General features: G+C 72.2%; 55 protein-coding genes (1 of these 55 only partly in view). 31 read left to right on the forward strand and 24 right to left on the reverse strand.

All coding sequences use genetic code 11. The annotated features are described in order from the left end of the window. The first annotated feature begins 71 nt into the window (after positions 1-71). Complete coding sequence (locus tag QWZ14_RS11765) at positions 72-578, forward strand: VOC family protein (protein ID WP_290316854.1); 507 nt, start codon at positions 72-74, stop codon at positions 576-578. Here the strand turns inward: QWZ14_RS11765 and QWZ14_RS11770 are convergent. Both QWZ14_RS11770 and QWZ14_RS11775 read right to left on the reverse strand, forming a co-directional pair. Beyond that, a complete protein-coding gene (locus QWZ14_RS11770; RefSeq protein ID WP_290316855.1) occupies positions 568-1746 on the reverse strand; it encodes an FAD-dependent oxidoreductase in 1179 nt (392 codons plus the stop codon). The two genes, QWZ14_RS11765 and QWZ14_RS11770, sit on opposite strands and share 11 nt — an antisense overlap. Positions 1747-1807: 61 nt before the next feature. Further along, positions 1808-2683, reverse strand: coding sequence for an MBL fold metallo-hydrolase (locus QWZ14_RS11775; protein ID WP_290316856.1), 876 nt, complete (start codon positions 2681-2683; stop codon positions 1808-1810). 219 nt (positions 2684-2902) lie between these two features. Between QWZ14_RS11775 and QWZ14_RS11780 the strand changes: the two genes are divergently transcribed. Next, entirely contained in the window at positions 2903-3160 is a 258-nt protein-coding gene (locus tag QWZ14_RS11780) for a hypothetical protein (RefSeq protein ID WP_290316857.1), read from the forward strand. A gap of 10 nt (positions 3161-3170) precedes the next feature. On the opposite strand, the gene QWZ14_RS11785 is transcribed toward QWZ14_RS11780, so the two are convergent. Further along, the gene (locus QWZ14_RS11785; RefSeq protein ID WP_290316858.1) at positions 3171-4388 is read right to left on the reverse strand and encodes a histidine kinase dimerization/phosphoacceptor domain -containing protein; all 1218 of its coding nucleotides are present in this window, start codon (positions 4386-4388) and stop codon (positions 3171-3173) included. A 114-nt stretch (positions 4389-4502) separates the two neighbouring features. Between QWZ14_RS11785 and QWZ14_RS11790 the strand changes: the two genes are divergently transcribed. Both QWZ14_RS11790 and QWZ14_RS11795 read left to right on the forward strand, forming a co-directional pair. Continuing rightward, positions 4503-4913: a response regulator gene (locus QWZ14_RS11790; protein WP_290316859.1), complete on the forward strand. Its 411-nt coding sequence runs from the start codon at positions 4503-4505 to the stop codon at positions 4911-4913. A 160-nt stretch (positions 4914-5073) separates the two neighbouring features. Further along, a complete protein-coding gene (locus QWZ14_RS11795) occupies positions 5074-5958 on the forward strand; it encodes a hypothetical protein (RefSeq protein ID WP_290316860.1) in 885 nt (294 codons plus the stop codon). 6 nt (positions 5959-5964) lie between these two features. Here QWZ14_RS11795 and QWZ14_RS11800 read toward each other — a convergent pair whose 3' ends face one another. Both QWZ14_RS11800 and QWZ14_RS11805 read right to left on the reverse strand, forming a co-directional pair. After that, positions 5965-6228: a DksA/TraR family C4-type zinc finger protein gene (locus tag QWZ14_RS11800; protein ID WP_290316861.1), complete on the reverse strand. Its 264-nt coding sequence runs from the start codon at positions 6226-6228 to the stop codon at positions 5965-5967. A gap of 53 nt (positions 6229-6281) precedes the next feature. Beyond that, entirely contained in the window at positions 6282-7190 is a 909-nt protein-coding gene (locus tag QWZ14_RS11805) for an acetamidase/formamidase family protein (protein WP_290316862.1), read from the reverse strand. A 142-nt stretch (positions 7191-7332) separates the two neighbouring features. Here QWZ14_RS11805 and QWZ14_RS11810 point away from each other — a divergent pair, with 142 nt between their 5' ends. The 3 genes from QWZ14_RS11810 (at position 7333) to QWZ14_RS11820 (ending at position 9120) form a co-directional block, all read left to right on the forward strand. Further along, positions 7333-8121, forward strand: a complete 789-nt coding sequence (locus QWZ14_RS11810) for an aldolase (RefSeq protein WP_290316863.1) — start codon at positions 7333-7335, stop codon at positions 8119-8121. 87 nt (positions 8122-8208) lie between these two features. Beyond that, a complete protein-coding gene (locus tag QWZ14_RS11815) occupies positions 8209-8619 on the forward strand; it encodes a septal ring lytic transglycosylase RlpA family protein (RefSeq protein ID WP_290316864.1) in 411 nt (136 codons plus the stop codon). Positions 8620-8742: 123 nt separating this feature from the next. Next, positions 8743-9120: a hypothetical protein gene (locus tag QWZ14_RS11820; protein WP_290316865.1), complete on the forward strand. Its 378-nt coding sequence runs from the start codon at positions 8743-8745 to the stop codon at positions 9118-9120. A 15-nt stretch (positions 9121-9135) separates the two neighbouring features. On the opposite strand, the gene QWZ14_RS11825 is transcribed toward QWZ14_RS11820, so the two are convergent. Continuing rightward, the gene (locus QWZ14_RS11825) at positions 9136-9990 is read right to left on the reverse strand and encodes an NUDIX hydrolase (protein ID WP_290316866.1); all 855 of its coding nucleotides are present in this window, start codon (positions 9988-9990) and stop codon (positions 9136-9138) included. Between the two features lie 92 nt (positions 9991-10082). Here QWZ14_RS11825 and QWZ14_RS11830 point away from each other — a divergent pair, with 92 nt between their 5' ends. From QWZ14_RS11830 to QWZ14_RS11840, 3 genes are all read left to right on the forward strand, one after another. Next, positions 10083-11960, forward strand: coding sequence for an ABCB family ABC transporter ATP-binding protein/permease (locus QWZ14_RS11830; protein ID WP_290316868.1), 1878 nt, complete (start codon positions 10083-10085; stop codon positions 11958-11960). 60 nt (positions 11961-12020) lie between these two features. Next, positions 12021-12287, forward strand: a complete 267-nt coding sequence (locus QWZ14_RS11835; protein ID WP_290316869.1) for a hypothetical protein — start codon at positions 12021-12023, stop codon at positions 12285-12287. A gap of 311 nt (positions 12288-12598) precedes the next feature. After that, the gene (locus QWZ14_RS11840; RefSeq protein WP_290316870.1) at positions 12599-12940 is read left to right on the forward strand and encodes a hypothetical protein; all 342 of its coding nucleotides are present in this window, start codon (positions 12599-12601) and stop codon (positions 12938-12940) included. Positions 12941-12942: 2 nt separating this feature from the next. On the opposite strand, the gene QWZ14_RS11845 is transcribed toward QWZ14_RS11840, so the two are convergent. Then, positions 12943-14598, reverse strand: a complete 1656-nt coding sequence (locus tag QWZ14_RS11845) for an NAD(P)/FAD-dependent oxidoreductase (protein WP_290316871.1) — start codon at positions 14596-14598, stop codon at positions 12943-12945. A 58-nt stretch (positions 14599-14656) separates the two neighbouring features. Between QWZ14_RS11845 and QWZ14_RS11850 the strand changes: the two genes are divergently transcribed. The 6 genes from QWZ14_RS11850 to QWZ14_RS11875 all read left to right on the forward strand — a co-directional run bounded on the left by QWZ14_RS11850 (position 14657) and on the right by QWZ14_RS11875 (position 18974). Beyond that, entirely contained in the window at positions 14657-15622 is a 966-nt protein-coding gene (locus QWZ14_RS11850) for an aldo/keto reductase (RefSeq protein ID WP_290316873.1), read from the forward strand. Next, positions 15619-16509, forward strand: coding sequence for a DMT family transporter (locus tag QWZ14_RS11855; RefSeq protein ID WP_290316874.1), 891 nt, complete (start codon positions 15619-15621; stop codon positions 16507-16509). Before QWZ14_RS11850 ends, QWZ14_RS11855 begins: the two co-directional genes overlap by 4 nt. A 163-nt stretch (positions 16510-16672) precedes the next feature. Continuing rightward, positions 16673-17209, forward strand: coding sequence for a YciE/YciF ferroxidase family protein (locus tag QWZ14_RS11860; RefSeq protein ID WP_290316875.1), 537 nt, complete (start codon positions 16673-16675; stop codon positions 17207-17209). A 33-nt stretch (positions 17210-17242) separates the two neighbouring features. Beyond that, entirely contained in the window at positions 17243-17383 is a 141-nt protein-coding gene (locus QWZ14_RS11865) for a hypothetical protein (RefSeq protein WP_290316876.1), read from the forward strand. Beyond that, the gene (locus QWZ14_RS11870; RefSeq protein WP_290316877.1) at positions 17380-18120 is read left to right on the forward strand and encodes a metal ABC transporter ATP-binding protein; all 741 of its coding nucleotides are present in this window, start codon (positions 17380-17382) and stop codon (positions 18118-18120) included. The genes QWZ14_RS11865 and QWZ14_RS11870 overlap by 4 nt, the downstream gene beginning before the upstream one ends. Next, positions 18120-18974 carry a metal ABC transporter permease gene (locus QWZ14_RS11875; protein ID WP_290316915.1) on the forward strand — a complete coding sequence of 285 codons (855 nt, stop codon included), beginning with the start codon at positions 18120-18122 and terminating at the stop codon, positions 18972-18974. The genes QWZ14_RS11870 and QWZ14_RS11875 overlap by 1 nt, the downstream gene beginning before the upstream one ends. Before the next feature lie 9 nt (positions 18975-18983). On the opposite strand, the gene QWZ14_RS11880 is transcribed toward QWZ14_RS11875, so the two are convergent. Next, complete coding sequence (locus QWZ14_RS11880) at positions 18984-20582, reverse strand: GMC family oxidoreductase (RefSeq protein WP_290316878.1); 1599 nt, start codon at positions 20580-20582, stop codon at positions 18984-18986. A gap of 153 nt (positions 20583-20735) precedes the next feature. On the opposite strand from QWZ14_RS11880, the gene QWZ14_RS11885 reads away from it, so the two are divergent. Genes QWZ14_RS11885 through QWZ14_RS11900 form a run of 4 tightly spaced genes read left to right on the forward strand, consistent with a single transcriptional unit; the run spans position 20736 to position 24794 of the window. Beyond that, entirely contained in the window at positions 20736-21968 is a 1233-nt protein-coding gene (locus QWZ14_RS11885) for a mandelate racemase/muconate lactonizing enzyme family protein (RefSeq protein ID WP_290316879.1), read from the forward strand. Between the two features lie 15 nt (positions 21969-21983). Continuing rightward, positions 21984-22949, forward strand: a complete 966-nt coding sequence (locus QWZ14_RS11890) for a Bug family tripartite tricarboxylate transporter substrate binding protein (protein WP_290316881.1) — start codon at positions 21984-21986, stop codon at positions 22947-22949. Continuing rightward, complete coding sequence (locus tag QWZ14_RS11895) at positions 22946-23920, forward strand: NAD(P)-dependent oxidoreductase (protein WP_290316882.1); 975 nt, start codon at positions 22946-22948, stop codon at positions 23918-23920. The genes QWZ14_RS11890 and QWZ14_RS11895 overlap by 4 nt, the downstream gene beginning before the upstream one ends. Before the next feature lie 22 nt (positions 23921-23942). Next, positions 23943-24794: an isocitrate lyase/PEP mutase family protein gene (locus tag QWZ14_RS11900; RefSeq protein ID WP_290316883.1), complete on the forward strand. Its 852-nt coding sequence runs from the start codon at positions 23943-23945 to the stop codon at positions 24792-24794. Here QWZ14_RS11900 and QWZ14_RS11905 read toward each other — a convergent pair. After that, the gene (locus QWZ14_RS11905) at positions 24787-25977 is read right to left on the reverse strand and encodes a glycosyltransferase WbsX family protein (protein WP_290316885.1); all 1191 of its coding nucleotides are present in this window, start codon (positions 25975-25977) and stop codon (positions 24787-24789) included. The two genes, QWZ14_RS11900 and QWZ14_RS11905, sit on opposite strands and share 8 nt — an antisense overlap. 320 nt (positions 25978-26297) lie before the next feature. Further along, entirely contained in the window at positions 26298-27320 is a 1023-nt protein-coding gene (locus QWZ14_RS11910; protein ID WP_290316886.1) for a glycosyltransferase family 2 protein, read from the reverse strand. A 435-nt stretch (positions 27321-27755) separates the two neighbouring features. Here QWZ14_RS11910 and QWZ14_RS11915 point away from each other — a divergent pair, with 435 nt between their 5' ends. After that, positions 27756-28691 carry a glycosyltransferase family 2 protein gene (locus tag QWZ14_RS11915; protein WP_290316887.1) on the forward strand — a complete coding sequence of 312 codons (936 nt, stop codon included), beginning with the start codon at positions 27756-27758 and terminating at the stop codon, positions 28689-28691. Between the two features lie 17 nt (positions 28692-28708). On the opposite strand, the gene QWZ14_RS11920 is transcribed toward QWZ14_RS11915, so the two are convergent. Beyond that, a complete protein-coding gene (locus tag QWZ14_RS11920) occupies positions 28709-29776 on the reverse strand; it encodes a glycosyltransferase family 2 protein (protein ID WP_290316888.1) in 1068 nt (355 codons plus the stop codon). Positions 29777-30023: 247 nt separating this feature from the next. On the opposite strand from QWZ14_RS11920, the gene QWZ14_RS11925 reads away from it, so the two are divergent. The 3 genes from QWZ14_RS11925 (at position 30024) to QWZ14_RS11935 (ending at position 32749) form a co-directional block, all read left to right on the forward strand. After that, positions 30024-31460 carry an oligosaccharide flippase family protein gene (locus QWZ14_RS11925; protein WP_290316889.1) on the forward strand — a complete coding sequence of 479 codons (1437 nt, stop codon included), beginning with the start codon at positions 30024-30026 and terminating at the stop codon, positions 31458-31460. A 70-nt stretch (positions 31461-31530) separates the two neighbouring features. Then, positions 31531-32202 carry a sulfite oxidase-like oxidoreductase gene (locus QWZ14_RS11930; RefSeq protein ID WP_290316890.1) on the forward strand — a complete coding sequence of 224 codons (672 nt, stop codon included), beginning with the start codon at positions 31531-31533 and terminating at the stop codon, positions 32200-32202. After that, entirely contained in the window at positions 32195-32749 is a 555-nt protein-coding gene (locus tag QWZ14_RS11935) for a glutathione peroxidase (protein ID WP_290316892.1), read from the forward strand. The genes QWZ14_RS11930 and QWZ14_RS11935 overlap by 8 nt, the downstream gene beginning before the upstream one ends. Before the next feature lie 49 nt (positions 32750-32798). Here the strand turns inward: QWZ14_RS11935 and acpS are convergent, their stop codons facing one another. From acpS to folK, 4 genes are all read right to left on the reverse strand, one after another. Further along, positions 32799-33209, reverse strand: a complete 411-nt coding sequence (gene acpS, locus QWZ14_RS11940; protein ID WP_290316893.1) for a holo-ACP synthase — start codon at positions 33207-33209, stop codon at positions 32799-32801. A 7-nt stretch (positions 33210-33216) separates the two neighbouring features. Next, positions 33217-35577, reverse strand: a complete 2361-nt coding sequence (locus QWZ14_RS11945; RefSeq protein ID WP_408903672.1) for a RelA/SpoT family protein — start codon at positions 35575-35577, stop codon at positions 33217-33219. Positions 35578-35587: 10 nt separating this feature from the next. Further along, the gene (gene rpoZ, locus QWZ14_RS11950) at positions 35588-35986 is read right to left on the reverse strand and encodes a DNA-directed RNA polymerase subunit omega (protein ID WP_290316894.1); all 399 of its coding nucleotides are present in this window, start codon (positions 35984-35986) and stop codon (positions 35588-35590) included. Positions 35987-36108: 122 nt separating this feature from the next. After that, on the reverse strand, positions 36109-36702 hold the full coding sequence (gene folK, locus QWZ14_RS11955) for a 2-amino-4-hydroxy-6-hydroxymethyldihydropteridine diphosphokinase (RefSeq protein ID WP_353959301.1): 594 nt from the start codon (positions 36700-36702) through the stop codon (positions 36109-36111). A 5-nt stretch (positions 36703-36707) separates the two neighbouring features. Here folK and QWZ14_RS11960 point away from each other — a divergent pair, with 5 nt between their 5' ends. Both QWZ14_RS11960 and QWZ14_RS11965 read left to right on the forward strand, forming a co-directional pair. Next, entirely contained in the window at positions 36708-37376 is a 669-nt protein-coding gene (locus QWZ14_RS11960; protein ID WP_290316896.1) for a LabA-like NYN domain-containing protein, read from the forward strand. Continuing rightward, the gene (locus tag QWZ14_RS11965) at positions 37373-38023 is read left to right on the forward strand and encodes a uracil-DNA glycosylase (protein ID WP_290316897.1); all 651 of its coding nucleotides are present in this window, start codon (positions 37373-37375) and stop codon (positions 38021-38023) included. The genes QWZ14_RS11960 and QWZ14_RS11965 overlap by 4 nt, the downstream gene beginning before the upstream one ends. Here QWZ14_RS11965 and QWZ14_RS11970 read toward each other — a convergent pair whose 3' ends face one another. Continuing rightward, positions 38024-39649 carry a GMC family oxidoreductase gene (locus QWZ14_RS11970; RefSeq protein ID WP_290316898.1) on the reverse strand — a complete coding sequence of 542 codons (1626 nt, stop codon included), beginning with the start codon at positions 39647-39649 and terminating at the stop codon, positions 38024-38026. A 101-nt stretch (positions 39650-39750) separates the two neighbouring features. Between QWZ14_RS11970 and QWZ14_RS11975 the strand changes: the two genes are divergently transcribed. After that, complete coding sequence (locus QWZ14_RS11975; RefSeq protein WP_290316899.1) at positions 39751-41163, forward strand: FAD-binding oxidoreductase; 1413 nt, start codon at positions 39751-39753, stop codon at positions 41161-41163. A 109-nt stretch (positions 41164-41272) separates the two neighbouring features. Here the strand turns inward: QWZ14_RS11975 and QWZ14_RS11980 are convergent, their stop codons facing one another. Genes QWZ14_RS11980 through QWZ14_RS11995 form a run of 4 tightly spaced genes read right to left on the reverse strand, consistent with a single transcriptional unit; the run spans position 41273 to position 46594 of the window. Next, positions 41273-42664: a dipeptidase gene (locus tag QWZ14_RS11980; protein ID WP_290316900.1), complete on the reverse strand. Its 1392-nt coding sequence runs from the start codon at positions 42662-42664 to the stop codon at positions 41273-41275. Further along, entirely contained in the window at positions 42661-44694 is a 2034-nt protein-coding gene (locus tag QWZ14_RS11985) for a dipeptide ABC transporter ATP-binding protein (RefSeq protein ID WP_290316901.1), read from the reverse strand. The genes QWZ14_RS11980 and QWZ14_RS11985 overlap by 4 nt, the downstream gene beginning before the upstream one ends. Positions 44695-44729: 35 nt before the next feature. After that, entirely contained in the window at positions 44730-45587 is an 858-nt protein-coding gene (locus tag QWZ14_RS11990) for an ABC transporter permease (protein ID WP_290316902.1), read from the reverse strand. Then, positions 45584-46594 (reverse strand): ABC transporter permease, encoded by a 1011-nt coding sequence (locus QWZ14_RS11995; RefSeq protein WP_290316903.1) that lies wholly within the window; start codon positions 46592-46594, stop codon positions 45584-45586. Before QWZ14_RS11995 ends, QWZ14_RS11990 begins: the two co-directional genes overlap by 4 nt. A 62-nt stretch (positions 46595-46656) precedes the next feature. Here QWZ14_RS11995 and QWZ14_RS12000 point away from each other — a divergent pair, with 62 nt between their 5' ends. Next, positions 46657-47652, forward strand: coding sequence for an NAD(P)-dependent oxidoreductase (locus QWZ14_RS12000; RefSeq protein ID WP_290316904.1), 996 nt, complete (start codon positions 46657-46659; stop codon positions 47650-47652). On the opposite strand, the gene QWZ14_RS12005 is transcribed toward QWZ14_RS12000, so the two are convergent. Then, entirely contained in the window at positions 47649-49265 is a 1617-nt protein-coding gene (locus QWZ14_RS12005; protein ID WP_290316905.1) for an ABC transporter substrate-binding protein, read from the reverse strand. The two genes, QWZ14_RS12000 and QWZ14_RS12005, sit on opposite strands and share 4 nt — an antisense overlap. Positions 49266-49351: 86 nt before the next feature. Here QWZ14_RS12005 and QWZ14_RS12010 point away from each other — a divergent pair, with 86 nt between their 5' ends. Together QWZ14_RS12010 and QWZ14_RS12015 are read left to right on the forward strand one after the other, a co-directional pair. Further along, positions 49352-50380: a Gfo/Idh/MocA family protein gene (locus QWZ14_RS12010; RefSeq protein WP_290316906.1), complete on the forward strand. Its 1029-nt coding sequence runs from the start codon at positions 49352-49354 to the stop codon at positions 50378-50380. Between the two features lie 125 nt (positions 50381-50505). Continuing rightward, the gene (locus tag QWZ14_RS12015) at positions 50506-51942 is read left to right on the forward strand and encodes an NAD-dependent succinate-semialdehyde dehydrogenase (protein ID WP_290316907.1); all 1437 of its coding nucleotides are present in this window, start codon (positions 50506-50508) and stop codon (positions 51940-51942) included. A 42-nt stretch (positions 51943-51984) separates the two neighbouring features. Here QWZ14_RS12015 and QWZ14_RS12020 read toward each other — a convergent pair whose 3' ends face one another. The 3 genes from QWZ14_RS12020 to QWZ14_RS12030 form a co-directional block, all read right to left on the reverse strand. Next, on the reverse strand, positions 51985-52728 hold the full coding sequence (locus QWZ14_RS12020) for a molybdate ABC transporter substrate-binding protein (protein ID WP_290316908.1): 744 nt from the start codon (positions 52726-52728) through the stop codon (positions 51985-51987). Between the two features lie 111 nt (positions 52729-52839). Then, complete coding sequence (locus QWZ14_RS12025) at positions 52840-53808, reverse strand: tripartite tricarboxylate transporter substrate binding protein (protein WP_290316909.1); 969 nt, start codon at positions 53806-53808, stop codon at positions 52840-52842. Between the two features lie 16 nt (positions 53809-53824). Next, the gene (locus QWZ14_RS12030; RefSeq protein WP_290316910.1) at positions 53825-54907 is read right to left on the reverse strand and encodes a TauD/TfdA family dioxygenase; all 1083 of its coding nucleotides are present in this window, start codon (positions 54905-54907) and stop codon (positions 53825-53827) included. A gap of 95 nt (positions 54908-55002) precedes the next feature. Here QWZ14_RS12030 and QWZ14_RS12035 point away from each other — a divergent pair, with 95 nt between their 5' ends. Beyond that, positions 55003-55262: the start of an MFS transporter gene (locus tag QWZ14_RS12035; protein WP_290316911.1), read on the forward strand. 982 nt of this gene lie beyond the right edge of the window; 260 of the gene's 1242 nt are visible here — the first part of the coding sequence; it begins with the start codon at positions 55003-55005; the stop codon falls past the right edge of the window.

Here is a 55262-nt window from a genome sequence, read left to right on the forward strand (position 1 = left end):
GACGGGCAGGGGAGTATGGCATGCGGCACTGACGCCGCCACCCCGCGCGCACCTGCAGGAGGACCGCCGCAATGTCCGAAACCGCTCCGATGGTCGCCGGCCTCTTCCATGTCGCCGTCAAGACCAACGACCTTGCCGCCACCACCGCCTTCTACGTGACGATCCTCGGCCTGCGGGAGGCGCCGCGGCCGGACTTCGGCTATCCCGGCGCCTGGTTCGCGGTGCCGCTGCCGGGCGGTCCCGCCATCCTGCATATCTATGCCGGCGGCCCGGCGCTGGGGGCGGAGGGCCGCGCCCCCTCGGGCACCGCCGCCATCGACCATGTCTCGCTCGCCTGCCGCGGCTACCACGGCTTCATCGCCCGCTTCCGCGCGGCCGGCCTCGCCTGGCGCGAGTTCCTCGTCCCCGGCACCACCCTCTGGCAGCTGTTCGTCTACGACCCCTCCGGCGTGCAATGCGAGCTGACCTTCGAGGGCGCGGCCGAATCCGGCCCGGGGCCGGACATGTCGCCCGGCCGCGCCTATGTCGCCGGCAGCAGCTTCTTCGAGGCCGCCGCCTATCCGGCGCTCACTGGCTGAATTCCTCCGGCCGCGGCACGTCGGTATAGAGCCGGCGCAGCTTGGCGAGGAATTCCGGCTCCCGCTTGGCCAGCGACCCCGCCACCGGGTCGGCGCCGGGGAACATGGTATCGGTCGCCTCCAGGCTGAAGCGGCGCACGAAGCCTACCCGCGTGTCGCGCCAGGCGGCCACGTCCTCGGCCCCGCCGCCGCGCGCCAGCACCGCGCCGGCGACGATGCCGTCCTCGATCGCCTGGGTCGCGCCCTGGCCGAGCGTCGGGACCATGGCATGCGCGGCGTCGCCGAGGAACAGCACCCGCCCCGCCCCGGCGGTGCGCTGCAGCGGCGCCTCCTGCAGCCGCGCCCAGTGGATCGAGTCCACCCCCGCCGCCAGGCGCTCGACCATCCAGGCGACGGCGGGGCAGGCGGCGCCGGTCTCGGGCGTATAGAGCGCCCGTTGGAAGGCGGCGGTCCTGGCCTCGGGCGGGATCTCCGCCTCGGGCGCGGCGAGCGGGAAGCCGCCGGCGATATAGGCGGCGCCGCCCGGCAGCCGGTAGGAGAGCAGCCGGGCATTGCCGTTGAACCACTGGCCGTAGTCGTCGTAGGGGCAATCCGCCGCTTCCGGCACCAGCAGCCGGGTCATGGCGATGCCGTGGAAGCTCGGCGTGGTCGGGCCGGCCGCCAGCGCCCGCAGGGCCGAGTAGCGGCCGTCGCCGGCGACCAGCAGGTCGTAGCCGCGCGGCCGCAGTCGGGCGCCGTCGGCGGCCTGCAGCACCGGCACCAGCCGGCCCACCGCATCCTCCTCGATCGCCACCAGCTCCAGCCCGAAGCGGGTGATCCCGGCGACCGGGGCCCGCAGCAGCCGGTACAGCTCCGACCAGCGCAGGCGGATCCCGGCATCCTCCGCCACCTCCGCCAGCGGCAGGTCGAACAGCCGCCGGCCGCTGGCCAGGTCGATGAACCAGCGCGTCCAGGGCAGCGAGGCCGCCCGCACCGCGTCATGCCGGGCCGGCAGGTGCAGCCGCAGCGCCTTCATCGCATTCGGCCCGACATTCAGCCCGGTGCCGGAGTCCTCGACCGCGTCGGGCGGCAGCCGGTCATAGGCCTCGACGGTGATGCCGGGGGCCCGCAGCAGCCTCTCGGCCAGGACGCTGCCGGCGACGCCGCAGCCGATGATGCCGATCCTCATGCGCCTCGCTCCGCCGGCCGGGGCAGGTAGCCGAGCAATCCCCGGGCCAGCGGCGCCGGCCTCAGCCGCCGGTCGGCATGAAGCGGAAGCCGTCGCCCCACCGGGTGAGGTGGCCGGTGGAGGGGGAGGGGAAATGCGCGGTGCACATCAGCCGCCCGGTGTCGCAGTGGCACTCGAGGAATTTCCGCCGCGTCACCGCCGAGGCCGCCTGGTCGTAGTCCGCCCGCATCGAGATCTCGGGGTAGCGCGCCTGCAGCGGCGAGTGGATCAGGTCGCCGGTCAGCACCGCGACCGTCTCCCCCTTGCCCAGCTCCACCGCGAAGTGGTCCGGCGTGTGGCCCGGGGTCGGCGTCAGCCGCACGTGGTCGCTGAGCGCGCTGTCGCTGCTGGCGAGCTGCGCCTGGCCGGCGGCGATGATGGGCAGCACGCTATCCTCGAGGATCTGGTTCGGCGTCCTGGCGTGCTCGGCCTCCCAGTAGGCCAGCTCCTTCTCGGCGAAGACGTATTTCGCGCGGGGGAAGGTCGGCACCCAGCGGCCGTTCTCCAGCCGGGTGTTCCAGCCGACATGGTCGACATGCAGGTGGGTGCACATGACGTAGTCGATGTCGGCCACGGAATAGCCGGTGGCCGCTAGGTTGCGCTCCCAGGTGTCGTCGGTCTTCTGGTTCCAGAAGGGCCGGTTCGGCCGCTGCTTGTGGTTGCCGACGCAGCTGTCGACCAGGATGGTGTGGTGCGGCGTGCGCACGATGTAGCTCTGGATGCAGAGCTTCAGCTTGCCGGTCGCCGGGTCGAGCGCCGCCGGCTCCAGCCAGCCGCGGTTCTCGGCCAGGGTCTCGGCGGTCAGGTTGGGGAAGAATTCCAGCGGATCGAACAGCGGGCGCTCCTCCTCGACCACGCGATGGATGGTGAGGTCGCCGAGCTGGAAGCCTTTGGCCATGGTGCAGTCCCTCCGTGCGGCGGCAGCTTACCGCCCCGGCGCCGTCCCGCCAGCCATCATCGGCCGGCGCCCGCGGCGGCGGCCGGCCGGCCCGGGACCGGAGGCGCCCTGCATCGATCCGATGCGGCGAGGTTGCATGTCGAATCCGCTCGCCTGGATGGTCGAATGCGGGAGAGGATGCAGCCTCGATCGCGGGTCCAGCAGGAGGGAGGTAAGCCAATGGCCGGTTCGCGCGATGTGCTGCCGCCGCAAGGCCGGAGGGGCCAGCTCGCCCCCCGCCAGGCGCCGAAGATCGGAGAGCTTTGGCTGCTTGCCAATCCGAGGGGGCGCCGGGACGAAGTGGCCAAGCTGTCCCGCGACGGATGGATGCTGTCCTCCGGGCTCTACTCGCATGAGGAGATCCAGGGCTGGTCGCCGAAATTCCGGGTGGCGTCGGTGGCCGAGCAGATGTTCCGGATCATCACCTCGGCCTCCTAGCGGGACGGCCTCAGCCGCCATCCTCCGCAGGCGTCTCGGGGGCCGAGGGCGTCGGGAAGCGGAAGGTCCACCGCGTTCCCGCCGTGACGTCGAGGCTGGTCGAGCCGTCGAGCTGCTGCATCAGCCGCCGCACCAGGCCGATCCCGTGCCGCTTGCTGCCGGCGACCTCGGTGAAGCCGGGGCCATCGTCGCTGATGGTCAGCACGGCGCCCGGCTGCGCCCCGGCGCGGCGCAGCTCGATGTCGATGAGGCCGGAGCCGTTGGGGAATGCATGCTCGTAGCTGTTGGATACCGTCTCCGCGACGATCATCCCTATGGCGGTGACGGTATCGAGATCGACCGGCAGCGTCACCGTCCGGCAGCTCAGCAGGATATCCTTCGAGAAGCTGTTCTGCAGGGTCGGGAGGTTCTTGCAGACGGCATTGATGTATTCGCCGAGGTCGATGCTGCGGCCCAGGCCGGTGCCCAGCAGCTGTTCGTAGACTTCCGCCAGGGTCATGACGCGGCGAATCATCGCCATGACGGAGACCTTCTGCGCCGGCCCGGCCACGGCCCGGAGATGGCTGTCCAGCATGCCGCTGATGAGCTGCAGGTTGTTCCGGACGCGGTGCTTCAGCTCCTCGGCCAGCATGTCCTTCTCGACCACGAGCGCCTCGGCACGGGCGAAGGCCACCCGCAGGGCCTGCACCCGCTGGCTCGTGGCCACCGCCTCGGCCAGGATATTGGCGAAGCCGGTGAGGAAGGCCACGTCGTGCTGGTCGTAGTCGTGCTGCACCGCACTATCGATCTCGAGCACGCCATAGGGCTCGCCGCTCAGGCCCTTGATGATGACGTCGATGGTCGAGATGATGCCATGCTGCGCATAGAAGGCCGGCAGCACGACGTCACCGCATTCGCGCTGGTCCTGCAGATCGTGCAGGATCACCGGCTGCTCGGTGATGAAGGCCCGGCCTTGCGGCGTCGAATGATCGGCGGCCGATACCACATGGCCGATGACGCCGTCCCGCCAGCCGTAGCCTGCCTCGATCAGCAGGTCGTTCTCCGCAGGACGATAGCGGCAGATTTTGCAGAAGGGGACGTCGAGGCCCTCGGCACAGGTCCGGGCCGCCTCGTTCAGGATCTTCAGCAGGACCGGTTCCCGGAAGGCGTAGCTGCCGAACCGGGCCAGGGCAGCCTGCTGCCGCAGCAGCCGCACGGTTTCCGTGGCGTTGTCCTGATGAGACAACATGCACCCTCCGATTGAAAAATTTCTCTAGGAATGCACGCTGTGATAATAGTACTCATGTACCATACCGTACTCTTGGTTTGACGCAGCCAAATTTCGTAACGGAAGGATTGTCGCATGCCCAAGGTCATGATCGTCGAGGACGACTTCATGATCGCCGACAGCCTCGAGGAGACACTGATTGCCGCCGGCTACGAGGTCTGCGGCATCGCCAAGGGGGTCGGGGAGGCGATCGCCCTGGGCAGGAGGCATCGCCCCGATCTGGCCGTCATCGACCTTCGCCTGTCGCAAGGCGGGTACGGCACGGAGGTGGCAGCCGCCCTTGGTCCCACCGATGGGCTCGGCATTCTCTATGCCAGCGGCAATCCCGATCATCCCCTGCTGCAGCGGGCGATCGGCGAGGCCTGCATCAGCAAGCCCTATACGGCGACGGCGGTGGTGGCGGCCTTGCAGGTCGTCAGCGAGCGGATGGCGCGGCGATCGACCCTGACCGCCTTCCCCGACGGCTTCCGGCTGTTGCACGCCTGAACGCGGGTCCCAGCCGTCCCGGCGCCAGCGCCCGGATCATGGGGCCGGGCGGGCCACTCAGTTCTTGCGCCCTTCCGGCCGCGGCGCGAAGCTTCCGCCGCACACGTCGGCGCAACGGTCCGCCCGCATGGTCCGGCTCCGACTTCGGAGGAAACACGCCATGGACGGCATGACCAAGGTCGAATGCCCCTTCAACCGGACCGCCGAATCCCTCGGCAATTCGGTCGAGTTGCAGCACGTGAACCTGCGGATCCCCGACCCGCTGCTGGGCACCGCCTTCTACATCAGCGCCCTCGGCCTGACCCGGGACCCCTATCTGGTGACCGGCATCGAGAACATGTGGGCCAATGTCGGGGTCAGCCAATTCCACCTGCCGACCGGCCCGGCGCAGCGGCTGCGCGGCATCACCGGGCTGGTGACCCCCGATCGCGAGTTGCTGCTGCACCAGCTGCAGACCGCCCGCCGCTGGCTGGGCAACACGCAGTACGGCTTCACCGAAGCCGCCGACCATGTGGACGTGACCTGCCCCTGGGGCAACCGCATCCGTGTCCATGCCCCGGATGCCGCGCGCTTCGGCCGCATCACCCTCGGCATGCCCTATGTCGCCTTCGACGTGGCGCCGGGCACCCTGCCGGGCATCGTCCGCTTCTATCAGCAGATCGTCGGCGCCCCGGCGGCGCTGCTGGCCGACGAGGCGCGGGTGACGGTCGCCCCAGGCCAGCACCTGATCTTCCGCGAAACCGATGCGCCGCAGCCGGCCTACGACGGCCACCACATCCAGCTCGCCCTGGTCGATTTCGGCGGCGTCCACGCCAGGCTGGCGGCGCGCGGGCTGATCAGCCAGGAGGACAGCCAGCACCAGTACCGCTTCATCGACATCGTGGACCCCGAGGACGGCCGGCTGCTGTTCCAGGTGGAGCACGAGATCCGCAGCGTCACCCATCCGCTGTTCCGCCGGCCGCTGGTCAACCGCAACCCGGCGGTGAGCAACCAGCTCTATGCCCCGGGGCATGAATCCTACGCGCCGGCGATGGCGCCGGGTTGAGGCGCCTTACTTCAGCTGGCTGTCCTTGCTGCCGCGGCGGTTGAAGCCGAAGGCGGCGGGGCGGCTGTCGCGGGCGGACTGGCATGCGATGCAGGTGCGGACGCCGGGGAGGGCGCGGCGGCGGGCCTCCGGGATATCCTCGCCGCACTCGATGCATTGCAGCGCGGCCTCGCCCTTCGGCATGCTGGCCCGCGCCCGCAGCACGGCATCCGTGACGGTGTCGTCGATCTGGTCCTGCACCGCCCCATCCGGGGCCCAGCCGCTCGCCATGCTCGCCTCTCCCATATCCGGCCGGTGGATATGGGGAGGCGCGCGTCCCGCTGCTAGCGCCTGGTCAGCCAGCGCTTGGCGATGCGGCAGGCCACCGTATAGGCGGGGTTGAAGACATTGCCGACGTCGTAGCGCACCACCTGGCCCATCAGGTGGCTCGCCGCCCGCGCATCGAGGCCGTAGTCCTCGCCCAGCCAGCGCGACATCTCGGTGGTCGCATGCTGCAGCGCCTGGTCCAGCGGGCGGGCATTGCCGACGCAGAAGATGTCCTCGGCCGTCTCGCCGCGCGGCCAGGCGATGCTGCGCTTGAGGACCTGGAAGGTGACCTGCATCTCGAAGGAGGTCTCGATGCCGGTGCCGGTGATCTCGCCGTCGCCCTGGCAGGCGTGCCCGTCGCCCAGGTAGAACAGCGCCCCCGGGACCGAGACCGGGAACCAGGCCGTCGTCCCCGGGGCAAACAGCCGGTAGTCCATGTTGCCGCCGTTCTGCGCGCTGGTCGCGGTGGAGAAGGCCTGGCCGCCCGCGGGCGCCACGCCGAAGCAGCCGATCATCGGCGCGATCTCCGGGGCGAAATCCTCGAGGCCCGGCGACGGCTCCTGCAGCTTCACCGTGCCGGCGTTGCGGTTGATGTCCCAGACCACGCGCTGCACCGGCGGCCGGTCGATGATCGCCGCCGGGTCCAGCACCGTCAGGGCGAGGGGGGAGTAGGTCCAGCCGGTGGCGCGGCTCGGCGTCAACCGGTCGATCCGCACGGCCAGCGTGTCGCCCGGCTCGGCGCCCTCGATGAAGAAGGGCCCGGTCATCGGGTTCGGCCGGGGGGCGACGGCGACCTCATGGGCGTCGAGGCCGGAGGCGTCGATGGTATCGGTGATCAGCGTATCGCCATCGGCGAGGCGGAAGCAGGGCTCCGCCGTCCCGATGGCATTGTGGTAGCGGGTCGGCGTGAAGCGATGCGTGGCCATGATGTCCCCCGATGCTGCGTCGCATCATCCCAGAGCAAAACCGACAGAAAGAGAAGGGGGCCCTGGGGGAATACCTTTCCCAGCCTTGCCTGCCCGCGTCGGACCCGCCACCTTGCGCCCCGCAGCAGGAGAAGACCGCCCGATGGCCCATGTCCTGGGGACCCCCACCGCCCCCGCCATCCTCCGCAACTCGGACCTCGACGCCGAGGCCGTGCAGCAGGCGCGGATCGACCTCGCGGCCTGCTTCCGCATGGCGGCGAAGCTCGGCCTGCACGAGGGCATCTGCAACCACCTGAGCTTCGTGGTGCCGGGGCGGGACGATCTGTTCCTGGTGAACCCCTATGGCTGGGGCTTCCACGAGATCACCGCCTCCCGCCTGCTGGTCTGCGACTTCCACGGCAATGTCGTGGCCGGCGAGGGCGTGCCGGAGGCGACCGCCTTCTTCATCCATGCGCGCGTGCACAAGAACGTCCCGCGCGCCCGCGCCGCCTTCCACACCCATATGCCGAATGCGACGGCGCTCGCCATGCTCGAGGGCCCGCCGCTGGTATGGGCCGGGCAGACCGCGCTGAAATTCTACGGCCGCACCATGGTGGACGAGCAATACGCCGGCCTGGCGCTGGACGAGGCGGAGGGTGACCGGATCGCCGCCAGCATCGGCGATGCCGACATCGTCTTCATGAAGAACCACGGCATCATGGTGGTCGGCGGCAGCATCGCCGAGGCCTGGGACGACCTCTACTACCTCGAGCGCGCCTGCGAGGCGCAGCGGCTCGCCATGTCCACCGGCCGCAAGCTGATGCCGGTGCCGCCGGAGATGGCGCGGCGGACCTACGAGCAGATGCGCATCGGCGACCGCGAGAGCGCCCGGCTGCACCTCGAAAGCGTCAAGCGGACCCTGGCCGCCGAGGCGCCGGATTTTGCCACCTAGCCTGACCAACTCGTGACCGCCGGGGCCGCGCCCTGCGCCGCGTCCCGGGCTACACCCCGGGCCCGGCCGGACCGACCAGGAGTGAGCATGCAGCGCAGGAATTTCGCGGCCTTCGGGCTTCTGGCGCTGCTTGCTCCCGGCCTGGCCGAGGCCCGCCCGGCCCCGCTGCGGCCGGCGCGGACCCGGCGCGGCATCGCGGTCTGGTACGGCGGGGACCGGCACGGCCAGACCATGGCCAATGGCCGGCCCTTCGACCAGCGGGCCATGACCGGGGCCAGCGTGCATTTCCCGCTCGGCGCCCGGGTCCGGGTGACCGACCTCGAGACCCGCCGCAGCGTGACGGTGACCATCACCGACTTCACCATCCCCCGCAGCAAGGTGCTGATCGACCTGTCCCATGGCGCCGGCCGGGCGCTCGGCATCGAGACCCGGGGCAAGGCGCGGGTCGAGGTGAAGCAGATCGGCTTCGATGCGAACCAAGCCCGGCGCCGCTCCTGAGCGGCCGCGGCCGACGGGTTCACGCGCTCGTCACGCTACGGCCCGATTCCGCCGGCATCGCGCCACATTGCGGCTACGATCGGGGGCTTAGTTGAGGTCACGGACCCAAGGAGGGTCCTGACCATGAAGCTCCGTATCGCTGTCGCCGTGGCGCTGGTTGCCGCGGGCCTCTCCGCCCCCGCCGCCCAGGCGCAGGGCTGGCATCGCGGCCATGGCGGCGGCTATGGCTACGGCGGCCCGCCACCGCGCCGCCACGGCGGGGCCGGCGCGGTCGCCGGGATCGTCGGCGGGCTGGCACTCGGTGCCCTGGCGCTCGGCGCGGCCAATGCCTATGCCGCCCCGCCGCCGCCGCCCGTCTATTACGCGCCGCCGCCGCCGCCGGTGTACTACGCCCCGCCGCCGCCCCGCTACTATGAGGCGCCGCAGGCCTATTATGCCCCGCCGCCGCGCTACTACGCCCCGCCGCCGGTGGCCTACCGCCCCTATGGCTACGGCTGGTAGCGCCAGGGGGGCACGCTAGGCCCCCTGGTCCAGGCCGCGCCGCAGGGCGCGGCCTTCCTCGCTGGCGGCATCGATCAGCCCCTCCCGCAGGAAGAGGTCGATGAGCACGAGGTTCACGTTGAACTTCACCGCATCGGTGTCCCGCACTGCCTCCAGCAGCCGTCGTGCCGGCCAGAGCTCGAAGCGCTCCACCTCGCCGTCGTTCGGGATGGGGGTGAAATCCTCCGGCAGCTCCAGGTCGAAGGCGTGCAGGATGTCCCGCCGCATGCCCTGGTTGTCCCGCATGACGTAGGAGAGCCGGGCGGTCCGCTTGGCCTTGATCGCCAGCCCGGCGGGGATGGAGGCCTCCTCGGCCGCTTCCTTGACCAGGCATTCCTCCGGGCCCAGCCCGGCCGGCATGCCGCCGGCGACCAGGTGGTCGAGCTGGCCCGGCGCCACCGCCTTGCTGCGGGAGCGCACCGCGACCCAGACGTGCAGCCCCTCCGGCCGCCGCACCAGGCCGTTCAGGTGGACCCCCTGGGCCATCACCCCAAAGGCGGGGATGGCGCCGCGGTCCAGCATGGCCAGCACCGGCCCGTCCGGCGCCGCCCGGACGTCGAAGGGCTCTCCCCGCAGGGTGAAGAAGCCGCGGCGGGCCAGGGACTGCGCCGTGGTCGCCAGCGCCTCCGCCCGGGTGCCGGGACTGCGGAGGCGGCCGGCCAGCGCCACGCCCTCGGCGTCGAAATGGAACTCCCGCGGGAAGAAGGTCAGCGCCCGCGCGAGCTCCGGGCCGAGCCAGCCGACCTGCGCCGCGCCGATCCGGAAGGGGATGAATCCGGCCGGGGAGGGGAGGTTGTTGCAGGCGTCGATATGGCGCTGGAAGGGGCTCATGCCCCCGCTTCTAGCCCCGGCGGCCCGGCCGGGACCAGATGGGGGCCACATGGCCGGTTTGTCCGCCGGGCGTTCCGGCCTATGTGCGGGGCATGAGCCAGTCTTCATCCAAAGCCGCCGCGCCGCCGGAACGATCCCATTGGCAGACCCTGCTGACCCTCGCCCCCTGGCTCTGGCCCAAGGGGGAGACCGGGCTGCGGGCGCGGGTGGTGGCCGCGCTGGTGCTGCTGGTGGTGGCCAAGGGCGCCAACGTGCTGGTGCCGCTGGCCTATGCCAAGGCGGTGGACGCGCTCGGGCCGGCCGCCGGCGGCATCGCCACCGTCCCGGTCGCGCTGGTGGTCGGCTACGGGCTGCTGCGGGCGGCCAGCTCGGTCTTCGCCGAGCTGCGCGACGCGATCTTCACCAAGGTGCAGGCCCGCGCCACCCGGCGGATCGCGCTGCAGGTCTTCCAGCACATGCACGCGCTGTCGATGCGCTTCCACATGGACCGGCAGACCGGCGGGCTCTCCCGCGTCATCGAGCGCGGCACGCGCGGCATCACCTTCGTGCTCGACTTCATGCTGTTCAACATCATCCCGACCCTGCTCGAGATTCTGCTGGTCGCGGTCATCCTCTGGGGGATGTTCGACATCCGCTACGCCGCGGTCACCCTCGGCACCATCGCGGTCTACATCGCCTTCACCCTGATGTTCACCGACTGGCGGCTGCGCTTCCGGCGGGAGATGAACGCGACCGACCAGGAGGCCAATACCAAGGCCATCGACAGCCTGCTGAACTACGAGACGGTGAAGTACTTCAACAACGAGCCGCATGAGGAGCGTCGCTACGACGCCTCGCTCGCCCGCTACGAGCAGGCCTATATCCGCTCCGAGATCAGCCTCAACGGGCTGAACGGCGGCCAGGCGGTGATCATCGCCGGCGGGCTGACCGCGGTCATGCTGATGGCCGCGCATGGCGTGGCCTCGGGTGCCATGTCGGTCGGCGACTTCGTGCTGGTGAACACCTACCTCATCCAGCTCTACCTGCCGCTGAACTTCCTCGGCTTCGTCTACCGCGAGATGAAGCAGGGGCTGACCGACATGGAGGCGATGTTCCGCCTCATGCGCGAGGAGCGCGAGGTCGCCGACCTGCCCGGCGCGCCGCCGCTGGCCGCCGGCCCCGGTGCCCTGGTCTTCGAGGATGTGCATTTCGGCTACCGGCCGGACCGCGAGATCCTGAAGGGCGTGTCGCTGACCGTGCCGCCGGGCAAGACCCTGGCCATCGTCGGGCCCACCGGGGCGGGCAAGTCCACCATCTCGCGCCTGCTGTTCCGCTTCTACGACGCGACCGGCGGCCGCATCCTGGTCGATGGCCAGCCGATCGAGGGCGTGACGCAGGCCTCGCTGCGCGCCGCGATCGGCGTGGTGCCGCAGGACACCGTGCTGTTCAACGACACCATCCGGTACAACATCGCCTATGGCCGCCCCGGCGCCTCCGAGGAGGAGATCGTGCAGGCGGCCAAGCTGGCCCAGGTGCACGACTTCGTCGAGCGGCTGCCGGAGGGCTACCGCACCATGGTCGGTGAGCGCGGCCTCAAGCTCTCGGGCGGCGAGAAGCAGCGCGTCGCCATCGCCCGGACCATCCTGAAGGACCCGCGCATCCTGGTGCTGGACGAGGCGACGAGCGCGCTCGACACCCGCACCGAGCAGGACATCCAGGCGGCGCTGCGGCAGATCTCGGCCAACCGCACCACGCTGGTCATCGCCCACCGGCTCTCCACCGTGGTCGAGGCCGACGAAATCATCGTGCTGCAGGACGGCCGCATCGTCGAGCGCGGCAGCCATGCGGCGCTGACCGCGGCGGACGGGCTCTATGCCGCGATGTGGCGGCGGCAGTCCGAGGCGGTGGCGATGGCCGAGGCGGCGGCGGCGGCGCAGCGCGCGGCCGACCTCGACCAGCCGCGGGTGCGGCTCGGCGAGGCGATCCCCTGAACGGGGGTTTGCGCGGCGGCGCCGGGCGCCTATGTGCCAGGGCTGACAGGAGGACGCCTAATGCAGTTGGATCCCCAGGGCGTTGCCCCGGATGATTTGAGCCATGCCGGTTCGGTGGTGGACAAGGCGATCGAGTACATGATCGAGCAGAAGATCGCGCCGATCTCGGTGGCTTCGGCGCTGCTCGGTGGGGCGCTAGGCCTGCTGGCGCGCACCATGGACGACCAGGCGATCGGCGCGGTGCTGCGCAACGCCTTGGCCAGCGTCGAGAGCGGCGAGCTGCGGGAGATGCGGGACCAGCTGCCGGGCGGGAACGCGCCGGTCTAGCCGCTCTCAATTCGGCTCAAATCCGCTCAATTTCCCTCAATTTCCTGGCGCTAACACGCTGGAATTCCTGGGTTCTGGCCCGGGAATTTTTAGAATTGAGGCTTGAGCGGGGGTGGGCTGCGGGACCATCCTGCCGGAAGGATTATATTCCTTTCGACTGGCTGGGTGCAAGGCTGAAGCCCGGCCCAGGCCGCGGGATCTTCGCCCGGGGGGCGAACGAATATACTGTTCTTCAATCGCAATCGTTCTAGTCTGCCGGCCGGGACGCAGCGGGATCGCGCCAGGCTGCCGCCCGCCTGCCGGAGACCCGCATGATCCGCCGTTTCGCCCTCTCGCTCGCGCTGCTCGGCGCCTTCGCCCTGACCGAGGCCGCCGCCCAGGGCTGCGACACCTCGATCGACGTCGTGAACAATTCCGGCGTGCAGATCGACGAGCTCTATTTCAACCCGACCAGCAACAGCAACTGGGGCCGCGACCGCCTGGGCCAGAACGTGCTGACCCCCGGCCGCAGCGCCGGCTTCCGCCCGGGCCGCGGCGGCACCTACGACTTCAAGGTGGTCTGGAGCGGCGGCAACGAGGCCGAGATCCGCGGCGTCGACATCTGCACCATCAGCCGGGTCATCGCCGCCCGCGGCCGGCTGGTCGCGGAATAGCCTCAGCCATAGGCCTCGACGTCGAGCTCGACGCCGCGGCTCATCTGCCTCGGCACCTCCTGGCCGGTCGCCAGGAGGGCCAGCGCCTCCGCCACCCGGATGCCGTCGACCCCGGCGCTGAGGATGCCCCCGGCATAGCCGGCACCCTCGCCGGCGGGAAACAGGCCCGGGGTGTTCAGGCTCTGGAAGTCGAAGCCCCGCCGGATGCGGATCGGGCTGCTGGTGCGGGTCTCGACCCCGGTCATGACCGCATCGGGCCGGGCGAAGCCGGGGATCTGGCGGTCGAAGGCGATGAGGGCCTCCCGCATGGCGGCCACCGCGAAATCCGGCAGGCAGAGCGCCAGGTCGGTCGGGGTCACCCCCGGCTTGTAGCTGGGCAGGACCTCGCCGAGCTCGGTCGATGGCCGGCCGGCAAGGAAGTCGCCGACGAGCTGCCCGGGCGCCCGGTAGGCGCCGCCGCCGGCCGCGAAGGCGGCGCTCTCCCAGCGGCGCTGGTAGTCCATGCCGGCGAGGACGTCCCCGGGGTAGTCGGCCGGGGAGATGCCGACGACGAGGCCGGCATTGGCGTTGCGCTCGGCGCGCGAGTACTGGCTCATCCCGTTCGTCACCACGCGGCCGGGCTCGCTCGTCGCCGCCACCACGGTGCCGCCGGGGCACATGCAGAAGCTGTAGACGCTGCGGCCGTTGGCCGCATGGTGCACCAGCTTGTAGTCGGCCGCACCCAGCAGCGGGTTGCCGGCATTCGGGCCCCAGCGGGCGCGGTCGATCATGCCCTGCGGATGCTCGATGCGGACGCCGATGCTGAAGGGCTTGGCCTCCAGATGGACGCCGCGGTCGCGCAGCATGGCGAAGCTGTCCCGGGCGCTGTGGCCGATGGCCAGCACCACCTGCCGCGCGGCGATCTCCTCGCCCGACTCCAGCGCCACGCCGCGCACGGCGCGGTCCCCGTCGAGCAGCAGGTCGGTGACCTTGCAGCCGAAGCGGTATTCGCCACCCAAGCGCTCGATCTCGGCGCGGATGCTCTCGACCATGGTCACCAGGCGGAAGGTGCCGATATGGGGGCGGGAGACGTAGAGGATCTCCTCCGGCGCCCCGGCTTTCACGAACTCCTCCAGCAGCTTCCGGCCGTAGTGCCGGGGGTCCTTGATCTGGCTGTAGAGCTTGCCGTCGGAGAAGGTGCCGGCACCGCCCTCGCCGAATTGCACGTTGCTCTCGGGCGTCAGCACGCCGCGGCGCCAGAGCCCCCAGGTATCCTTGGTGCGCTGGCGGACCACGGTGCCGCGCTCGAGGATGATGGGGCGGAAGCCCATCTGCGCCAGGATGAGCGCGGCCATGAAGCCGCAGGGGCCGGTGCCTATGACGATGGGGCGGGGGCTGCCCGCGGGCGCCCGGGCCACGAATTTGTAGCGCGTGTCGGGGGCGGGGCGGATATTGGCGTCGCCGGCGTGGCGGGCGAGTACCGCGGCCTCCCCGGCCACCTCCAGGTCGAGCGTGTAGACCCACATGATGGCGCGGGGCTTGCGCGCGTCATGGCCGCGGCGGAACACCGTCAGGCCCCGCAGCGCGGCCTCGTCCAGCCCGAGGCGGGCGAGGGTGGCGGCGCGGAGGGCCTCCGGCGGGTGGCCCAGGGGCAGGCGCAGTTCGGTGAGGCGGAGCATGGGTTTCCAGAAGGCGACCGGGGCGGGCTAGGCTTCCCTTAGCCGGGAGGGCATTGGGATGGAACAGCGGGTCTTGGGGCGCACGGGGCTGAAGGTCTCGGTGCTGGGCTACGGCGCCGGGGCGGTGGGCGGGCTGATGGTGCGGGGGACGCCAGCCGAGCAGGAGCGCTCGGTCGGGACGGCACTCGATGCGGGGATCACCTATGTCGATACCGCGCCCTCCTATGGCAATGGCGAGAGCGAGCGGAACCTCGGCCGGGTGCTGAAGGCGCTGGGGGCGAGCCCGGTGCTGGGGACCAAGGTGCGGCTGCCGGCCGAGGCCCGGGGCGATATCGCCGGGGCGATCACCGCCTCGCTGGAGGCGAGCCTGGCGCGGCTGGGGCGGGAGAGCGTGGACCTGTTCCAGCTGCATGACCCGATCGGCGGTGCCGAGGGCCTGAGCCTGGCGCAGGTGCTGGAGGAGGCGGTTCCCGCCATGCAGCGGCTGCAGGCGGCGGGGAAGTGCCGCTTCCTCGGCATCACCGCGCTGGGGGAGGTGGCGGCGTTGCAGGCGCTGTTCGCCAAAGGGGTGATCGATACGGCGCAGGTGCCGTTCAATGCGCTGAACCCCTCCTGGCTCGGCCTGCTGCCGGCCTGCCTGCCGGGGCAGGACTTCGAGGCCTTGGGGGTCGCGGCGGCGGCGCAGGGCGTCGGGCTGATCGGCATCCGCATCCTCGCCGCCGGGGCGCTCTCGGGCGAGGCGGCGCGGCACCCGACCGCCATGCCGGAGGTGGCGCCGATCGCCTCGGCCGCCGATTACGCGACCGACCTGGCCAATGCCCGGCGGCTGGCGCCGCTGGTGGCGGAGGGGGCCGCGGCGTCGCTGGCCGAGCTGGCGATCCGCTTCGCCATCTCCGCGCCGCTGATCGGCACGGCGCTGATCGGCACGGCATCCCAGGAGCAGCTGGAGGTGGCCCTGGCGGCGGCGGCCAAGGGGCCCTTGCCGGCGGCGGTGCTGGAGCGGGTCGCGGCGCTGATGGCGTGAACGGCGCCCTCTGGGGCGGCTTCGGCTACCTGATGGTGACGGCCACGGCCTGGGGGCTGAACTGGCCGATCATGAAGCTGCTGATGCAGGACTGGCCGCCCTTCTCCTTCCGGGTGCTGGCCGCCTGCGGCTCGGTCACCCTGCTCGGGCTGATCGCCCTGGCGCAGGGCGACGGGCTGCTGCCGCGGCCGGAGCACTGGGGGCGGCTGGCGGTCGCCGGGGTGCTCAACGTCACCTCCTGGCTGCTCTTCGCCCCGCTGGCCATCCTCTGGCTGGATGCCTCGGAGGCGGCGATCATCGCCTATACCATGCCGGTCTGGGCGACGATGCTGGCCTGGCCCTTCCTCGGGGAGAAGCCGGGCTGGCGGCGGGTGGCCGGGCTGGTGCTGGGGCTGTCGGGGGTGAGCCTGCTGATGGCCGGACGGCTCGACCTCGGGGGCGGCCCAGGGGCAGGATCCTGGGGCAAGCTGCCGGGCGTGGCGGCGATGCTGATGACGGCGCTGCTGTTCGCCTGCGGCACCATCTGGACCAAGCGCTTTCCCGTCGCCATGGCGCCGGTGCCGCTGGTCGCCTGGCAGATCGCCATCGGCGCGCTGCCGGTCGCCGTGGTGGCGCTGGCCTTCGAGACGCTGCGCTTCGGCGCCGTCGGCCGGCTGGGCTGGGGCTGCCTGGTCTATGCCTCGGTCATCGGGCAATGCCTGGCCTACCTCGCCTGGTTCCGGGCACTGAAGCGGCTGAAGGCGGGGACGGCGGCGATCGGCTCGCTGCTGGTGCCAGTGGTCGGCGTGCTCGGCAGCGCGGCGCTGCTGGGGGAGCCGCTGGGGCTGCGGCAGGGGGCCGCGCTGGCGCTGACCCTGGGCGGTGTCGCGCTGGCGTCCCGCGGCTGATCAACATGGCTTGGTGCCTGACGGTGTCAGCGAAGTCGCCGCGGGCCATGGCATTGCTGTGACAGTCTCGGATGCATCATCGTTTCGGGGCTTCGTTGCTCTGGGCCATGCAACTGCCGCCCCGTCCCCGCGGTTGTCGTCCTGCCAACCGGAGGAAAGCACCATGGAAAACGACGTCCGCGAATTGCTGGTCGCCCAGCTGAAGGATGCCTACAGCGCCGAGAAGCAGGCCCTGCGGGCCATGCAGAAGTCCGTCCGCCAGGCGAGCGATCCGACGCTGAAGGACTGCATCACCCTGCATATCGAACAGAGCCAGGCGCAGATCGAGAAGGTCGAGCAGGCGCTCGAGTCGCTCGGCGCCAAGCCCGGCCGCGTGGTCTGCGAGGCGATGCGCGGCCTGGTCGAGGAAGGCACGCATGAGATGGAGGACCACGAGAAGGGGCCGATCCTCGACCTCGTGATCGTCGCCAGCATGCAGCGGATCGAGCATTACGAGATCGCCGCCTATGGCACCGACATCGCCCTGGCCCAGGCCCTCGGCGAGGGCACGGTGGTGGCGCTGCTCGAGGAGATCCTCGCCGAGGAGAAGCAGACCGACGTCAAGCTGACCGAGGTGACGCAGTCCAGCCTGATGGCGGCGGCGATGGGCGGGGCGGCGGCGAACGACGCCAAGTCGGGCGGGAAGCGCAAGGCGTCCTGAACCCTCGGCGGGGGGGCTGGCAGGCGGCCGGGGGTGATGTTATCTCATAACATCATGTCCTGGCCCTTTCCCGACCCGCTCGCCCTGTCCTCCGGCGCCGCCGCCCGCCTCGTGCTGGCGGCGGCCGTCGCGGCCGCGCTCTGGGCCGGCGTCGCCTGGGCCATGGCGGCATGAACGGCGTCGCCGCCCCGGCCGAGATCCGGCTCGCCGACCTCACCGTCAGCCATCAGCGGCGCGCGGCGGTGCACCACCTCTCGGGCCGCTTCGCGCCGGGCAGCCTGACCGCCGTGGTCGGCCCCAACGGCGCCGGCAAGACCACCCTGCTGCGGGCGCTCGCCGGGTTGCACCGGCCGGACCACGGGCGGATCGAGGGCGCCGCCGGGCAGGTGGCGCTGCTGCCGCAGCAGGCGCTGCTCGACCGCGGCTTCCCGCTGTCCTGCCTTGATGCCGTGCTGTTCGGCCTGTGGGGCGAAAGCGGCGCCTTCCGCGCCATCGGCCGGGCCGGCCGCGACCGGGCGGCCGAGGCGCTGGCTGCCGTGGGCCTGCAGGGCTTCGCGCGGCGGCCGGTCGGCAGCCTCTCGGCCGGGCAGTTCCAGCGCGTGCTCTTCGCCCGGCTGCTGCTGCAGGATGCGCCGGTGATCCTGCTGGACGAGCCCTTCAACGCCCTCGACGCCCGCACCGCCGCCGAGCTGCTCGGCGTGGTCCGCCGCTGGCATGGCGAGGGCCGCACCATCGTCGCGGTGCTGCACGACCTCGAGCTGGTGCGGCGCGAATTCCCCGAGACCCTGCTGCTGGCCCGAGACTGCCTCGGCTGGGGCCCGACCGGGGAGGTGCTGACCGCGGCCAACCGGCTCCGCGCCCGGATGATGGCGGAAGCCTGGGACGAGCAGGCCGAGGCCTGCGCCGCCTGATTCTCGATCCCTTCCTCGAATTCGGCTTCCTGCGCCGGGCGCTAGTCGGCTGCCTGGCGCTGTCGGTGGCGGCGCCGCCGCTCGGCGTCTTCCTGATGCTGCGGCGGATGAGCCTGACCGCCGACGTGCTGGCGCATGGGATCCTGCCCGGGGTCGCCGCCGGCTTCCTGGTCGCCGGGCTGTCGCTGCCGGCCATGGCCTTCGGCGGGCTGGTCGCCGGGCTGCTGGTCGCGGTCGGCGCCGGGGCGCTGTCCCGCGCCACGGGGGGACGGGAGGATGCCTCGCTCGCCGCGCTCTATCTCGTCGCGCTGGCCGCCGGCGTCGCCATGGTCTCGATGCGCGGCGGCGCGGTCGAGCTCACCAACCTGCTGTTCGGCAGCGTGCTCGGGGTCGACGACGGGGCGCTGCTGCTGATGGCGGGGGCGGCCAGCCTCACCCTGCTGGCGCTGGCGCTCGCGTGGCGGCCGCTGGTGCTCGAATGCTTCGACCCCAATTTCGCCGCCGCGGTCGGCGCCCGCGGCGCCGGCTGGCACCTCGGCTTCCTCGGGCTGGTGGTGCTGAACCTGCTAGCCGCCTTCCAGGCGCTGGGCACGCTCATGGCGGTCGGGCTGATGATGCTGCCGGCGATCGCGGCGCGGCACTGGGCGCGGCAGGTGGGCGGCATGGCCTATGCGTCGGTCGCCATCGCCATGGTGGCGAGCGCGGCCGGGCTGCTGCTGTCCTTCCATGCCGATGTCCCGGCGGGGCCGGCGGTGGTGCTCTGCGCCGGCCTCGCCTGGCTGGTCTCGGTGGTGGCGGGGCCGGTCGACGGGCTGCTGGCCCGGCTGGTCCGCCGCCGCCACCTGGCGGGGTAGCGCCGGGGCTCAGGCCGCCGCCAGCACCATCTCCGCCGCCTTCTCCCCGATCATGATCGCGGGCGCGTTGGTATTGCCCGAGGTCAGCGTCGGCATGATCGAGGCATCGGCCACCCGCAGCCCGGACAGCCCGTGCACCCGCAGCTGCGCATCCACCACCGCCATCGGGTCCTGGCCCATCCGGCAGGTGCCGACCGGGTGGTAGGTCGTCTCCGCCGCGCGCTTCACCCAGTCCAGGATCTCGTCGTCGCGCTCCTGCGCCACCCCGGGGGCGATCTCCGAGATGCCGAGCGGGGCCAGCGCCCGGGCATTCATCACGCTCCGGGCGATCCGCACCGCCTGCACCGTCAGCGCGGCATCGACCGGCGAGGAGAGGAAGTTGAAGCGGATCGCCGGCGGCTGGCGGGGATCGGCGCTGGTGACGTGGATGTGGCCGCGGCTCTCGGGCCGCATCGGATGGGCGTAGCAGGTCATGCCCGCCTGCGCCGCGATCCGCGGCCCCTGCGGCCCCGGCTCGGTCAGCATCGGCACCCAGCCGAGCAGCAGGTCCGGCGCCTCCAGCCCCTCGCGGGAGCGGACGAAGGCGCGCAGCGGCGCCGCCACCATGCCGAGCATGCCGCCCCCCGAGAGCGCATACCGCAGCGCCTGCCGCACCAGCCCGACGCCGCGGCCGCGGTCGTTGAAGGTGACGCCGCGGCTGCCGACCGCCCAGCGGGTGCGCGGCGCGTAGTGGTCGCGCAGGTTCTCGCCGACGCCGGGCAGGGCGTGCCGCACCGCGATGCCGAGCGCCCGCAGCCGCTCCGGCTCGCCGATGCCGGACAGCTCCAGCAGCTGCGGCGAATTGATCGAGCCGCCGCTCACCACCACCTCGCGCCCCGCCCGCGCCTCGCGCGGCTGGCCGCCCACCGAATAGCGCACCCCGATGCAGCGCTGGCCATCGAGCAGCAGCGATTCGGCCAGCGCCCCGGTCTCGATCCGCAGGTTGGGCCGGCGGCGGATCGGCGCGAGGTAGCATTGCGCCGTGCTCATGCGCCGGCGGGCGGCGATGGTCGCCTGGCTCATGGCGATGCCGTCCTGGGTCGCGCCGTTGTAGTCGGGGTTGTGGGCGATGCCGACCTCGGCCGCGGCGGCGATCAGCGCGGCGTAGAGCGGCTCGCTCGGGGCCGGGTTGGTGACCCGGAGCGGGCCGTGGCGGCCGCGGTAGGCGTCGTCGCCCGGGCCCTCGTAGCGCTCCATGCGCTTGAAGACGGGCAGCACGTCGGCGTAGCTCCAGCCCTTGTTGCCCATCTGCGCCCAGGTGTCGAAGTCCTGCGCCTGGCCGCGGACGAAGGCGAGGCCGTTGATGGCGCTGGAGCCGCCGAGCAGCCGCCCGCGCGGCACCGGGATGCGGCGGCCGTTGGTGGCGGGCTCGGGCTCCGCGGCATAGAGCCAGTTCACCGTCGGGTTGGTCAGCAGCTTGGCGTAGCCGATCGGCACATGCGACCAGGGATGCCCGGCCGGGCCGGCTTCCAGCAGCAGCACCCGGTGGCGCGGGTCGGCCGAGAGCCGGTTCGCCACCACCGCGCCGGCGGAGCCGGCGCCGACGATGATGTAGTCGTAGCTTTGCATCGTTTCCTGCCCCCGGCGGTGCCGGCGGCGTCCGCCCCGGCCCCTGTGCCTGCGCCGATCAACCCACGCGCCGCGCTCTTGTGCAAGCCATGCGGGGGCACCAGGCAGCCGCCGTGCTAAGGCTGGCGCGACACGCTGCGCGGAGGAGTGCCCATGTCCCGGATCACCTGCCTCAGGACCATCCGCATCGCCGAGCGGCCCAACCTGATCTGGGTCGAGCTCGAGACCGACGAGGGGCTCACCGGCCTCGGCGAATCCTTCCGCGGCGCCGAGGCGGTGGAGGCGGTGCTGCACGAGCAGGTCGCCCCCTGGCTGGTCGGCCGCGACAGCCGGCGGATCGAGGCGGTCTCGCGCCACCTGATGACCCCCTACCTCGGCTTCCAGAGCACCGGCGCCGAGGTGCGGGCGGCCAGCGCCATCGACCTCGCGCTCTGGGACCTCGCCGGCCAGCGCCACGGCATCCCGGTGCACGAGGCGCTGGGTGGGGCCATGCGGAGCGAGATCCGCACCTACAACACCTGCGCCGGCTATGCCTACAACAGCGGCATCGCCCGCGGCGCCACCGCCGCCGGCCGCCGCGACATCGGCGCCGACGACAGGCCCATCGGCCCCTACGACGACCAGCTCGCCTTCATGCGGGATGCCGGGGCGCTGGCCGAGAGCCTGCTGGCCGAGGGCTTCACCGCCATGAAGATCTGGCCGCTCGATGTCCAGGCCGCGGCCTCCGGCGGGCAGATGATCACCCTGTCGGAGCTCAAGGCGGGGCTCGAGCCCTTCCGCCGCATCCGCGCCGCGGTCGGCGAGCGGATCGAGGTGATGGCCGAGCTGCACAGCCTCTGGTCGGCCGAGGCCGCCGCCCGGATCTGCCACGCGCTGGAGGACCTGAACATTTTCTGGGTCGAGGACCCGATCGCCAAGATGGGCGACTTCAAGGCGCTCGCCGACCTCCGCCGCCGCAGCCGGGTGCCGATCTGCGGCAGCGAGACGCTGGGCGGCGCCGTCAGCTTCCGGCAGATGCTGGAAGCCGAGGCGGTGGATTTTGTCATGCTTGACCTCGCCTGGTGCGGCGGGCTGACCGAGGGGCGCAAGATCGCCGCCCTGGCCGAGGCCTTCGCCCGGCCGCTGGCGCCGCACGACTGCACCGGGCCGGTGACGCTGATGGCCGGCCTCCACCTCGCCATCCATGCCCCGACCGCCATCTTCCAGGAAGTGGTGCGCGCGACGCTCGCCACCTGGTACCGCGACCTCGTCACCGAGCTGCCGCTGATCGTGAAGGGCATGGCCCAGGCGCCGACCCGCCCCGGGCTCGGCACCGCCCTGCTGCCGGATGTGCGCGCGCGGGAAGATGCTACGGTGCGGCAATACGGCACGCCGAACGCGGCCTGAACGGGAGAGAACACCATGCACCGCCGCACCATCCTGGCCGGCTCCGGCCTGCTCGCCATGCCCGGCATCCTCCGTGCCCAGGAGATCACCCAGACCATCCGGCTGGTCGTCCCCAATGCGCCCGGCGGCACCAGCGACATCCTCGCCCGCCTCATCGCCGCGCCGCTGGCCAAGGCGCTCGGGCAATCCGTGGTGGTCGAGAACCGCACCGGCGCCGGCGGCAACATCGGCGCCGACTACGTCGCCAAGAGCCGGCCCGACGGCAGCACCATGCTGCTGCTCGACGTCTCCGTGCTGGCGACCAACCCGGCGCTGTTCCCGAAGCTGCCCTTCGACACCCAGCGCGACCTGGCGCCGGTCAGCATGCTGATCTACGCGCCCTATATCCTGGCGGTCAGCAATGCGCTGCCGGTGCAGGATGCCGCGAGCCTCGTCGCCTATGCCAAGGCCAATCCGGGCAAGCTGAACGCCGCCAATGCCGGCACCGGCACGCTGAGCCATATCGTCGCGCTCTCGCTGGCCAATGCCTGGGGCACCGAGATGACCTCGGTGCCCTACCGCGGCGGCGCGCCGGCGCTGCTGGCGCTGGTCTCGGGCGAGGCCAGCCTGACCATGGCCGGCGCCACCCAGTCCCAGGCCTATGTGGTGAACGGCCAGATGCGCGGCATCGCCGTCTCCGGCCCGCACCGGCTGCCGGCCGTGCCGAACCTGCCGACCTTCGCCGAGCTCGGCTGGCCCGAGCCCGACGCCGGCACCTGGCAGGGGCTGCTGGTCCAGGGCGCGACGCCCCCGGCGCTGGTCGCCCGCATCGAGCGCGAATTGCAGGCCGTACTGGCCGAGCCGGCGGTGAAGGCGCGCATCGCCGAGCTCGGCGGCGAGGTCCGCACCGACGGCGCGGCGGCCTTCCGCGACCGGCTGGCGCAGCAGACGGACTCCTACGGCCGCATCATCCGCACCAACAACATCCAGGTGGATCAGTGACGCGGCTGCATGTGCAGGTGAACCCGGCCTCCATGCTGGCCGGGGAGATCACGGAGGAGCGGGTGCGGGCCGGGGCCGCCGCCTTCGGCGACGGCCTCGCCCTCAGCTTCGGCACCACGCCCGCGGCGCTGGAGGCTGGGCTGGCCGAGGCGGAGGTGCTGCTGCTGACCGGCAAGGCGCCGCTCGAGGACCTCGGCCGCCGCGCCCCGAGGCTTCGCTGGCTCAGCTACACCAGCGCCGGGGTGGAGTGGCTGGTGGACACGGACTTCCCGCCGCGGCTCCAGCTCACCAATGCCAGCGGCACGCATGAGCCGAAGGCCGCCGAGTTCACCCTCATGGCCGTGCTCATGCTGAACAACCACCTGCCGCAGCTGCTGGCGGCAACACGGGAGAGGCGCTGGGCGCCGCGCTCCGGCGGCACCGTCGCCGGCCGGACGGCGCTGATCCTCGGCATGGGCGCGCTGGGCGGCGCCGCGGCGACCGCGCTGCAGCGGCAGGGCATGCGCATCATCGGCAACAGCCACGGCGGCCGGCCGCATCCGGCGGTCGCGGTGATGACGACGGGCGAGGGCTTCCGCGCGCACCTGCCCGAGGCCGATGTCCTCGTCATCGCCCTGCCGCTGACGGCCGCCACCCGCGGCCTCATCGGCCGGGCGGAGCTCGACCTGCTGCCGCGCCACGCCGGGGTGGTGAACATCGGCCGCGGCGAGATCCTCGACGATGCCGCGCTGGCGGCGAAGCTGCGCGAGGGCAGCCTCGGCGGCGCCGTGCTGGATGCCCTGCCGCAGGAGCCGCTGCCGCCGGACTCGCCGCTCTGGGACACGCCCAACCTCATCATCACCCCGCATTGCGGGCTGTACGATCCCACCGCCTACGGCCCGCGCTGCCTGGACGGCTTCTTCGCCAACCTCCGCCGCTTCCAGGCCGGCGAGCCCCTGGCGCACCGCGTCCTGCCCGACCGCGGCTACTGACCCCCGACAAAGGATGACCGCCATGACCCCGCCCGACCGCCTCCGCGCCCTGCTCGCCGAACCCGGCTTCGTCACCATGCCCGCCGTCTGGGACGGGCTGAGCGCCAGGCTCACCGCCGCCGCCGGCTTCAAGACCGCCTTCCTCTCCGGCTCCTGCTGCGCCGCCAGCCGGCTCGGCGGACCCGACCTCGACCTCATCTCCTTCGGCGAGATGTTCGACAGCTTCACCATGGTCCATCGCGCCGCACCGGAGCTGCTGGTGCTGGCCGATGGCGACCACGGCTACGGCAATGCGATGAACGTGCAGCGCACCGTGCGCGCCTATGGCCAGGCGGGTGCCGCCGCCATCCTGATCGAGGACAAGATCACCCCGCGAGCGCTGACCGCCGCCGGCAAGCCCTGCCTGCCGCGCGAGGAGGCGCGGATGAAGCTGCGCGCCGCGGTGCAGGCGGCGAAGGAGAGCGGCATCCTCATCCTCGCCCGCACCGATTGCCGCCCGACCCAGGGCATCGACGAAGCGGTGGCGCGGATCGAGATGTTCGTGGCCGAGGGCGCCGACATCCTCTTCCTCGACAGCCCGGCGGATGCGGATGAATACTGTCGCGCCGTCGCCGCGGCCGGGGGCAGGCCCTCCTTCGCGGTGCTGACGCCGACGCCGACCACGCCCTCCCGCGCCGAGGCGGAGGCGCTCGGCCTGAAGATCGGCACCTATCCGACGGGGATGCTCTCCCCCGCCATCGCCGGCATCCAGGCCGGGCTGAAGGCCTTGCTGGCCGGCGAGGCGGCGGCGCCCTCCGCCCTGCCGCCGGCGGAGCTGCGGGCGACGCTGGGCTATGGCGACTACGACGTGGCGGCCAAGCCCTTCATCAGCTGAGGCGGGGAGGGGGCGGAGGGACTTCGGACCCCGGCAGCAGCTCGGCGCGGATGGCGTCGAGGAAGCCGTGGCCCCATGCGGCGTCGGGCTCGACGTAGTTGCCCTCCGCCCACTCGTTCCAGGCCTTGAGGAAGACGATCCGCTCCGCCGGCGGGTGGTCGGCCACCCGCCGCACCGCCTTGCCCAGCAGGCTGCCGACCATCGCCGGGGTGCTGCCCTCGTAGACCACGCCGCGCGGCCCGGAGCGCGGCGTGTTGTCCCAGCCCGTGAGGACGCAGGGCAGGAAGCGCCGCTCCTCCGGCATGCCGGCGAAGGCTTGCTCGACCACCTCGCGGAAGTCGAAGCGGCGGGGCTGGCCCTGCCGCCGCTGCAGCAACTTGCGGGCGAAGTAGCCGGCCGACTGCGGCTGCAGGATGCGCCTGGCCCGAGCCAGCTTGCCGGCCGGCAGGCTGTCGATGAAATCCTGCGGCGCCAGCTGGGTCACCGCGTCGAAGGGCGCCACCAGCGGATTGCGGTAGGGATCGATGTCCGGGGCGTAGCGGTTGCTGATGGCGACGAAGTACAGGCCCGGCAGCCCCGCCTGCTCGGCCAGCCGGCGCCAGTGCCGGATGAAGGCGGCGGCATCCGGCAGGTCATGCGGGGCGAAGATTGCAAACAGCGGCTTGCCCTCGACCGTCACGTGCCGCGGGTCGCGGAAGGCCGGCAGGCACCAGTCGAAATGCGCCTTCTCGTCCTCCGGCCCGGGATAGGCCTGCTCCATCAGGACGGATTTCGGGTTGCCGTGCCAGATGCCGGTCCAGGACTGGTTGGCCCAGGCCAGGCAGAAGGGGAAGTCCGGCTGGCCGGTCTGCATCACCTCGGCGAAGGGCCGCTCGAGGATGCGGCGGCCGTTGCCGAACCAGTAGTGCCAGTAGCAGAAGCCCTCGATCCCCGCCGCCCGGGCCAGCGCGGCCTGGCGCTGCCGCACCTCCGGCACCCGCAGGTCGTAGAAGCCGAGGTCGGCCGGCAGCTTGGGCTGGGCATGCCCGGGAAAGAGCGGCGTCGCCTTGGCGACGTTGGTCCATTCGGTGAAGCCGGCGCCCCACCAGGCGTCGTTCTCCGGGATGGGATGGAACTGCGGCAGGTAGAAGGCGAGCACACGGGCCTTCGGCGCCGGCAGGGAGGCAGCTTCGGCTACAGTCAAAACAGATATTCCGATGAGGCGCGGCGGCGGCAGGGCTCCATGGAAGGGGAGACCGGCGCAGCCCGCGGTTGTTCACGTACTAAAGCGGTTTCCGTTCGCACTGGCTCACGGGGCCCGCTCTAGCCTGTTGTTCTGGCGAGCAAATCTCTCCTCTCTGATGGGTCCATCAGATCGGAGTTTGCTCCAGGCAGCCCCGCCGTCTGCCGGAAGAGTCCGGCAGCCCGCTCCGACCCAGGGCCCGGCCCGGATGGCCGCAAGGAACGGGGGCTCACGCCCGCGTCACGACCGAACCAGCGTGGGCGTATCGGCGCGGTCCCGGGTCAGGAGCGGGCGGCGTACTCCGTCGGCTGCCAGAGGGCCATGCGGCAGTAGCCCAGCGCATAGGCCAGCCGCCAGCGCAGCCCGAGCGCGATGCTGCTGCGCGAGGGAATCAGCGCCGCCGGGGCGAAGAGCACCGCCACCGCCAGCCGCCGCGGCAGCTCGCGCCAGACCTGCTGAGGCTTGCCCAGCAGGCGCCGGGTGGCGACGGTCGAGGCGCCCTGCCAGTACAGCCGGTTCAGCAGCCACTTCGGCGTCAGCCGCTGGGCCTGGATGCAGTGGTGCACCACGATCCGGGCATCGTGCCGGGTGGAGCGCCCGCTGTCCTGCAGCGCCCAGGCGAGGTGCACGTCCTCGTCCGAGAGCAGCATGTTGCCGCGCCGGCCCAGGTCCTCGAGGAAGCCGCCCATCGCCAGCAGCGCCTCGCGCTCGACGATGAAATTGGCGCCGTAGGGGCCGAGGCCCTCGGGCACTTCCTTGGTGCGGTATTCGCCGCGCCCTTCCCATTCGGTGATGGTCAGCACGCCGATCAGCTTGTCCGGCCACCAGGCCGGCAGGGGCGCCTCCCAGATCGGCAGCGCCCGGCCGCCGAGCACGGCCGGCCGGGCCGGGGCCTCGGCCACCACGCGCATGATCTGCTCCACCCAGTCGGGGGCGGCCTGGGCGTCGTCGTCGATGTAGGCGACGTAGTCCCCGGTTGCGGCGCGGGCGCCGGCGTTGCGCGCCAGGCTGATGCCGAGGATGTCGGCGCGGACCAGGGTCGCATTCGGCATGGCCGCCACCAGGCGCGCGATCTCGGCCGCGGCCTCCGGGCCGGAGCAGCTGTCGACCACGACGATGGTGAAGCCGTCCAGGCCGACGGTCTGCTGGCGCAGGCTGTCGAGGCAGGTTCGCAGGTAGCCGGTGCGCTCATGCGTGCAGATGCACACGGTCACTGAACGGCCCCGGGTATCGGTCGGGCCGGCGTCCATCTGGTCGGGTCGCACGGCGAGAGAGTCCGCCGGCATCTCCATCATGCCTTCCATGGTCTAGGCAACACTCCGGGGGCTATGCATGGGGTACTCTCCTGGTGGCTATCCAAGGGTAATCGATCCGACTGGTTCCCGAAGGAAAGGCAATTTTTTGTAAACAGTCTGAGGGTTCCGCAATGAGACGCCGTTGCAGAGCGAGAATGCGTTGCAAGTGTAGCATGATGCGTCATTCAAAAGTATTCACCCGTTGCCGTTACTGAGCTCGTGCCCGAGTAATCTTCAGCCCATGAAATACCGTTCGCGCTTGTGATATACCATTCCGCTTCCGTTCTTTCAGTCGAAGCGAAGCCCGGCATAGGCGCGGATTTCCTGGACGACTGTCGCCGACCATCCTTATGCAGTTGCCCTGAGCCACGCCGCTGCCGTGATTTGTACCCCCCGATGCCCTATGGCAGGACCCGACCGCCCTTTTCCTCCGGGACTACTTCGATGCCCCCTGTCGCCTCGGTCGTCATCCCCGCGCATGACGCCGCCGCCTTCCTCGGCGAGGCGCTCGCCGCCTGCCTTGCCCAGACCCTGCCGGAGATCGAGGTGATCGTCGTCGACGACGGCTCCCGCGACCGGACCTGGGATATCCTGACCGCCGCCGCGGCCGGCGACCGCCGCATCCGCCCGCTGCGCCGCGCCGCGGCCGGCGGCCCCGGCGCCGCCCGCAACGCCGGGCTGGACCTGGCCGAGGGGCGCTGGGTCGCCCTGCTGGATGCCGACGACCTGTTCCTGCCGGACCGGCTGCAGCGCCTGGTCGGGCAGGCCGAGCGGCTGCAGGCCGATCTGGTGGCCGACAACCCGGAACGCCGCGACTTCGCCAGCGGCCGCCGCCTCGGCAGCCTGCTGCCGGCCGCCGCCACCAGCGCCGGGCCGCTGTCGCTGCTGGCCCTGGTGCAGGGCGACATGCCGGACCAGCCGGCCGACTCGAAGCTCGGCTACCTCAAGCCGGTCTTCCGCCGCAGCTTCCTCGAGCAGCACCGGCTGCGCTACGCCGAGGACATCCGGGTCGGCGAGGATTTCCTCTTTCTCTTTGAATGCCTCGCCCGCGGCGGCCGCTGCCACCTGCTGCCCGAGCCCGGCTACGTCTACCGGGTGCGGGAGGGCTCGCTCTCCCAGGGCAATGCCGGGGCGCTGCAGCTCAGCCGGGCCAACCGGCGGCTGCCGGGGCTGCTGCCGCCCGGGGCCGAACCGGCGCTGCGGGCGCTGCTGCGGCGGCGCCAGCGGCTGATCGACTTCGACTGCTTCGCCTTCGAGATCGCCGGCGGCCACCCCGGCGCGGCGCTCCGCCACCTGCACTGGGGCGGGCCGGCCCATGCGCTGCGGCAGTTCCGCCTGGCCGCGGGCGCCGCCCGCCGGCGCCTCGCCGGCCGGGGCTGAGCCGCCGCCGCCGCGGCTCAAGCGCCGCGCGCCGTGCGCCAGGCCGCGGTGTCCCGCATCAGCCCGAGGCCGACGAGCTGGTCCGGCGATTCGTAGTGCAGGCTGCGCGGCCCGTGCAGGCTGAATTCCGGGTCCCGCCGCAGCGCCGCCAGGTAGCGCCGGTACTCCGCCGAGCCGTCGAAATGCGCGTCCCGCGCCACCGCATCCAGCACCCGGGCGTGGAAGTCCTGGAGGAATTTGAAGTGCAGCAGCACCCCGCTGGGCTGCTCCGGCGCCACCGCCACAGGCGAGAGCGAATGCGCCGTGACGAATCCCACCCCCTCCCGCCAGCGGACCAGGGGCACCTTGGTCATGTTGGGCGAGCGCTTCGGCGCCAGCGCCTGGAAGCGGGCCGAGCGGCGCAGCCAGGGCAGCCGCCAGCCGAGGTTGTAGGCCCGCTGGTAGGCCCGGCGCAGCAGCCGCGAGGGATCGGCCTCGGGGAAGAAGAGCCGCTCGCGCACCCCGCCGTACTCGGCCTCGAAGGGGAAGTGCGGCGCCGCCTCCCGCCGCAGCCGGGGCGGCTCGAACCAGGCGGCGGCCTCGGGCAGGGACTGCTCCGGCCGGTACGCCACCCGGGCCAGCGGCGCCTGGGGAAAGAGGTCCAGCATCACCACCCGCAGGCACTCCGAGCCGAGCGAATCGAGGTGGCCGCAGAGCCGCGGCAGCGCCGCCGGCCGGTCCGAGCCGGGGAAGACCAGCACCTCGTCGGCGTCGAACATCAGCGCCCAGTGGCCGCGGGCCCAGCGGTCGAGCACCGCGTTGATCCAGGCGATGCCGAAGCCGGAGCCGGCGTAGCTCTCCGGCGCCTCGACCAGGTGCACCCGGTCGAAGCCCGCGGCCACCGCCCGGGTCTCGTCGGTCGAGAGGTTGTCGATGACGATGACCGGGCCGATGCCGAGCCGCCGCACCTCGCGCAGGGCGGCGCCCAGCCGCAACGCCTCGTTGCGCGCCACGACCACGCCCACCACCTCGCCCGGCCGGGGGGCCGGGGGCGGCCCCACCACCGCCAGGCCGAAGGGCAGCGCCGCACCCGTCTCTGCCGTCAATCCATCGCTCCTAGGTTCCGTGGGGCTTTCCATCGGCGCCGAGATGGCACACATCCGGCCCGCCAGTCCCATGCACCGTGCCACTTCACGCCATGATGTGAATGGGCGCCCGGCCGCGGGAGGACTATGGGTGCGCCCGGGCCGGCACCCGCCCGGGGCACGGCCGCCCGGTCGCCGGCGGCCGCCGCATCCCGCAACCCGGCCGCGCCGGCGTCCCGTTTCACTCACCGATCGGAAGGCATACCGCTTGCGAATCCGCCTGCCTGGGCCCCAGGCACCCGCCTGGGTGCTGGCCGAAAGCATCGCCGCGGCGATCTTCTCCTTCGCCTCCATGATGCTCATCGGCCGGGTCATCGGCCCGCATGCCGCCGGCGTCGGCACCATCGCCATCGCCACCTTCCTGCTGCTGGAGGTCTTCGGCGCCACCCTCTTCCCCGATTCGCTGGTGCAGCACCCGAAGCTGGCCGAGCGCCATGCCAGCAGCGCCGCCACCGCCTCGGTGCTGCTCGGCCTGGTGCTGAGCCTGGCCATGGCCGCGGCCAGCCCCTTCATCGCCGACCGCACCGGCAGCCCCGAGGTGGTCTGGCTGATCCTGGCACTGGCCCCGATGATGCCGCTGGCCGCCTTCTCCGGCACCGCCTCCGGCCTGCTGCTGCGGGACCAGCGCTACCGGCTGATGTCGCTGCGGCTGCTGGTCGGCCAGCCGCTGGCGCTGGCCGCCGGATTGGGCGCCGCGGCGGCCGGCTACGGCCCCTGGGCCATGGTGATCAACCAGTGCGTCTCGACGGTGGTGACCTTCCTGCTGCTGCTGCGGGGCGGCCGGCTGCGGCTGCGGCCGCAGCTCGACCGCGCGGCGCTGGCCGAGCTCTGGCCGGTCGCCGGGCCGCAGGTCGCCGGCGTCGCCGTGCTGGTCGGCCGCTACCGCCTGTTCCTGCTGGCGCTTGGCTTCGTGGTGAGCCAGTCCGTGCTCGCCGTCTCGCATTTCGCCTTCCGGCTGCTGGATGCGGCGCTGGCGGTGGTCTGGCAGACGGTCGGCCGGCTGGCCATGCCGCGGCTCTGCGCCCTGCAGCACGACCGCCCGGCCATGGCCGAGGCCTATGGCGAGCTGGCCCAGCTCCAGGCCCTGCTCGGCCTGCCGATCGCCGCCGGCCTGGCGCTCATCGCGCCCGACCTGGTGCATACGCTGCTCGGGCCGGAATGGGCCGGGGCCGCCAGCGCCGCCCGGGTGGCCGGCGTCGCGGTGATGTTCACCTTCCTCTACGGCGACCAGATCAGCCTCTTCGTCGCGGTCGGCAAGGCGAAGTGGAATTTCTACGTCGCCTTCGGCACGCTGGTGCTGCCGATGATCGCCCTGGTGCTGCTGAAGCCGGAGACGCCGGAGGACGTGGCCCTGGTCTGGGGCGCGCAATGCATCCTCTTCGCGCCGCTGCTGACCTGGCTGGTGCTGCGCGAGATCCACCGGTCGGTCTGGTGGCTGGCCCGCCGCATCGCCCCCGGGGTGCTCGCCACCCTGGCCATGGCCGTGGTGGTGGCGCTGGTGCAGCAGGGGCTGAACCTGCCGCCGGCGGTGCGGATCCTGGCCGCCATCGGCGCCGGCGGGGCCACCTACATCGGCGTGGCCTGGCTGGCGCTCGGCGGCCGACTGCCGCCGGCGCTGCTGCGGGCCGCGCTGGTCCGCAGCTGACGGGGCAGGGGGGCGATGCCTCTTGCATCCGCCGGCGGAATCGGCACGTAAGGCAGGCAGGAGCATGCCCATGGCCGAAGACGACGACATCCCTCTCACCGGCGCCATCCGCGAGAAGCTGGTGGCGACCAAGCAGGCCTGGGCCCGGGCCGGCCGGCTGCTGACCGGGGTGCATGGCAACCCGGCGGTGGACCGGCTGCCGCCCGGCCAGACCCTGGTGCAGGACTGGCCGGTGCTCGACCTCGGGGTGCAGCCCGAGGTCGCGCCGGAGAAGTGGCGGCTGCGGATCGAGGGGCTGGTCCAGGCGCCGGTGCGGCTGACCCTGCCGGAATTCATGGCCCTGCCGCAGGCCGAGATCGTCAGCGACATCCACTGCGTCACGCAATGGAGCCGCTACGACAACCGCTGGCAGGGGGTGCTGGCCCGCGACCTGGTGGCCATGGCCCGGCCGAAGGAGGAGGCCCGCTTCGTCGCCTTCACCAGCTACGACGGCTATACCACCAACGTCCCCCTGGCCGAGTTCCTCGAGGAGGACGTGCTGCTGGCCCATGCCTGGGAGGGCGCGCCGATCACCCGCCAGCACGGCGGGCCGGTGCGGGTGGTGCTGCCGCGCCTCTACCTGTGGAAGTCGCCGAAATGGGTGACCCGGATCGAGCTGCTGCGCGACGACCGTCCCGGCTTCTGGGAGGTCCGCGGCTACCACAACAACGGCGATCCCTGGCAGGAGGAGCGGTATGGCTGAGCTGTCGCGGCGCCATGCGCTGCTGGCCGGAGCCGCCCTGGTGACGACCGAAGCCGCGGCCGCCGCCCCCGCCACGGCCTTCGACTTCCGGCTGGAGGCGATCGAGGGCGGGCCGCTCGACCTCGGCGGCTTCCGCGGCCGGCCGATGCTGGTGGTCAATACCGCGAGCTTCTGCGGCTATACCCCGCAGTATGCCGGGCTGCAGACGCTGCACGAAAAATACGGCCCGCGCGGGCTGGTGGTGCTCGGCGTGCCCTCGAATGATTTCAACCAGGAATCGGCCGACGCCCGCACCATCAAGCGGTTCTGCGAGGCGAACTACAGCGTCGACTTCCCGATGACCACGCCGGCCCGGGTGACCGGCGCCCAGGCGACGCCGCTCTTCGCCTTCCTGGCGGCCCAGGGCGGCGGCGCCCCGCGCTGGAACTTCCACAAGTACCTGGTGGCGCGGGACGGGCGGCGGGTGCGCGGCTTCCCGACGCAAACCGGCCCCGAAAGCCCCGCCCTGGTCCAGGCGGTCGAGGCCGCCCTCCAGGCGTCAGCCTGAACTCAGAGAAATAGATGAGGGGTTTGGGGAGAATACCTTCTCCCCAACCTTACCCTTCCATTTTCTCCGCCGAGATAATCACCACCGCGCTGGCATACGGATACTCATCCGTCATGGTCAGCGCCACCCGCGCCACATGCCCCGGCGGGGTGATCGCCGCCAGCCGCGCCGCCGCGCCGCCGGTCATCTCGAGCGTCGGCTGCCCGCTGCGGAGGTTCACCACCCCGAGGTCGCGGAAGAAGACCCCCGCCCGGAAGCCGGTGCCGAGCGCCTTGGAGGCCGCCTCCTTGGCCGCGAAGCGCTTGGCATAGGTGCTGGCGCGGATCCGCTCGGTCCGCCGCTCGGCTTTGGCGCGCTCCACCGGGGTGAAGACCCGCTCCAGGAAGCGCTCGCCATGGCGGCCGATGGTCTGCTCGATCCGCCGGATGTCGACGGTGTCGTTGCCCAGCCCCAGGATCACAGGAACATCATCCGCGCGCCCGCTCCACCCGCAGGTTGTCCGCCGGCGCCCGCAGCGCGCCCATGATCCGCTCGAGGTGCCGCAGGTCCCGCACCTCGACGTCGAGGGCGATCTCGCAGCTCTCGGGGTCGCGGTGGTTCACCTTTAGCCCGGCCAGCACGCCGTCCTGCTGCGCCACCGTCTCGGCCAGCGAGGCCATGGCGGAGGGGCGGTTGCGGGTCTCGACGATGATCCGCCCGACCTGGCCGGAGACGGCCTCCTCGGCCCAGTCGATGTCGAGGAAGCGCTCCGGCGCGGCGGAGAAATTCTCGAGGCTGTGGCAATCCGCGGCATGGATCGTCACCCCCTTGCCGGTGGTGACGATGCCGAGGATGCGCTCGCCCGGCAGCGGATGGCAGCAGCCGGCGAAGTGGTAGGGCATGCCGCTGACCAGCCCGGTGACCGGCATCCGCACCGGCATCCCGGCCGGCGGACCGGCGCCGCGGCTGCCGCCCGGCCGCTCCACCCGCCCGCCCAGCAGCGGCCCGGCGCCGAGCCGGCCGCGCGGCCGGGCCAGCGGCAGGGTATCGGCGATGCGCGGCGGCGCCCTGAGTTCCGGCACCGCGGCCTGCACCACGTCCCGGGCCGAGAGCGAGCCGGAGCCGACCGCCAGGTAGAGCTCCGGCAGGCCCGGCTGCTTCAGCGCCTTCAGCGCGCCTTCCAGCAGCTTCTCCGAGCCCTCCAGCCCTTCCTGGCGGAAGGCCTTGATGATGGCCGACCGCCCGTTCTCCTGGTGCTCCTCGCGCTGCCGGGCATGGACGAAGCGGCGGATCCGGGCGCGGGCCTTGCCGGTGACGACGAAGCGTTCCCAGGCCGGGTTGGGCTGGCCGCCGCGGGCGGTGATGATCTCGACCTGGTCGCCGTTCTCGAGCTGATGGCGCAGCGGCACGATCTTGCCGTTGACCTTGGCGCCGACGCAGTTGTCGCCGACTTGGCTGTGGACCTCGTAGGCGAAGTCCACCGGCGTCGCGCCGCGCGGCAGCTCGATCAGGTCGCCCTTGGGGGAGAAGCAGAAGACCAGCTCGCGGTGCAGCTCGAGCTTGGTGTCGTCGAGGAATTCCTGGGCGCCCTCGGCATTCTCCAGGATGTCGAGCAGCGCCCGGACCCAGGGGTAGCGCTTGCGCGCGGTGCCGCCCGGCGCCCCCGGGCCCTGCTTGTAGATCCAGTGCGCGGCGACGCCGTATTCGGCGACCTCGTGCATCTCCCGGGTGCGGATCTGCACCTCGATCTTGGCGTTGCGCCGTTCCGGCACCGTCACCCCGGTGTGGAGGGACTGGTAGCCGTTGGTCTTCGGCGTGCTGATGTAGTCCTTGAAGCGGCCGGGGACCACGCGGTAGGCGTCGTGCACCGCGCCCAGCGCCACGTAGCAGGCGGCGCGGTCCTCGACGATGACGCGGAAGGCCATGACGTCCGAGAGCGCCTCGAAGGCCACGTTCTTCTTCTGCATCTTCAGCCAGATGGAATAGGGCGACTTCTCCCGCCCCGTCACGTCCACCGCCGTGGCGCCATGCACCGCCAGCACCCGCCGCAGGTCCTGCTCGATCTCCTTGATGAGGTCGGCGCCCTGGCCGCGCAGGAAGGTCAGCCGGGCGGCGATGGTCTGCCGCGCCTCGGGGTGCAGCGCCTGGAAGGCCAGGGTCTCGAGCTCGGTCTTCAGCGCATCCATGCCGATGCGCTCGGCCAGCGGGGTGAAGATCTCGAGCGTCTCGCGCGCGGTCTTCTGCCGGCGGGCGAGCTGCGGCACGAAGTGCAGCGTCCGCATGTTGTGCAGCCGGTCGGCCAGCTTCACCAGCAGGACCCGGATGTCCTCGCTCATCGCCAGGACCAGCTTGCGGAGGTTCTCCGCCTGCTTGGTACGTTCCGACTGCAGCTCGATCCGGGTCAGCTTGGTGACGCCGTCGACCAGCCGGGCGACCTCGGGGCCGAAGCGCCGCTCGATCTCCTTCAGCCCGGTCGAGGTATCCTCGGCCACGTCGTGCAGCAGCGCGGTGGCGATGGTGGCGCTGTCGAGCCGGTAGTCGGCCAGGATGCCGGCGACCGCCAGCGGGTGGGTGATGTAGGGGTCGCCGTTGTCGCGTTTCTGGGTGGCATGCGCCTCGGCGGCCAGTTGGCCTGCCCGGGTAATCAGCCCGACGTCGGCGCGGGGGTCATAGGCCAGCACCCGTTCGGCGAGCAGCGCGGCCTCGGCATGGCCCGGCGGCAGGGCCGGGTCAGGAGGCGGCGCGGGGGCGGGAATCACGGGGGCGACGGCCGGCAGGACGCCGCCCGCCGGGCCCTCGGGCGCGCGCGGCACCGGGGCAGACGGCCACCCGGTGTCGCGCGCGGTCAAGCGCCCTGCCTCAGCGGCGCCCGCCGCCGCTCAATTCGGCGGCGATGGCGGCCTCGATGTCGTCGGGCGAGAGGTCCTCGCCGGCGCCCTCGACCGGCAGCTCCTCGTTGACGTCCATCACCCCGAAGATGTTCTCGTCGGTGGCGATGAGGTCGAGCACCTCCTCCTCGGCCGGCTCCGGCTCGGGGGCGCGCTGCAGCGACTTGATCAGGTCGGCCTCGACCATGCCCAGCTCGATCGTCTGCTCGGCGATCTCGCGCAGCGCCACGACGGGGTTCTTGTCGTTGTCGCGGTCGAGGGTCAGCTCCTCGCCGCGTCCGATGTTCCGCGCCCGCTGCGCGGCGATAAGGACCAGCTCGAACCGGTTCGGGATCTGGACAATGCAGTCTTCGACGGTGACGCGCGCCATGACGGCCTCGTACGGTTCGGATGCGCCGCCGAAGCAGGCGGGCAGCGCATCGGCGTGGTGTGAACCTTCCAGATAGCCACCACCGCCCGATTCCGCAAGCGCCCCGCCGCACCGCAGCACAACTAGCCGGGCAACGGCTCGGCCAGGCCTTCCCCCGGCGGCTCCGGCGGCAGGCCGGCCAGCAGCGCCGCGACGCCGAGGCCAAGCCGCGGATGCACCCAGCCCGGGGCGACGTCGGCCAGCGGCGCCAGGACGAAGCGGCGCAGATGCGCCCGCGGATGCGGCAGCGCCAGCTCCGGCGTCCCGAGCAGCAGCCCGTCGAGGTCGATAATGTCGAGGTCCAGCACCCGCGGCGCATTGGGATAGGGCCGCTCGCGCCCGGCCGCCGCCTCCAGCCCCTGCAGGGCGGCCAGCAGCGCAGCCGGATCGGCCGGCCCGGCGCCGTCGAGCCGGGCCACCCCGTTCACGAAAAGCGGCACCCCGGGCACAGGTGGAACCGGCGTGGTAGCATACCACCGGGACAGGGCGACCAGGCGCCAGCCGGGCAATCGGTCCAGCGCCGCCGCCGCCGACCGGCAGGTCGCCAACGGCGGCGCCCCCGCCCGGTCCGGCAAATTCGCCCCTAAGGCGATAAAGGCCGTGCTTTTTCGCTTTATTAAGGTCAATGGACTCATACACTCCCCGAGCCTAAGGCCTGACCCATATTTTGAGAGCATGGAACTTGCAGCCCGATCGTATCGAACGCCTCGCCGTCTTTATCGATGGCGCCAATCTTTACGCCGCATCCCGGTCCCTCGGGTTCGACGTGGACTACAAGAACCTCCTGGCGCATTTCCGCCAGCGCTCCTACCTCATCCGCGCCTATTACTATACCGCGCTGCTGGAGACCGAGGAGTACTCGCCGCTGCGGCCGCTGGTCGACTGGCTCGGCTACAACGGCTACGCCGTGGTGACCAAGCCGGCGAAGGAATTCACCGACGCCAACGGCCGCCGCCGGGTCAAGGGCAGCGTCGACATCGAGATGGCGGTGGACGTGCTCGACCTCGCCGGGCACCTCGACCACGTCGTCATCTTCTCCGGCGACGGCGACCTGCGCCGGCTGGTGGAATCGGTCCAGCGCCGCGGCGTCCGAGTGACCGTCATCTCCACCATCCGTACCCAGCCGACGATGATCGCCGACGAGCTGCGGCGCCAGGCGGATGTCTTCCTCGACCTGGCCGACCTGGCCGAGCACATCACCCGCCGCCAGGTCGAGCCGCGCCCGCGCGGCGTGCCGCCGCCCTCCTTCACGCCCTTCTTCACCGACTGCGCCTGGCGGCTCAGGTCGATGTNCCCCGGCCGAGCCCTTCCGCGAATTGCCCGAGCTGCCGGAATGAGGCGCAGCCGTTGACGGCAGCGCCGCCGGCGCCGCAGCCCGACCGCGACTGCCCGCTCTGCCCCCGCCTCGCCGCCCTGCGGGAGGCGAACCGCGCCGCCCAGCCGGGCTGGCACAACGCCCCCGTGCCCTCCTGGGGCCCGGCCGCGGCGCCGCTGCTCGTGCTCGGCATGGCGCCCGGGCAGAAGGGGGCCAACCGCACCGGCCGCCCCTTCACCGGCGACCATGCCGGGAAGCTGCTCTATGCCACGCTGCTGCGCTACGGCCTGGCCGAGGGCGAGTACCTCGAACGGCCGGACGACGGGCTGCGGCTGACCGGCTGCCGGGTGACCAACGCGGTCCGCTGCGTGCCCCCGGCCAACCTGCCGGAGCCGGCCGAGATCCGCGCCTGCAACGGCTTCCTCCAGGGCGAGCTCGCCGCCATGCCCAATCTGCGGGTGGTGCTGGCGCTCGGCACCCTGGCGCACAACGCCTTCCTGCGGGCGCAGGGGCTGAAGCTCAGCGCCATGCCCTTCCGGCACGGCGCCTTCCACGCCCTGCCGGGCGGGCTGCTGCTGGCCGACAGCTACCACGTCAGCCGCTACAACACCTCGACCCGCCGGCTGACCGCCGCGATGTTCGAGGCGGTGGTGGCCGAGGCGTTGCGCCGCCTGGACCGCTGATCAGGCCGCCAGCCGCTGCCTCGCGCCGGCCTTGACCAGGTCGGCGCATTTCTCCCCGATCATGATCGCCGGCGCATTGGTATTGCCCGAGACCACGGTCGGCATGATCGAGGCATCGGCGACCCGCAGCCCCTCGATGCCGCGCACCCGCAGCTCCGGGTCCACCACGCTGGCGGGGTCGCCGCCCATGCGGCAGGTGCCGCTCGGGTGGTAGATCGTGTTGCCGGTGCGGCGGATGAAGGCGAGGATCTCCTCGTCGCTCGCCGCCGCCGCGCCGGGGACGATCTCCGCCTCGACGAAGGCGCCCAGCGCCCGGGTCTGCGACAGCCGGCGGCCGAGCTTGATGCCCTCGACCATGCAGCGCCGGTCGGTCTCGGTGCTGAGGTAATTGGCATGGATCAGCGCCTTGGCATGCGGGTCGGCGCTGGCGAGCGAGATGGTCCCGCGGCTTTCCGGGCGGAGCTGGCAGGCGCTGATGGTCATGCCGGGGAAGTCGTGCAGCTTCTCCATGGTCTTGTCGGCGGAGAAGGGCAGGAAATGGTACTGCACGTCCGGCGTCTCGCTGGTCGGGAGCACCCGGGCGAAGAGGCCCGAGGTCCCGGCGCTGACCGTCAGCGGCCCGGAACGCCGCAGGGCGAATTCGGCCCCCATCAGGAACTGCCCCCAGCGGCTGTTGGTGCGGGAGTTCATGCTGACCGGCTTGTTCACCCGGAACTGCAGCCGCGCCTGGAAATGGTCCTGCAGGTTGGTGCCGACCGCCGGCAGGTCGTGCGCCACCGCCACGCCCATCGCCTGCAGATGCTCGGCCGGGCCGATGCCCGAGAGCAGCAGCAGGTGCGGCGAGGCGATGGCGCCGCCGCACAAAATCACCTCCCGCGTCGCCCGCAGCGTGAGCCCGGCGCCATGCCGCTTGAACCTCACCCCGGCGGCGCGGCGTCCCTCCATCAGCAGCCCGGTCGAATGCGCATCCGGCACCACGATGAGGTTGGCCCGGCCGCGCGCCGGCTTCAGGTAGGCGGTCGCCGCGCTGCAGCGCCAGCCGCGCCGCGAGGTGGTCTGGTAGAAGCCGGCGCCCTCCTGGGTCTCGCCGTTGAAGTCGTCGTTGCGGGGGAAGCCCAGCTCGGCGGCGGCCTCGATGAAGGCGACCGCTAGCGGATTGCGGTCGCGGATGTCGCTGACCGAAAGCGGTCCGCCGGCGCCGTGCAACGCGTTCGCCCCGCGCTCCTGGTCCTCGGCGCGGCGGAAGTAGGGCAGCACATCCTCGAAGGACCAGCCGGTGCAGCCGAGCTGGCGCCAGTGGTCGTAGTCGGCATGCTGGCCGCGCACGTAGAGCAGCCCGTTGATGGCTGACGACCCGCCGAGCGTCCGCCCGCGCGGCCAGGGCACCTGGCGGCCCTCCAGCTCCGGCTCCGGCTGGGTCATCAGGTTCCAGGAGAGCGTCGGGTGGTACATGGTCTTGGCATAGCCGATCGGCACGTGCAGCCAGGGGTTCCGGTCCCGGGAGCCCGCCTCCAGCAGCACCACCCGGACGGTGGGGTCCTCCGAGAGCCGCGCCGCCAGGGCGCAGCCGGCCGAGCCGGCGCCCACCACGACGTAATCCGCGCTCTCCGGCACCGCGTCGCTCATCGGCGTGTCTTCCCCTGGATGTCCCGGGCGCCATCAAGCCCGTGTTGCGGCTGCGCGCCAAGGGGGTTGCTGCGGCGAGGGGGCGGCGGGAGACTGCGCGGATGACCAGCCTCGACGCCCTGGCCGAAGCCCTCGGCCCAAGAAACATCCTGACCACCCCGGAGGACATGGCGCCCTATGCGGTGGACTGGCGCGGCAGCTATCGCGGCACGCCGCAGGCGGTGCTGCGGCCGGGCACGGCGGCGGAGGTCGCCGCGGCGCTCCGCATCGCCACGCAGGCCGGGCTCGCCGTGGTGCCGGCCGGCGGCCGCACCGGCCTCGCCGGCGGCGCCGTGGTGCGGGAGGCCGGCCCGCCCGCGGTGGTGCTCAGCCTCGAGCGGCTGAACCGCATCCGCGACGTCGATGCCCGGGATTTCTCGGTGGTGGCCGAGGCGGGCTGCATCATCCAGCAGGTGCAGCAGGCGGCGGTCGCGGTGGACCGGCTGTTTCCCATCGCCTGGGGCGCCCAGGGCTCGGCGCAGATCGGCGGAATGCTCTCGACCAATGCCGGCGGCATCCGCACCATCCGCTGGGGCAACGCCCGGGACCTGGTGCTGGGCCTTGAGGTGGCATTGCCCGATGGCCGGGTGCTGCACGACCTCCGCCGGGTGCGGAAGGACAACAGCGGCTATGCGCTGCGCCACCTGTTCATCGGCGCCGAGGGCACGCTCGGCATCATCACCGCCGCGGCGCTGCGGCTGGTGCCGCCCTTGCGCGCGGTGGAGACCGCCTTCGTCGCGGTGCCCTCGCCGGATGCGGCCCTCGCCCTGCTGTCCCGGGTCTATGGCGCCGGCGCCGATGTCGTCGCCTTCGAGCTGATCAGCCACTCCTGCATGGCGGTGGTGGCGCGGTATGCGCCGCAGATCCGCCTGCCACTGCCGGTCGAGAGCCCATGGTTCGTCATGCTGGAACTCGCGGCGTCCCATGCCGCCGTCCCGGTGCGGGCGATGCTGGAGGCCGCGCTGTTCGCCGCCGACGAGGCCGGCGAGATCACCGATGGCGTCCTCGCCGAGAACGAGGCGCAGCGCCTGGCCTTCTGGCGCATCCGCGAGGACTACCCGGAATTCGCCCGCGCCGCCGGCCCGGCCATCGCGACGGATACCGCCGTGCCCGTCTCGGCCGTGCCGGAATTCCTCGCCCGCGCCGAGGCGGCGCTCGCCGCACGCTGGCCGGAGGGGCGGATGCTGGCGCTCGGCCATGCCGGTGACGGCAACATCCACCTCAGCCTGCGCGCGCCCGAGGGCATGTCCCGCGAGGACTGGGCCGCCCGCGCCGGCGGCGCCGACATGGTGGTGAACGAGATCGCCGTCGAACTCGGCGGCAGCTTCAGCGCCGAGCATGGCATCGGCAGCCTGAAGCTGCATGTCATGCAGGCGCTGAAGGACCCGCTGGCGCTGGAGCTGATGCGCGGGATCAAGGGGCTGCTCGATCCGCGCGGGCTGATGAATCCGGGGAAGGTGCTGCCGGGCAACTGATCGTACGGTTTCAAGGCAAGGCCAGGGAGGAGGTATCCTCCCTGGACCCACCTCTATTTTTGTGAGTTGGACACGCGCTGTGCGGTGAGTGCCGACTCACGAAAAGACATTAGCCCTTGGCGAATTCCGCCAGCATCCGGGCATGGCTGCGGGCGCCCTGGTGCAGGCAGCGGAACTCGAATTTCTCGTTCGGGCTATGCACCTGGTCGTCGTTCAGGCCGAAGCCGACCAGCAGGCTGTCGAGGCCGAGCAGCCGCCGCATGCTCTCGACCACCGGGATGGAGCCGCCGCTGCCGATCAGCACCGCCGGGCGGCCGTATTCCTCGGCCAGCGCCCGCCGCGCCGCGCCGACCCAGCGGCTGTCGGCCGGCACCTCGATCCCCGGCGTGGTGGTGAAGACCGTCACCTCGACCTTGGCATCGGCCGGGCGGCGCTCCTCGATGAAGGCGCGGATACCTGCGGCCACCTTCGCCGGGTCCTGGCCGGGAACCAGCCGGCAGGAGAGCTTGGCATGCGCCTCGGCGGCGATGACGGTCTTGCTGCCATCCCCGGTATAGCCGCCCCAGATGCCGTTGAGGTCGGCGGTCGGCCGTGCCCACAAGCGTTCCAGCCCGCTGCGGCCGCGCTCGCCCGAGGGGGTGGTCAGGCCGATGTCGCCGAGGAAGCCGGCCTCGTCGAAGCCGAGGCTGTCCCATTCGACCCGCTGCGAATTGCTGATCTCGGCGACGCCCTCGTAGAAGCCTGGGATCTGCACCTTTCCGTTCTCGTCGTGCAGCCCGCCCAGGATGCGCGACAGCGCATTCACCGGGTTCAGCGCGGCGCCGCCGTAGATGCCGGAATGCAGGTCGCGCGAGGCGGCCTTGAGGTCGATCTGCGCATAGACCATGCCGCGCAGCCGCGTCGTGATGGCCGGCGTGTCGATGTCCCACATGCCGGTATCGCTGATGACCGCGACATCCGCCGCGAGCTCCGCCTTGTTGGCCGCGAGGAAGGCGTCGAGGCTCGGCGAGCCGACCTCCTCCTCGCCCTCGATCAGCACCGAGACGCGGCAGGGCGGGCCGCCGGCGACCGCATGCCAGGCCCGCAGCGCCTCCAGCCACATCGCGCACTGGCCCTTGTCGTCCACCGCGCCGCGGGCAACCACCCGGCGGCCATGCGGGCCCTCCACCACCACCGGGTCGAAGGGGGGCGAGGTCCAGAGGTCGAGCGGGTCGGCCGGCTGCACGTCGTAATGGCCGTAGAACAGCAGATGCGGCGCATCGGCGCCCGGACCGGGATGGTGCGCGACCACCACGGGGTGGCCGGCGGTCGGCCGGATCTCGGCGGTGAAGCCGAGGCCCGCGAGCTCGCCCCGCACCCATTCGGCGGCGCGCAGGCAATCGCCGGCATGGGCGGGCTGGGCGCTGATGCTGGGAATGCGGAGCCAGTCGATCAGCCGCGCTTCGGCGGCCGCCGTCCCGGCATCGAGATGAGCGAGGATGGCATCGAGGGAAGGGGTCATGCCCCCATTTCACCATGCGCGAACTCGCCGGGGAAGTGGCAGGCGGCCCAGCGTCCCGGCGCATGCTCGGCCAGCGGCGGCGCCGTTGCGCAGACGGGACGGGCGATCGGGCAGCGGGCGCGGAAGACGCAGCCGGTGGGCAGCACCAGGGTGCTCGGCGGCTCGCCCTGCAGCACCACCCGGGTGCGGCCCGGCACCGGCACGGCGGAGATCAGCACGCCGGTATAGGGATGCAGCGGCCGGGCGAACAGCGCGCCCGCCGGCGCGCTCTCCATCACCTGGCCGAGGTAGAGCACCGCGACCCGGTCGCAGAGATGCCGCACCACCGCCAAGTCATGCGCGATGAACAAATAGGTCAGCCCCATCCGCTGCTGCAGGTCCAGCATCAGGTTGAGGATCTGCGCCTGGATATTCACGTCGAGCGCGCTGATCGGCTCATCCGCCACGATGAACTCCGGCTCCAGCGCCAGCGCCCGGGCGATGGAGATGCGCTGCCGCTGGCCGCCGCTGAACTCGTGCGGATAGCGGGCTTCCCAGGCCGGGTTCAGCCCCACGGTGGAAAGCAAGTCCCGCACCCGCTCCCGCGCCGCCGCGCCGCGCCCCACCACCCCATGCGCGACCAGCGGCTCGGCGAGGATATCGCCGATGGTCATGCGCGGGTTGAGCGAGGCATAGGGGTCCTGGAAGACCATCTGCATCCGCCGCCGCAGCGGCCGGATCGCGGCCGGGCTGGCGGTCGCGATCTCCTGCCCGGCGAAGGTGATGCTGCCGGCGGTCGGCGCATGGATGCGGGTGATCAGCCGCGCCAGGGTCGACTTGCCGCAGCCGCTCTCGCCGACGATGCCGAGCGTCTCGCCGCGGGCGACGTCGAGGTCGATGCCGTTCACCGCATGCACCACCCGGCGCGCACCGAAGAGGCTCTCGCGCGGCAGCGGGAAATGCTTCACCAGCCCCCGCACCGCGAGCAGCGGCTCGGTCGCGGTGCTGGCTGCCCGGGTCCCGCCGAAGCCGGCACCGCCGGCCCTGGGCAGCACCTGCCCGGCCTGGGTCACCCAGCAGCGCGCCAGCCGGCCCGGCGCGACCTCGGCCAGCGGCGGATGCTCGGTCTCGCAGCGGGCGATCTTGAAGGGGCAGCGCGGCGCGAAGCGGCAGCCCGCGGGCAGGGCCAGGGCATCCGGCGGCGCGCCCTCGATGCTGACCAGGCGGCGGTCCTCGCCGAGAGGCTGGTCGATCCGCGGCACCGCATTCACCAGCGCCCAGGCATAGGGGTGGCGCGGGTCGGCCAGGACCTCGGCGGTCGCCGCCTCCTCCACCACCTCGCCGGCATACATCACCGCGACCCGCCGGCAGACCGCGCCGATGACGCCGAGGTCGTGGCTGATCAGCACGATCGCGGTGCCGAACTCGGCGTTCAACTGCCGCAGCAGGTCGAGGATCTGCGCCTGGATGGTGACGTCGAGCGCCGTCGTCGGCTCATCCGCGATCAGCAGCGCCGGGTCGTTGGCGAAGCCCATCGCCAGCATCACCCGCTGCCGCATGCCGCCGGAGAACTCGTGCGGGAAGCGCGAGACGGTCTTCTCCGGCGCAGTGATCCCCATGCGCCCGAGCAGACCCACCGCGCGCTGCTTCGCCTCCGGCGGGGTGAAGCGGCCATGCGCCACCATCGGCTCGGTCAGCTGCCGCAGGATGCGGATGACCGGGTTGAGCCCGGTCATCGGGTCCTGGAAGACCATCGCCATGCGGTCGCCGCGCAGCGCCCGCAGCTCCTCCGGCCGCATCGCCAGCAGGTCGCGGCCCTGGAATGTCATGGAGCCGCCGACGATCCGCGCCGGCTCCTCCAGCAGCCGCATCAGCGACAGCGCGGTGACGCTCTTGCCGCTGCCGCTCTCGCCGACGATGCCGAGCGTCTCGCCGGCGCCGACCGAGAAGGAGACGCCATCCACGGCGCGGACCGGCCCCGCATCGGTGAGGAAGACGGTGCGGAGGTCGCGGACCTCAAGCGTCGGCGGTATGGAAGGCGGCCGATTCACGCCTTGCGGCTGCGCCTCCAGGCGATCGGACGCCGTCACCGGCGCGCCTTCGGATCCAGCCAATCCCTGACCCCATCGCCCAGGAAGTTGAAGCCCAGCACGATGGTCAGGATGGCGAGCCCCGGGAAGGTCGCCACCCACCACTGCTCCACCAGTTCGCGCCCCTCGGCGACCATCGCGCCCCATTCCGCGGTCGGCGGCACCACGCCGAGGCCGAGGAAGGACAGCCCGGCGAAGGTGATGATGGCATTGCCGACATCGAGGGTGACCAGCACCACCAGCGGCCCGATCGCATTCGGCACGATATGCCGCCCCAGGATCCGCGCCGGCTTCAGCCCCAGCACGACCGCGGCCTCGACGTATTCCTGGCTGCGCTGCACCAGCGCCAGGGCGCGTGCCAGCCGGGCGAATTTCGGCCACCAGACCACCAGCATGGCGATGATGGTGTTGCGCGTGCCAATCCCCAGGGCCGCCGCGATGGCCAGCGCCAGGATGATCGGCGGGAAGCAGAGCACCAGGTCGGTCAGCCGCATCAGCGCCGCATCGGCGAGCCCCCGCGCATAGGCCGCGACCATGCCGACCAGGGTGCCGAAGGCGGCGCCGATCGCCACCACCGAAATCCCCGCCAGCAGCGAGATCCGCGCGCCGAAGATCAGGCGGGAGAAGCAGTCCCGCCCCAGCGCATCCGTCCCCAGCCAATGCGCCGCGGAAGGCGGCCGCAGGCGGTTGGTCACATCGACGAAGTCGGGCGGCCAGGGCGCCAACCACGGCGCGAAGGCGGCGACCAGCACCCAGGCCAGCACGATGCCCGCGCCGACGCCCGCCAGCCCGTAGCGCCGCCAGAGCCGCGCCCGGCGGGACCGCACCGCCGGCAGCGCGATGGCCGCGCTCACCGCCGCACCCGCGGATCGAGCAGCGCATAGGAGAGGTCGACCGCGAGGTTCACCAGCAGGTAGGTGACCGAGACCACCAGCGTGATGCCCATGATCGCCGGGAAATCCAGCGCCGCCGCGCTGCGGAAGGTGTAGCGGCCGAGCCCCGGCCAGGAGAAGACCGTCTCGGTCATGACCGCCCCCGCCAGCAGATTGGCATAGGCGAGGCCGCCCAAGGTCACCACCGGGATCAGCGCATTCGGCAGCACGTGCCGCAGGATGGTGTAGCTCTCCCGCATGCCCTTGGCGCGGGAGACGCGGACATAGTCCTGCCCCATCGCCTCCAGCATCGCCGCGCGGGTGGTGCGGGTGATCAGGCCGATGGTCGCCGCCGCCAGCACGATGCTCGGCAGCACCAGATGCGCCGCGGCATCGTGGAAGGCCTCCCAATCCCCGGCGAGGAGGCTGTCCACCAGGAACAGCCCGGTCACCTCCTCCGGCGGGAAGGCGATCGGGTCGAGCCGGCCCGGGCCGGGGGCGATCTGCAGCCCGCCGTAGAAGACCGCCAGCATGACGAAGGCCAGCCAGAAGGTCGGCGAGGAGACGCCGATCAGCGAGATCACCCGCGCCGCCGCATCCACCCAGGTATCGCGCCAGACCGCGGCGGCGATGCCGAGCGGGATGCCGGTGCCGAGCGCCAGGGCGAAGGCGATGCTCGCCAGCTCCACCGTCGCCGGCGCGTATTGCGCGATGTCGTCGAGCACCGGCCGCTGCGAGGCGATGGAGGTGCCGAGGTCGCCCTGCGCCAGCCCCTGCAGGAAGATCCCGTAGCGTTCCCACAGGGGCAGGTCGAGCCCCCACTTCGCCCGCCATTCCAGCACCGTCGCCGGGTTGCTGGCGGCGATGTCGCCGAGCTGCGCCAGCACCGGGTCGCCCGGGACGGTATTGGCGATGAGGAAGATCACCAGCGTCGCCAGCACGGCCATGATGGCGGCGCCCGCCAGTCGCGTGACCAAGGTCCGCAGCATCCGCCTGGTGTCTCCCCGCCCTCGTTGCCTGTAGTCTAGCCGTGAAGCCCTGGGAGGGAAGCATGCTGGTCTATCTGACCCATACCGCCGACGCGCTCGAGAATTACTACGGCCCGCGGGCGCTGGCCGCGCTGCGGGCGGTGGCGGCGGTGCGGCTGAACGAGACCGGCCGGCACCTGGCCGGCGCCGAGCTCGCCGCAGCCGCCGCCGGCTGCCAGGCGATCGTCAGCTACCGGCAATCCCCCGGCGAGGCCGCGACCTTCGAGCAGGCGCCGGATCTGGTCGCCTTCCTCCGCTGCGCGGTCGACATCCGCAACGTCGACGTCGCCGCCGCCAGCACGCAGGGCATCCTGGTGACCCGGGCGACGCCGGGCTTCATCGCCTCGGTCGCCGAGCTGGTGATCGGGCAGATGATCGACCTCGCCCGCGGCATCGGCGACGCCGCCGTCCGCTACCACCGGGGCGAGGTGCCGGCGGCGCGGATGGGGCGGCAGCTGCAGGGCAGCACCCTCGGCATCATCGGCTACGGCGCCATCGGCCGCTACCTCGCGCCGCTCGGCCTGGCGCTGGGGATGCGGGTGCTGGTCGCCGACCCCTTCGCCGCCATCGAGGATGCCCGGCTGGAGGCGGTGCCGCTCGAGGCGCTGCTCGCCGAGAGCGACTTCACCGTCTGCCTCGCCGTCGCCAACGAGCAGACCGAGAACCTGATGGACGCCGCGGCCTTCGCCCGGATGAAGCCTGGCGCCTGCTTCCTCAACCCCTCCCGCGGCAACCTGGTGGACGAGGCAGCGCTGCTGGCCGCGCTCGACGGCGGCCGGCTCGCCGGCGCGGCGATGGACGTCGGCCGGGCGCCGGACCAGATGCCGACGCCCGCGCTCGCCGCGCATCCGAAGGTGATCGCCACGCCGCATGCCGGCGGCCTGACCCCGGCGGCGATCGAGCACCAGGCCTTCGACACGGTGCGGCAGGTGACGGCGCTGGCCGCGGGCCGGCTGCCCGATCATGCGGTGAACGCGGCCCGGGCGCATCGGCTGGCCCGCCTCGGCATCACGCCCTAGCCGGGCTTCACCGCCCCGATCTCGAGCTGCCAGCCGGCCGCGGTGAGGGGGAACTGCTTCACCGCGGCCCGCACCGCGATCTGGTAGATCGGCTGGAACAGCACGAAGTGGTTGGCCTGGGCCACCATGGCCCGCTGCCATTCGACCCAGAGCGCCGCGGCGCGGGCCTTGTCCGGCTCCTCCGCCGCGCGCTTGACCAGCGCCGTCATCTCCGGCGGCACCGGCCAGTGGACGCGCCGCGCGACGCGCTCGACCACCGCCGCGGCCCAGAGCTCGTTCTCCACCGCCGGCGGGTTCCAGAAGGTCAGCACGCCGCCCTGCGAGCGGCCGGTGGTGAAGGTGGTGCGCAGGTTCACCTGGTCCATCGGCGCCAGCTTCGCCCGGATGCCGACGCGGGCGACATCCGCCTGGATCTTCTGCGCCAGCAGCTGGTACGAGACGCCGGCGACCGCGGCATTGCCATAGGCGATCTCGAATTCGAAGCCCTCGGCGAAGCCGCCTTCCTGCAGCAGCCGCTTCGCCTTCTCCAGGTCCTGCTTGAAGCCGACCTCGCGCGCCACCGTCTCGGTGCTGCCGTTCACCCCGATGGGCAGGAAATGCGCCGGCCGCAACGCCGCGCCGCCGAGCATGCTGCCCACGATCCCGTCGTAGTCGATGGCATGGCCGATCGCCTGGCGGCATTCCCGCTGGCCCAGCGCGCGGTTGAACTCGGCATTCTGGGTCAGCGCCATGTAGACGAAGTCGAGGCTCGGCAGCCGCTCCGCCCGCACCTGCGGCTCGTCGCGCAAGGTGGCGATCTGCTCCGGGATCAGGTTGAAGGCGGCCTGGATGTCGCCGCGGCGAATGGCCAGGAGCTGCGCCGCGCTGTCACTGAAATGCCGGATCACCACGCGCTCATAGGCCGGCGCGCCGCGCCAGTGGTGCGGGTTGCGCACCAGCTGGATCTGCTGGTTCCGCTCCCAGCGCACGAGGCGATAGGGCCCGGTGCCGGCGCTGTTCTGGTTCAGCCAGTCGGTCGCCTTGTCGGTGTCCTTGGCGTCGGCGGCCATGCTGCCGCCGTGCTGCGTCACCAGCGCCTTCTCGGTGATGCCGAAGGTCGGGGCGCAGAGGATGTTCAGCAGCGGCGCCGCCGGGTCGTTCATCACCAGGTCGATGGTCCTGGCATCGACGATCTCGCAGCGGTCCACCGCCTTCACGTACTGCTGGGTCTGCTCCTTCATCGCCAGCAGCCGCTGGAAGGTGAACTGCACGTCCTCCGCAGTCATCGTGGCGCCGGAGGCGAATTTCACCCCCTCCCGCAGGGTGAAGCGCCAGCCGCGGCCGTCCGGCGTCCGCGCCCAGGACGTCGCCAGCGAGGGCTTCGGCTCGACATAGTCGCCGGGCGAGAGCGTCATCAGCGCGTCGTAGGTGGCCGCCAGCGTCATCGGCGGCGTGTATTGCGCCTGGCGGGTCGGATCGAGGGTGATGGTGTCGCTGATGTCGATGCCGATCACCAGCGTGGCGCCGCGCGCCTGGGCCCAGGCCGGGCCGGCCGGCAGCGCCGCCGCCGCGCCGGCGCCGAGCAGCGCCAGCAGGTCGCGCCGGGTGATCGGCTGCATCGTCTCGGTGACCATCGCGGACCCCTCCCAGGGCGGCCCCGCGGTTTGCCCGCGGCGGCCGATGCGCCACGATAGGGGCGGGGCAGGGGAGATGGGAAGCCATGGCACGGTGTTTCGGCGTGGGGCTGGTCGGGCTCGGGATGGCGGTGGCGCCGCACATGCTGGCGTTGCGGGAGCTGGAGGCGGCCGGCCGGGTCCGGCTGCTCGGCGGCTTCAGCCCCTCCGCCGGGCGCCGCGCCGCCTTCGCCGCCCGCTGGGATGCGCCCTGCTTCGCCAGCCTGGAGACGCTGCTCGCCGCGCCCGGCCTCGACCTCGTGCTGGTGCTGACGCCGCCGGCGGCGCATCTGCCGGTGGCGCGGGCGGCGGCGGCGGCGGGCAGGCACCTGCTGGTGGAGAAGCCGCTGGAATTCGATGCCGCCCGCGCCGCCGAGTTGGTCGCGGTGGCCGCTGCCGCCGGCGTCACCCTCGGCGTGGTCTTCCAGCACCGCTTCCGCCCGGCGGCGCTGCGGCTGCGCGCGGCGCTGGCCGGGGGCGAGCTGGGCGAGCCGCTCTCGGCCTCGGCCAGCATCCGCTGGTGGCGCGATGCCGGCTACTTCGCCGAGGCCGGGCGGGGGATGCAGGCGCGCGACGGCGGCGGGGTGCTGCTGACCCAGGCGATCCACACGCTCGACCTGCTGCTGCACCTGATGGGCCCGGTCGCCGGCGCCGCCGCCTTCGCCCGCACCAGCCCGCTGCGGGCCATCGACACCGAGGACATCGTCGCCGCCTGCCTCCGCTTCTCGAACGGCGCCATCGGCACGCTGGACGCCACCACGGTCGCCCGCCCCGGCTTCCCCGAGCGCATCGAGATCGCCGGTACCCGGGGCAGCGCCCGTCTGGTCGCCGAGCGGCTGGAGCTGCATCGCGCGGGGCTGCCGCCCGAGATCCTGGAGGGCGCCAGCGCCGGCGGCGGCGGGGCCGACCCCATGGCCTTCGACCACGGCCCGCACCGCGCCCTGCTGGCGGAGACGCTGGACGCCATCGACCAGGGCCGGGCGCCGCTGCACGCCGGGGCGACCGGCCTCCCGGTGCAGCGGCTGATCGAGGCGCTGCTGCGCGGGGCAGGGCGGGGCGAATTCGTCTCGCTATAGCCCGCCAGCTATAGCGCACGGGTTGCCGCGGGCCGGCCGCGGCCCCAAACTAGGGGCAAGCCCGGCGGGGCAAGACCCGCCCAATCCCCGGCGAAGCCCCTTCGCCGGCCATCGAGGAGAACCCCATGGCCTATCCGACCGTCCAGCTGCACATCAACGGCGAATGGCGCGCCGCCCGCGGCGGCAAGAGCCTGCCGGTCATCAACCCGGCGACCGAGGAGGTGATCGGCGAGGTCGCCCATGCCTCCACCGCCGACCTGGACGAGGCGCTGGACGCCGCGGCCCGCGGCTTCGCCACCTGGAAGAAGGTCTCCGCCTTCGACCGCTCCAAGCTCATGCGCAAGGCCGCCGACCTGCTGCGCTCGCGCGCCGACATGATCGCCGCGCTGATGACCGCCGAGCAGGGCAAGCCGCTGGGCGAGGCCCGCATGGAAGTCATGGCCGGCGCCGATGTCATCGACTGGTTCGCCGAGGAGGCCCGCCGCGCCTATGGCCGCGTCATCCCGGCCCGCGCCGAGGGCGTCTACCAGCTGGTGATCAAGGAGCCGATCGGCCCCGTCGCCGCCTTCACGCCCTGGAACTTCCCGATCAACCAGGTGGTCCGCAAGCTCTCCGCCGCGGTCGCCACCGGCTGCTCCATCATCGTCAAGGCGCCGGAGGAGACGCCGGCCTCGCCGGCCGAGCTGGTCCGCTGCTTCGTCGATGCCGGCCTGCCCGCCGGCGTGGTTGGCCTGGTCTACGGCATCCCGGCCGAGATCAGCGAATACCTCATCCCGCATCCGGTCATCCGCAAGGTGACCTTCACCGGCTCGACCCCGGTGGGCAAGATGCTCTCGGCGCTGGCCGGCAAGCACATGAAGCGCGTCACGATGGAATTGGGCGGCCATGCCCCCGCCATTGTCTTCGACGACGCCGACCTCGACCTCGCCGCCCGGACCCTGGCCGGCGCCAAGTTCCGCAACGCCGGCCAGGTCTGCGTCAGCCCGACCCGCTTCCTGGTGCAGGAGGCGATGTATGCCCCCTTCGTCGAGAAATTCACCGCCGCGGCCAAGGCGCTGAAGGTCGGCAACGGCATGGAGGAAGGGGTCCAGATGGGCCCGCTGGTGCACGACCGCCGCATCCCCTGGGTCGAGGGTCTGATGGCCGATGCCCGCCAGCGCGGCGCCGAGGTCCATACCGGCGGCGAGCGTATCGGCAACAAGGGCTATTTCTACGCCCCGACCGTGCTGACCGGCGTGACCAAGGAAGCCCGGATGATGAACGAGGAGCCCTTCGGCCCGCTCGCCATGATCTCCTCCTTCAAGGACTTCGACGAGGTGGTCGAGGAGGCCAACCGGCTGCCCTACGGCCTCGCCTCCTATGCCTTCACCCGCTCGGCCAAGACCGCGAACGCCATCGCCTCCAAGGTCGAATCCGGGATGATGACCATCAACCACCTCGGCCTGGCGCTGCCGGAAGTGCCCTTCGGCGGCATGAAGGACAGCGGCTACGGCTCCGAGGGTGGCTCGGAGGCGATCGAGGCCTACCTCAACACGAAGTTCGTGTCCCAGGCCGGCCTCTAGGCTGATCCGGGGCCGCGCGCCGGTGGCGCGCGGCCCCGGCCGTCACCGCGGCGGCTCGATGCCGGCGGCATCGAAGACCGCCCGCGACTCAGGCCCGACCAGCCAGCGCAGCAGCACCGCCGCCGCGGCCGGGCCGTCCGGCAGCAGCGCCGCGCCATAGGTGGTGTAGGATTGCACGTCGAGCGGCAGCGGCCCGACGTAGCGCAGCTCGCGCACCATGCGGATCTCCGGGATGGCGCCGAAGCCCAGCTCGTCGCCCGAGCCGCGCAGCAGGTGATCCATCACGTCGGCGCCCGCGGCATAGCGCCGCGCTTTGGCCGAGACCAGGGCGGTCAGCCCCATCTGCTCGAACAGCCGGTCGAGGTACATGCCGGTCGAGGCGCGGTTGTAGATCACCGCCTGCGCCTGGGTGAGGGCCCGCCGCAGCCCCTCGGCATCCTCCACCACCGGCACCGGCGCCCCCACCCGCACCGCCATGCCGACGCCGACCCGCCCCAGCGGCACCGGCCGCCCGGCCAGCCGCCGCGCCGCGGCCATCTCGTCCAGCAGGCGCATCGGGGCGAGCAGCAGGTCGGGCGCCTCGGCATCCTGCAGCATCTCGCGCAGCCGCGGCGCCGTCCCGTAGCGGATGCGCACCGCCTGGGAGGAGGCGCTGCGGAAGTTCTGCACCGCGGCCTCGAGGCCCGGCTCCAGCGCCCCGGCGCTGACAACCTGCAACTCGGCGGCCTGCACGCCGCCGCAGGCCAGCAGGATGGCAAACCCGATGACCCGCAACAAAGGCCGCATTCCGAAGCTCCGCAACGCAGGGTAGTCCTTAACCTAGGATGTACACCTTCGCCCCATCCGCCGCTCGCGAAATCGCATCCGGCCGCGCCGGCCCCGGGCGGGGCGGCGGGCTCAATTGGCGGTGGTGATCAGCCCGGCGGCGGCGGCCTCGGCCCAGCGGCGGTTGTCGCGGTCGAGGTAGCCGGCGAAGTCGGCCGGGCCCAGGGTCGCCAGGTCGGCGCCCAGCTCCTGCAGCCGCTGGCCGATCGCCGGCCTGGACAGCGCCGCCTGCACCGCGGCGAAGATCCGCTGGACCAGCGGCGCCGGCAGCCCGGGCGGCCCGTACATCCCGTACCAGCCGTTGTACTCGTAGTCCGCCAGCCCCGCCTCGGCCATGGTCGGCACCTGCGGCAGCAGGGCGGAGCGCCGGGTCGAGGTCACCGCCAGCACCTTCACCGCGCCGCTCGCCACATGCTGCAGCACCGCGACGGTGCTGGTGACGCCGAGCGGCACATGCCCCGCCAGCAGGTCGTTGAGCTGCGGCCCGCTGCCGCGGTAGGGCACCTCGATCAGCGAGATCCCGGCCTGGCGGGCGAAGGAATTGCCGGCGTAGCTGGTCGCCGCCTCGGTCGAGCTGAAGGTGATGGTGCCCGGCCGCGCCTTGGCCGCGGCGATCAGCCCGGCGATGTCGCCGAAGGGCAGCCTCGCGTTGGCGGCCAGCACCAGCGGGAAGCCCGAGAGCATCGAGACCAGGGTGAAGTCCTTCACCGGGTCGAAGGGAATGCTCGGCATGGAGTAGCGGTTGATGACATGGGCGCCGGTCGCGACCATCAGCATGTGGCCGTCGGCCGGCGCGCGCTGGACGTATTCGGCCCCGACCACGCCATTGGCCCCGGCCCGGTTCTCCACCACCACGGTCTGGCCGATCGCCTCGCGCATGCCCTCGGCCAGGGCGCGGGCGAAGATGTCGGTGCCGCCGCCGGGGGCATAGGGCACCACGATGGTGACCGGCCGGTTGGGCCAGCTGGGCTGCGCCCCCGCTTGCGCGGCCAGCGCCGCCGCCGCCATCCCGCCGAGTGCCGCGCGCCTGGTGCTGGCCATCCTGGTTGCCTCCCCCTCAGTAGGGCGTGTCGCGCATGCCCAGCGCCGCCGCCGCCCGGGCCTGCCAGGCCATCATCGCGGGCGTCACGCCCTGGCCCTTGAAGCCGCCGCGCACCGTCCCCGGCGCCGCGGATTTGTAGACCCCGGCGAGGCCGTCGCACAGCGGCCGGCCCTGCGGCACCGCGAGCCAGAGCCGCAGCAGGTGGCGCTTCAGCTCCGGCTCCTCGAAGTCCTGGTAATGGGTGCGGGAATGGATCGCCACGTGGTTGTTCACCAGCTGCAGGTCGCCCGGCTCCAGCCACATCGAGAAGCAGAATTCGTCGGAGCTCGCCAGCGCCTGGATCGCGTCCAGCGCCGCATGCTGGATCTCGGTCAGCCGCGGCTCGCCCTCGATCAGCTGCGTGGAGCGGATGTGGTTGCGGATGTAGCGGCTGGCGAACCGCCCCTCGGCCAGGCTGTAGACCGGGGCGAGGTAGGTCGGCGTCTCGTCCGCCGCCTCCTCCTTCTGCCGGCTGTGCGGGAAGGGGCCGTAGAGGGTCTCGACCAGCTCCGGCCGCTCCGCCAGCAGCGCGTCGTGGATGGCGACCGAGCTCGCCACCCGGCTCAGCCCGCCGCTCTGCGCCGTCCTGAGACACAGCAGCCCGACGACGTCGCTGCCGTCGGTGTGGAAGTCGAGCTCGGCATTGGTGTTGTAGCCGCGGCCGCCGGCGCCGCGGTAGGTGCCGCCGGCATCGCGCACGTCGGACATCAGCTGGCTCGCCTTGCCCTGCGGCCGGGCCACGCCGAGATGCGTGCCGATGCCCCAGAACAGCAGCCGCGCATCCTCGACGGAATACTCCCCGACCGGCAGGCCGCGCAGGGTGCGGAGGCCGCAGCCGGCCTCCAGCTCCGTGGCCGCCTCGGCCAGCACCGCGGCGAAGGCGCCGAGCGGCATGTCGTCCCTGGTGATCTCCAGCATCGGCTTGCCGCCGGCCTTGAGCCGGGCGAAGCCCGCCCGCAGGTCGGCGATCTCCGGCGCGGTGAGCCGGCGCAGCCAGCGGCCGGAGGATTCGAGGTCGCGGGCGCGCCAAGCGGCCGCGGTGGCGACGGGTTGGATCATGCGTGCTTCCTCCGTCCGGGAGGATGGCCAACCGCGCCCGGCTTGTCGAGGCGCCCCGCATTGACCGCCCGCCACGGCGCCCGCAGCATGACCGCATGTCAGCATCCAGCAGCGGGCCTTCCCCGGGGCACAGGCCAGGGCCCTCCCGCCAGGCCTGGCTGATGCTCGGCGGCGCCTTCCTCGCCTTCACCGTCGGCGCCAGCCTGATGCATTCCTACACCGTCTTCCTGCTGGCCTTCGTCGCCGACTTCGGCTGGACAAGGGCGGAATCCTCGCTGGCCTATTCGGTCGGGCAGCTGGTCGGCGGCGCCAGCGCGCCGCTGGTCGGCGGGCTGGTGGACCGCATCGGCGCCCG

The organism is Paeniroseomonas aquatica (assembly GCF_030409335.1).
GTDB classification, from domain to species: Bacteria; Pseudomonadota; Alphaproteobacteria; order Acetobacterales; family Acetobacteraceae; genus Belnapia; species Belnapia aquatica.

Coding starts and splice junctions, on each gene's coding strand:
- QWZ14_RS11765 (WP_290316854.1), top strand. CDS start 72: ATGTCCGAAACCGCTCCGATGGTCGCCGGCCTCTTCCATGTCGCCGTC.
- QWZ14_RS11770 (WP_290316855.1), bottom strand. CDS start 1,746: ATGAGGATCGGCATCATCGGCTGCGGCGTCGCCGGCAGCGTCCTGGCC.
- QWZ14_RS11775 (WP_290316856.1), bottom strand. CDS start 2,683: ATGGCCAAAGGCTTCCAGCTCGGCGACCTCACCATCCATCGCGTGGTC.
- QWZ14_RS11780 (WP_290316857.1), top strand. CDS start 2,903: ATGGCCGGTTCGCGCGATGTGCTGCCGCCGCAAGGCCGGAGGGGCCAG.
- QWZ14_RS11785 (WP_290316858.1), bottom strand. CDS start 4,388: ATGTTGTCTCATCAGGACAACGCCACGGAAACCGTGCGGCTGCTGCGG.
- QWZ14_RS11790 (WP_290316859.1), top strand. CDS start 4,503: ATGCCCAAGGTCATGATCGTCGAGGACGACTTCATGATCGCCGACAGC.
- QWZ14_RS11795 (WP_290316860.1), top strand. CDS start 5,074: ATGGACGGCATGACCAAGGTCGAATGCCCCTTCAACCGGACCGCCGAA.
- QWZ14_RS11800 (WP_290316861.1), bottom strand. CDS start 6,228: ATGGCGAGCGGCTGGGCCCCGGATGGGGCGGTGCAGGACCAGATCGAC.
- QWZ14_RS11805 (WP_290316862.1), bottom strand. CDS start 7,190: ATGGCCACGCATCGCTTCACGCCGACCCGCTACCACAATGCCATCGGG.
- QWZ14_RS11810 (WP_290316863.1), top strand. CDS start 7,333: ATGGCCCATGTCCTGGGGACCCCCACCGCCCCCGCCATCCTCCGCAAC.
- QWZ14_RS11815 (WP_290316864.1), top strand. CDS start 8,209: ATGCAGCGCAGGAATTTCGCGGCCTTCGGGCTTCTGGCGCTGCTTGCT.
- QWZ14_RS11820 (WP_290316865.1), top strand. CDS start 8,743: ATGAAGCTCCGTATCGCTGTCGCCGTGGCGCTGGTTGCCGCGGGCCTC.
- QWZ14_RS11825 (WP_290316866.1), bottom strand. CDS start 9,990: ATGAGCCCCTTCCAGCGCCATATCGACGCCTGCAACAACCTCCCCTCC.
- QWZ14_RS11830 (WP_290316868.1), top strand. CDS start 10,083: ATGAGCCAGTCTTCATCCAAAGCCGCCGCGCCGCCGGAACGATCCCAT.
- QWZ14_RS11835 (WP_290316869.1), top strand. CDS start 12,021: ATGCAGTTGGATCCCCAGGGCGTTGCCCCGGATGATTTGAGCCATGCC.
- QWZ14_RS11840 (WP_290316870.1), top strand. CDS start 12,599: ATGATCCGCCGTTTCGCCCTCTCGCTCGCGCTGCTCGGCGCCTTCGCC.
- QWZ14_RS11845 (WP_290316871.1), bottom strand. CDS start 14,598: ATGCTCCGCCTCACCGAACTGCGCCTGCCCCTGGGCCACCCGCCGGAG.
- QWZ14_RS11850 (WP_290316873.1), top strand. CDS start 14,657: ATGGAACAGCGGGTCTTGGGGCGCACGGGGCTGAAGGTCTCGGTGCTG.
- QWZ14_RS11860 (WP_290316875.1), top strand. CDS start 16,673: ATGGAAAACGACGTCCGCGAATTGCTGGTCGCCCAGCTGAAGGATGCC.
- QWZ14_RS11870 (WP_290316877.1), top strand. CDS start 17,380: ATGAACGGCGTCGCCGCCCCGGCCGAGATCCGGCTCGCCGACCTCACC.
- QWZ14_RS11880 (WP_290316878.1), bottom strand. CDS start 20,582: ATGCAAAGCTACGACTACATCATCGTCGGCGCCGGCTCCGCCGGCGCG.
- QWZ14_RS11885 (WP_290316879.1), top strand. CDS start 20,736: ATGTCCCGGATCACCTGCCTCAGGACCATCCGCATCGCCGAGCGGCCC.
- QWZ14_RS11890 (WP_290316881.1), top strand. CDS start 21,984: ATGCACCGCCGCACCATCCTGGCCGGCTCCGGCCTGCTCGCCATGCCC.
- QWZ14_RS11900 (WP_290316883.1), top strand. CDS start 23,943: ATGACCCCGCCCGACCGCCTCCGCGCCCTGCTCGCCGAACCCGGCTTC.
- QWZ14_RS11910 (WP_290316886.1), bottom strand. CDS start 27,320: ATGGAAGGCATGATGGAGATGCCGGCGGACTCTCTCGCCGTGCGACCC.
- QWZ14_RS11915 (WP_290316887.1), top strand. CDS start 27,756: ATGCCCCCTGTCGCCTCGGTCGTCATCCCCGCGCATGACGCCGCCGCC.
- QWZ14_RS11930 (WP_290316890.1), top strand. CDS start 31,531: ATGGCCGAAGACGACGACATCCCTCTCACCGGCGCCATCCGCGAGAAG.
- QWZ14_RS11935 (WP_290316892.1), top strand. CDS start 32,195: ATGGCTGAGCTGTCGCGGCGCCATGCGCTGCTGGCCGGAGCCGCCCTG.
- rpoZ (WP_290316894.1), bottom strand. CDS start 35,986: ATGGCGCGCGTCACCGTCGAAGACTGCATTGTCCAGATCCCGAACCGG.
- folK (WP_353959301.1), bottom strand. CDS start 36,702: ATGCTCTCAAAATATGGGTCAGGCCTTAGGCTCGGGGAGTGTATGAGT.
- QWZ14_RS11970 (WP_290316898.1), bottom strand. CDS start 39,649: ATGAGCGACGCGGTGCCGGAGAGCGCGGATTACGTCGTGGTGGGCGCC.
- QWZ14_RS11975 (WP_290316899.1), top strand. CDS start 39,751: ATGACCAGCCTCGACGCCCTGGCCGAAGCCCTCGGCCCAAGAAACATC.
- QWZ14_RS11980 (WP_290316900.1), bottom strand. CDS start 42,664: ATGACCCCTTCCCTCGATGCCATCCTCGCTCATCTCGATGCCGGGACG.
- QWZ14_RS11995 (WP_290316903.1), bottom strand. CDS start 46,594: ATGCTGCGGACCTTGGTCACGCGACTGGCGGGCGCCGCCATCATGGCC.
- QWZ14_RS12000 (WP_290316904.1), top strand. CDS start 46,657: ATGCTGGTCTATCTGACCCATACCGCCGACGCGCTCGAGAATTACTAC.
- QWZ14_RS12005 (WP_290316905.1), bottom strand. CDS start 49,265: ATGGTCACCGAGACGATGCAGCCGATCACCCGGCGCGACCTGCTGGCG.
- QWZ14_RS12010 (WP_290316906.1), top strand. CDS start 49,352: ATGGCACGGTGTTTCGGCGTGGGGCTGGTCGGGCTCGGGATGGCGGTG.
- QWZ14_RS12015 (WP_290316907.1), top strand. CDS start 50,506: ATGGCCTATCCGACCGTCCAGCTGCACATCAACGGCGAATGGCGCGCC.
- QWZ14_RS12020 (WP_290316908.1), bottom strand. CDS start 52,728: ATGCGGCCTTTGTTGCGGGTCATCGGGTTTGCCATCCTGCTGGCCTGC.
- QWZ14_RS12025 (WP_290316909.1), bottom strand. CDS start 53,808: ATGGCCAGCACCAGGCGCGCGGCACTCGGCGGGATGGCGGCGGCGGCG.
- QWZ14_RS12030 (WP_290316910.1), bottom strand. CDS start 54,907: ATGATCCAACCCGTCGCCACCGCGGCCGCTTGGCGCGCCCGCGACCTC.